The sequence below is a fragment of the Exiguobacterium sp. K1 genome (assembly GCF_033721435.1).
Classification (GTDB): domain Bacteria; phylum Bacillota; class Bacilli; order Exiguobacteriales; family Exiguobacteriaceae; genus Exiguobacterium_A; species Exiguobacterium_A artemiae.
Genome location: NZ_JAOTIT010000004.1, coordinates 1 through 57,671, shown reverse-complemented (window position 1 = coordinate 57,671; position 57,671 = coordinate 1). Strand labels below are relative to the sequence as shown.

General features: G+C 48.3%; 53 protein-coding genes and 1 riboswitch (1 of these 54 running past the window's edge). Of the genes, 16 read left to right on the top strand and 37 right to left on the bottom strand.

Features of this window, described 5'->3' with window-relative positions:
* Window positions 1–1,383, bottom strand: partial view of a malate:quinone oxidoreductase gene (locus tag N7U64_RS10025; RefSeq protein WP_318929694.1) — the 5' portion only. 111 nt of this gene lie to the left of the window's left edge; the window shows 1,383 of its 1,494 coding nt (coding positions 1–1,383); the start codon lies at window positions 1,381–1,383; its stop codon lies off the left edge, out of view.
* A 238-nt stretch (window positions 1,384–1,621) separates the two neighbouring features.
* On the opposite strand from N7U64_RS10025, the gene N7U64_RS10020 reads away from it, so the two are divergent.
* Window positions 1,622–3,148, top strand: coding sequence for a cryptochrome/photolyase family protein (locus N7U64_RS10020; protein WP_318929693.1), 1,527 nt, complete (start codon window positions 1,622–1,624; stop codon window positions 3,146–3,148).
* A gap of 78 nt (window positions 3,149–3,226) precedes the next feature.
* On the opposite strand, the gene N7U64_RS10015 is transcribed toward N7U64_RS10020, so the two are convergent.
* Entirely contained in the window at window positions 3,227–4,594 is a 1,368-nt protein-coding gene (locus N7U64_RS10015; protein ID WP_318929692.1) for an amino acid permease, read from the bottom strand.
* Window positions 4,595–4,755: 161 nt separating this feature from the next.
* Window positions 4,756–4,831: riboswitch (glycine riboswitch) on the bottom strand.
* Between the two features lie 217 nt (window positions 4,832–5,048).
* On the opposite strand from N7U64_RS10015, the gene N7U64_RS10010 reads away from it, so the two are divergent.
* Window positions 5,049–5,591, top strand: a complete 543-nt coding sequence (locus tag N7U64_RS10010; protein WP_318929691.1) for a histidine phosphatase family protein — start codon at window positions 5,049–5,051, stop codon at window positions 5,589–5,591.
* Here the strand turns inward: N7U64_RS10010 and N7U64_RS10005 are convergent.
* A complete protein-coding gene (locus tag N7U64_RS10005) occupies window positions 5,577–6,560 on the bottom strand; it encodes a PD-(D/E)XK nuclease family protein (RefSeq protein WP_318929690.1) in 984 nt (327 codons plus the stop codon). The two genes, N7U64_RS10010 and N7U64_RS10005, sit on opposite strands and share 15 nt — an antisense overlap.
* Before the next feature lie 245 nt (window positions 6,561–6,805).
* On the opposite strand from N7U64_RS10005, the gene N7U64_RS10000 reads away from it, so the two are divergent.
* On the top strand, window positions 6,806–8,050 hold the full coding sequence (locus N7U64_RS10000) for an MFS transporter (RefSeq protein ID WP_318929689.1): 1,245 nt from the start codon (window positions 6,806–6,808) through the stop codon (window positions 8,048–8,050).
* A 42-nt stretch (window positions 8,051–8,092) separates the two neighbouring features.
* On the opposite strand, the gene N7U64_RS09995 is transcribed toward N7U64_RS10000, so the two are convergent.
* Genes N7U64_RS09995 through N7U64_RS09985 form a run of 3 tightly spaced genes read right to left on the bottom strand, consistent with a single transcriptional unit; the run spans window position 8,093 to window position 9,630 of the window.
* Window positions 8,093–8,611, bottom strand: a complete 519-nt coding sequence (locus tag N7U64_RS09995; RefSeq protein ID WP_318929688.1) for an NUDIX hydrolase — start codon at window positions 8,609–8,611, stop codon at window positions 8,093–8,095.
* The gene (locus N7U64_RS09990; RefSeq protein ID WP_318929687.1) at window positions 8,612–9,121 is read right to left on the bottom strand and encodes a hypothetical protein; all 510 of its coding nucleotides are present in this window, start codon (window positions 9,119–9,121) and stop codon (window positions 8,612–8,614) included.
* Between the two features lie 29 nt (window positions 9,122–9,150).
* On the bottom strand, window positions 9,151–9,630 hold the full coding sequence (locus N7U64_RS09985) for an LURP-one-related/scramblase family protein (protein ID WP_318929686.1): 480 nt from the start codon (window positions 9,628–9,630) through the stop codon (window positions 9,151–9,153).
* A gap of 159 nt (window positions 9,631–9,789) precedes the next feature.
* On the opposite strand from N7U64_RS09985, the gene N7U64_RS09980 reads away from it, so the two are divergent.
* Window positions 9,790–11,382 carry an FMN-binding glutamate synthase family protein gene (locus N7U64_RS09980; RefSeq protein ID WP_318929685.1) on the top strand — a complete coding sequence of 531 codons (1,593 nt, stop codon included), beginning with the start codon at window positions 9,790–9,792 and terminating at the stop codon, window positions 11,380–11,382.
* Between the two features lie 101 nt (window positions 11,383–11,483).
* A complete protein-coding gene (locus N7U64_RS09975; protein ID WP_318929684.1) occupies window positions 11,484–12,479 on the top strand; it encodes a tRNA-dihydrouridine synthase in 996 nt (331 codons plus the stop codon).
* 48 nt (window positions 12,480–12,527) lie between these two features.
* Here the strand turns inward: N7U64_RS09975 and N7U64_RS09970 are convergent, their stop codons facing one another.
* From N7U64_RS09970 to N7U64_RS09955, 4 genes are all read right to left on the bottom strand, one after another.
* A complete protein-coding gene (locus tag N7U64_RS09970) occupies window positions 12,528–13,052 on the bottom strand; it encodes a hypothetical protein (RefSeq protein ID WP_318929683.1) in 525 nt (174 codons plus the stop codon).
* Window positions 13,053–13,111: 59 nt separating this feature from the next.
* Window positions 13,112–15,886 carry a glycoside hydrolase family 3 protein gene (locus tag N7U64_RS09965; RefSeq protein ID WP_318929682.1) on the bottom strand — a complete coding sequence of 925 codons (2,775 nt, stop codon included), beginning with the start codon at window positions 15,884–15,886 and terminating at the stop codon, window positions 13,112–13,114.
* Window positions 15,887–15,890: 4 nt separating this feature from the next.
* The gene (locus tag N7U64_RS09960; protein ID WP_318929681.1) at window positions 15,891–16,985 is read right to left on the bottom strand and encodes an alpha/beta hydrolase; all 1,095 of its coding nucleotides are present in this window, start codon (window positions 16,983–16,985) and stop codon (window positions 15,891–15,893) included.
* 253 nt (window positions 16,986–17,238) lie between these two features.
* Complete coding sequence (locus N7U64_RS09955) at window positions 17,239–18,435, bottom strand: DUF4317 domain-containing protein (RefSeq protein ID WP_318929680.1); 1,197 nt, start codon at window positions 18,433–18,435, stop codon at window positions 17,239–17,241.
* Window positions 18,436–18,754: 319 nt separating this feature from the next.
* Here N7U64_RS09955 and N7U64_RS09950 point away from each other — a divergent pair, with 319 nt between their 5' ends.
* The 3 genes from N7U64_RS09950 (at window position 18,755) to N7U64_RS09940 (ending at window position 20,419) form a co-directional block, all read left to right on the top strand.
* Entirely contained in the window at window positions 18,755–19,387 is a 633-nt protein-coding gene (locus N7U64_RS09950; RefSeq protein WP_318929679.1) for an HNH endonuclease family protein, read from the top strand.
* Between the two features lie 15 nt (window positions 19,388–19,402).
* A complete protein-coding gene (locus N7U64_RS09945; RefSeq protein ID WP_012371879.1) occupies window positions 19,403–19,645 on the top strand; it encodes a hypothetical protein in 243 nt (80 codons plus the stop codon).
* Between the two features lie 423 nt (window positions 19,646–20,068).
* A complete protein-coding gene (locus N7U64_RS09940; RefSeq protein WP_318929678.1) occupies window positions 20,069–20,419 on the top strand; it encodes a VOC family protein in 351 nt (116 codons plus the stop codon).
* 30 nt (window positions 20,420–20,449) lie between these two features.
* Here the strand turns inward: N7U64_RS09940 and N7U64_RS09935 are convergent, their stop codons facing one another.
* The 19 genes from N7U64_RS09935 to N7U64_RS09845 form a co-directional block, all read right to left on the bottom strand.
* On the bottom strand, window positions 20,450–20,893 hold the full coding sequence (locus N7U64_RS09935; protein ID WP_318929677.1) for a hypothetical protein: 444 nt from the start codon (window positions 20,891–20,893) through the stop codon (window positions 20,450–20,452).
* A gap of 118 nt (window positions 20,894–21,011) precedes the next feature.
* A complete protein-coding gene (gene rlmH, locus N7U64_RS09930) occupies window positions 21,012–21,491 on the bottom strand; it encodes a 23S rRNA (pseudouridine(1915)-N(3))-methyltransferase RlmH (RefSeq protein WP_012371884.1) in 480 nt (159 codons plus the stop codon).
* 72 nt (window positions 21,492–21,563) lie between these two features.
* A complete protein-coding gene (locus N7U64_RS09925) occupies window positions 21,564–21,725 on the bottom strand; it encodes a CxxH/CxxC protein (RefSeq protein WP_114596764.1) in 162 nt (53 codons plus the stop codon).
* Between the two features lie 355 nt (window positions 21,726–22,080).
* Entirely contained in the window at window positions 22,081–23,373 is a 1,293-nt protein-coding gene (locus tag N7U64_RS09920; protein ID WP_318929676.1) for a trypsin-like peptidase domain-containing protein, read from the bottom strand.
* A 106-nt stretch (window positions 23,374–23,479) separates the two neighbouring features.
* Window positions 23,480–24,271, bottom strand: a complete 792-nt coding sequence (locus tag N7U64_RS09915; RefSeq protein ID WP_012371887.1) for an MBL fold metallo-hydrolase — start codon at window positions 24,269–24,271, stop codon at window positions 23,480–23,482.
* A 10-nt stretch (window positions 24,272–24,281) separates the two neighbouring features.
* Window positions 24,282–25,118, bottom strand: a complete 837-nt coding sequence (locus N7U64_RS09910; protein ID WP_318929675.1) for a two-component system regulatory protein YycI — start codon at window positions 25,116–25,118, stop codon at window positions 24,282–24,284.
* Window positions 25,119–25,124: 6 nt separating this feature from the next.
* The gene (locus tag N7U64_RS09905) at window positions 25,125–26,441 is read right to left on the bottom strand and encodes a YycH family regulatory protein (protein WP_318929674.1); all 1,317 of its coding nucleotides are present in this window, start codon (window positions 26,439–26,441) and stop codon (window positions 25,125–25,127) included.
* Window positions 26,438–28,288 carry a cell wall metabolism sensor histidine kinase WalK gene (gene walK / locus N7U64_RS09900; protein ID WP_012371890.1) on the bottom strand — a complete coding sequence of 617 codons (1,851 nt, stop codon included), beginning with the start codon at window positions 28,286–28,288 and terminating at the stop codon, window positions 26,438–26,440. Before walK ends, N7U64_RS09905 begins: the two co-directional genes overlap by 4 nt.
* A 2-nt stretch (window positions 28,289–28,290) precedes the next feature.
* Window positions 28,291–29,001 carry a response regulator YycF gene (gene yycF, locus N7U64_RS09895; protein WP_012371891.1) on the bottom strand — a complete coding sequence of 237 codons (711 nt, stop codon included), beginning with the start codon at window positions 28,999–29,001 and terminating at the stop codon, window positions 28,291–28,293.
* A gap of 247 nt (window positions 29,002–29,248) precedes the next feature.
* A complete protein-coding gene (locus N7U64_RS09890) occupies window positions 29,249–30,541 on the bottom strand; it encodes an adenylosuccinate synthase (protein ID WP_012371892.1) in 1,293 nt (430 codons plus the stop codon).
* A 218-nt stretch (window positions 30,542–30,759) separates the two neighbouring features.
* On the bottom strand, window positions 30,760–32,112 hold the full coding sequence (dnaB, locus tag N7U64_RS09885; protein ID WP_012371893.1) for a replicative DNA helicase: 1,353 nt from the start codon (window positions 32,110–32,112) through the stop codon (window positions 30,760–30,762).
* A 19-nt stretch (window positions 32,113–32,131) separates the two neighbouring features.
* Window positions 32,132–32,575 carry a 50S ribosomal protein L9 gene (rplI, locus tag N7U64_RS09880; protein WP_012371894.1) on the bottom strand — a complete coding sequence of 148 codons (444 nt, stop codon included), beginning with the start codon at window positions 32,573–32,575 and terminating at the stop codon, window positions 32,132–32,134.
* On the bottom strand, window positions 32,572–34,557 hold the full coding sequence (locus tag N7U64_RS09875; RefSeq protein ID WP_012371895.1) for a DHH family phosphoesterase: 1,986 nt from the start codon (window positions 34,555–34,557) through the stop codon (window positions 32,572–32,574). The genes rplI and N7U64_RS09875 overlap by 4 nt, the downstream gene beginning before the upstream one ends.
* Before the next feature lie 137 nt (window positions 34,558–34,694).
* Window positions 34,695–34,925: a 30S ribosomal protein S18 gene (gene rpsR, locus N7U64_RS09870; protein ID WP_012371896.1), complete on the bottom strand. Its 231-nt coding sequence runs from the start codon at window positions 34,923–34,925 to the stop codon at window positions 34,695–34,697.
* 47 nt (window positions 34,926–34,972) lie between these two features.
* Entirely contained in the window at window positions 34,973–35,500 is a 528-nt protein-coding gene (locus N7U64_RS09865) for a single-stranded DNA-binding protein (protein WP_012371897.1), read from the bottom strand.
* 23 nt (window positions 35,501–35,523) lie between these two features.
* On the bottom strand, window positions 35,524–35,811 hold the full coding sequence (gene rpsF / locus N7U64_RS09860; RefSeq protein WP_012371898.1) for a 30S ribosomal protein S6: 288 nt from the start codon (window positions 35,809–35,811) through the stop codon (window positions 35,524–35,526).
* 123 nt (window positions 35,812–35,934) lie between these two features.
* Window positions 35,935–37,035 (bottom strand): redox-regulated ATPase YchF, encoded by a 1,101-nt coding sequence (gene ychF / locus N7U64_RS09855; RefSeq protein WP_012371899.1) that lies wholly within the window; start codon window positions 37,033–37,035, stop codon window positions 35,935–35,937.
* 250 nt (window positions 37,036–37,285) lie between these two features.
* Window positions 37,286–37,474 (bottom strand): DUF951 domain-containing protein, encoded by a 189-nt coding sequence (locus N7U64_RS09850; protein ID WP_214766766.1) that lies wholly within the window; start codon window positions 37,472–37,474, stop codon window positions 37,286–37,288.
* Window positions 37,446–38,375: a mechanosensitive ion channel family protein gene (locus N7U64_RS09845; RefSeq protein ID WP_214766764.1), complete on the bottom strand. Its 930-nt coding sequence runs from the start codon at window positions 38,373–38,375 to the stop codon at window positions 37,446–37,448. The genes N7U64_RS09850 and N7U64_RS09845 overlap by 29 nt, the downstream gene beginning before the upstream one ends.
* 184 nt (window positions 38,376–38,559) lie before the next feature.
* On the opposite strand from N7U64_RS09845, the gene yyaC reads away from it, so the two are divergent.
* A complete protein-coding gene (gene yyaC, locus N7U64_RS09840) occupies window positions 38,560–39,177 on the top strand; it encodes a spore protease YyaC (RefSeq protein ID WP_041262072.1) in 618 nt (205 codons plus the stop codon).
* Between the two features lie 84 nt (window positions 39,178–39,261).
* Here the strand turns inward: yyaC and N7U64_RS09835 are convergent, their stop codons facing one another.
* The 8 genes from N7U64_RS09835 to rpmH all read right to left on the bottom strand — a co-directional run bounded on the left by N7U64_RS09835 (window position 39,262) and on the right by rpmH (window position 46,756).
* Window positions 39,262–40,026 (bottom strand): ParB/RepB/Spo0J family partition protein, encoded by a 765-nt coding sequence (locus N7U64_RS09835; protein ID WP_318929673.1) that lies wholly within the window; start codon window positions 40,024–40,026, stop codon window positions 39,262–39,264.
* A gap of 41 nt (window positions 40,027–40,067) precedes the next feature.
* On the bottom strand, window positions 40,068–40,925 hold the full coding sequence (gene noc, locus N7U64_RS09830; RefSeq protein WP_413230436.1) for a nucleoid occlusion protein: 858 nt from the start codon (window positions 40,923–40,925) through the stop codon (window positions 40,068–40,070).
* Window positions 40,926–40,952: 27 nt separating this feature from the next.
* On the bottom strand, window positions 40,953–41,669 hold the full coding sequence (gene rsmG / locus N7U64_RS09825; protein ID WP_012371905.1) for a 16S rRNA (guanine(527)-N(7))-methyltransferase RsmG: 717 nt from the start codon (window positions 41,667–41,669) through the stop codon (window positions 40,953–40,955).
* A 5-nt stretch (window positions 41,670–41,674) separates the two neighbouring features.
* Entirely contained in the window at window positions 41,675–43,561 is a 1,887-nt protein-coding gene (mnmG, locus tag N7U64_RS09820; RefSeq protein ID WP_214766758.1) for a tRNA uridine-5-carboxymethylaminomethyl(34) synthesis enzyme MnmG, read from the bottom strand.
* A 42-nt stretch (window positions 43,562–43,603) separates the two neighbouring features.
* Window positions 43,604–44,986, bottom strand: a complete 1,383-nt coding sequence (gene mnmE / locus N7U64_RS09815) for a tRNA uridine-5-carboxymethylaminomethyl(34) synthesis GTPase MnmE (protein ID WP_285801104.1) — start codon at window positions 44,984–44,986, stop codon at window positions 43,604–43,606.
* A 160-nt stretch (window positions 44,987–45,146) separates the two neighbouring features.
* Window positions 45,147–46,001: a membrane protein insertase YidC gene (gene yidC / locus N7U64_RS09810; protein ID WP_012371908.1), complete on the bottom strand. Its 855-nt coding sequence runs from the start codon at window positions 45,999–46,001 to the stop codon at window positions 45,147–45,149.
* Window positions 46,002–46,103: 102 nt separating this feature from the next.
* Window positions 46,104–46,454, bottom strand: a complete 351-nt coding sequence (gene rnpA / locus N7U64_RS09805) for a ribonuclease P protein component (protein WP_012371909.1) — start codon at window positions 46,452–46,454, stop codon at window positions 46,104–46,106.
* 167 nt (window positions 46,455–46,621) lie between these two features.
* Window positions 46,622–46,756: a 50S ribosomal protein L34 gene (rpmH, locus tag N7U64_RS09800; protein WP_012371910.1), complete on the bottom strand. Its 135-nt coding sequence runs from the start codon at window positions 46,754–46,756 to the stop codon at window positions 46,622–46,624.
* Window positions 46,757–47,503: 747 nt separating this feature from the next.
* Here rpmH and dnaA point away from each other — a divergent pair.
* The 7 genes from dnaA to N7U64_RS09765 all read left to right on the top strand — a co-directional run bounded on the left by dnaA (window position 47,504) and on the right by N7U64_RS09765 (window position 57,488).
* Window positions 47,504–48,898: a chromosomal replication initiator protein DnaA gene (gene dnaA / locus N7U64_RS09795; RefSeq protein WP_318929671.1), complete on the top strand. Its 1,395-nt coding sequence runs from the start codon at window positions 47,504–47,506 to the stop codon at window positions 48,896–48,898.
* Between the two features lie 187 nt (window positions 48,899–49,085).
* The gene (gene dnaN, locus N7U64_RS09790) at window positions 49,086–50,219 is read left to right on the top strand and encodes a DNA polymerase III subunit beta (RefSeq protein WP_012368916.1); all 1,134 of its coding nucleotides are present in this window, start codon (window positions 49,086–49,088) and stop codon (window positions 50,217–50,219) included.
* 140 nt (window positions 50,220–50,359) lie between these two features.
* Window positions 50,360–50,581, top strand: coding sequence for a S4 domain-containing protein YaaA (gene yaaA, locus N7U64_RS09785; protein ID WP_012368917.1), 222 nt, complete (start codon window positions 50,360–50,362; stop codon window positions 50,579–50,581).
* Window position 50,582: 1 nt separating this feature from the next.
* A complete protein-coding gene (gene recF / locus N7U64_RS09780) occupies window positions 50,583–51,737 on the top strand; it encodes a DNA replication/repair protein RecF (RefSeq protein WP_318929670.1) in 1,155 nt (384 codons plus the stop codon).
* Window positions 51,738–51,747: 10 nt separating this feature from the next.
* Complete coding sequence (gene gyrB, locus N7U64_RS09775) at window positions 51,748–53,661, top strand: DNA topoisomerase (ATP-hydrolyzing) subunit B (protein WP_200868725.1); 1,914 nt, start codon at window positions 51,748–51,750, stop codon at window positions 53,659–53,661.
* 27 nt (window positions 53,662–53,688) lie between these two features.
* Entirely contained in the window at window positions 53,689–56,349 is a 2,661-nt protein-coding gene (gene gyrA, locus N7U64_RS09770) for a DNA gyrase subunit A (protein ID WP_318929669.1), read from the top strand.
* A gap of 92 nt (window positions 56,350–56,441) precedes the next feature.
* On the top strand, window positions 56,442–57,488 hold the full coding sequence (locus N7U64_RS09765) for an HD-GYP domain-containing protein (protein ID WP_318929668.1): 1,047 nt from the start codon (window positions 56,442–56,444) through the stop codon (window positions 57,486–57,488).
* Window positions 57,489–57,671: the final 183 nt, after the last annotated feature.

Below are 57,671 nucleotides of genomic sequence, written 5' to 3'. Positions count from 1 at the left end.
TTCTTTGATTTTCGCTTCCCAGCTAGGCAGTTGATCCGGGAAACACTTGGCCAGCACTTCCAGCATGACCGGTACAGCTGTTGAAGCGCCTGGTGACGCACCGAGCAACGCTGCGACCGAACCGTCTGCCGCACTGACGACTTCCGTTCCGAACTGAAGTGTCCCCTTGCCTTGCGGTGTATCTTTGATGACCTGCACCCGTTGACCGGCAACGACGACATCCCAGTCTTCCGTCTTCGCGTTCGGAATGAACTCACGCAGTTCGTTCATCCGTTGCTCCGTCGACAGTAAGACCTGTTCGATCAAGTACTTCGTCAGTCCCATCTCTTTTGCGCCTGCCGCAAGCATCGTCAAGACATTGTTCGGTTTAACCGATGTGATCAAATCAAGATTCGATCCCGTTTTAAGAAACTTCGGCGAGAAGCCGGCAAACGGTCCGAATAAGAGTGATTTTTGACCGTCAATGTAACGTGTATCCAAGTGCGGGACAGACATCGGCGGTGCACCGACTTTCGCTTTCCCGTAGACTTTCGCATGATGACGCTCGGCGATTTCCGGGTTTTTACAGACGAGGAACAAGCCGCTGACCGGGAATCCGCCAATCTGTTTCGACTCCGGAATCCCTGTTTTTTGAAGCAACGGCAAGCTTCCACCGCCGCCGCCGATAAAGACGAACTTCGCGGTATGATGTTCAATCCGGTTGTCGCGTTCGTTTTTGACTTTGACTTCCCAGCCGCCGTCGACCCGTTTCAAGTCTTCGACACCGTGACCGTAGTTGATCTCAACATCGAGTTGTTTTAAGTGATCAAACAAAATCCGTGTCAACGCTCCGAAATTGACGTCCGTTCCCGAATCGATTTTTGTTGCTGCGATCGGCTCCGGTGACGTCCGGCCTTCCATGATTAACGGAATCCATTGTTTCAGCTGCTCCGGATCTTCCGAAAATTCCATCCCTTTGAACAACGGATTAGCTGAGAGCGCTTCCAATCGTTTTTTCAGGAATGTGACGTTTTCCGCGCCTTCGACCATACTCATATGCGGAATCGGCATGATGAATTCTTTTGGATTCGGCAACACCTGTTCTTTGACGAGGTGCGACCAGAACTGGCGCGACAACTGGAACTGCTCGTTGACCTTGACGGCTTTACTGATGTCGATCGTTCCGTCGGCGTTTTCCGTCGTATAGTTCAGTTCACAAAGTGCAGCGTGACCTGTCCCCGCGTTGTTCCACTCATTCGAGCTTTCTTCCCCAGCACTTGCTAACTTCTCGAATACTTTAATCTTCATGTCCGGCGCAAGCTCTTTTAATAAGACCCCTAACGTTGCGCTCATGACTCCGGCACCAATCAAAATAACATCTGTTTGTTTAGGCATACTGCTCATGATATCCTTCCTATCCCCGTTTGATATTATGGACCTGTCATACCAGTTGAAAGCGCTCGTATGACGACAACTTACCTTTCCAGTATAACCCTATCACAGGTCATTCATAAATTAAAATATCCAGTGCCTCTAACTAAAAATAAATACACTTCCCTTGCAACAATCGCGCTCATCCTGAGACATACTTTCAGAAAAAGCGGCTATATACTCTTATAGAGAAAAAAGGGGGGAACCATTTATGGCGACACGCTGGATTTTCGGCAATCAACTGAGTCACACCTTACCGCTTCTAACAGAAGCCGATCCAAAAGAAGATATCATCCTGATGGTGGAAGCGACATCGCGCTCGACCTGGAAAACCTATCATAAACAAAAACTGGTGCTGATTTTTTCGGCGATGCGGCATTTCGCAGACGAACTCCGGGAAAAAGGATTTACGGTCGATTACCGGGAAGCCGATTCGTTTGATGAAGCGTGGAAGCAGCACCAGAAGCAGTACAAACCGACACACCTCCTCTATACAGCCATCACAGACGAACCGATGCGCCGTGTCATGCAAAAATTTCAGGATGCTCTCCCGAAATCCATCACCGTCGATGTCTGCTCCGATGTTCCGCTCTTTTTATTGACGCAGGACGAAGCCGTGGCGCTGCTTGGAGACAAACCATGGAAGATGGACCGCTTTTACCGACAACTTCGCAAAGACCACCGTTTGTTGATGAACGGGAATAAGCCGGTCGGCGGAAAATGGTCGTTTGATGCAGATAACCGGAAACCGGCAAAGGACGGCATCGATTTTAAAACACCGATCCGGTTCCGTCCGGACCAGATTACACGTGACGTCATGAAAAAGGTCGACACGTCGTTTGCCGACCATCCGGGTCAGCTTGAGACGTTCCACTGGCCGGTCACCCGAGCAGAAGCCCAGCGCGCGCTCGCCCGGTTCATCGACGAACGACTTGAGACGTTCGGGACCTATCAGGATGCGATGCTGACGGGAGAAGATACGTTATCGCACTCCCTGCTCTCCTCGTCGATCAATATCGGCTTACTGTCACCGGACGAAGTCATCAAAGCGGCAGCGGCTGCACTGGAAGACCAGGAGGCTCCGCTTAATGCCGTCGAAGGATTCATCCGGCAAATTCTCGGATGGCGCGAATACATGCGGGCTGTGTATTTAAGCGAGATGCCGGGATATGAACAGGTCAATGTCCTGAAACACAACCGCGATTTGCCGGACTTCTTTTGGGACGGCGAAACAAAGATGACATGTGTCGCGGAGTCGTTGCGACCTGTCATCGAAACGGCGCACAATCACCACATTCAGCGACTGATGGTGCTCGGGAACTTTGCCAATCTGTTTGAGATTTCCCCTCAACAGACGGCGGACTGGTTTAACGAAATGTATATCGATGCCTATGACTGGGTCGTCCTGCCGAACGTGCTCGGGATGGCTTTGCATGCCGACGGCGGTCTCCTGTCGACGAAACCGTACATTGCCTCGGCGAACTATATTCATAAGATGAGCGACTACTGCGGGAACTGTCCCTTTAACCAGAAGGACGCACTCGGCGACAATGCCTGTCCGTTCAACGCATTATACTGGGACTTCATCGCCCGGCACGAGGAACGGTTCTCCGGCAACCAACGGATGTCGATGATGTACCGGCAGTGGGCCAAACGGGATAAAAGCGATCAGCAGGCGATTCGCAAAAAAGCGACCGCCTTGAAGAAACAGCTGGCGGATGGCGCATTTCACAGCTGAGTATCGTCTCAACAAATAAGACCCGGCTCCCTGCCTTACTTGGCAGGAAATCGGGTCTTTGTTTATTTCTGTGATACATTACGCACTGTGACGTTCTGCTTTTTGATGTTTTTTCGTCCGCAGCTGATACAGGACAAACAATCCGATGAACCAGACCGGTGTCAGGAGAAGCGCAGGACGTGTTTCATCCGCAACCAGCATGACGAATAAAATCAGCGTGAACAGACCGAGCACAAGATAGTTAACGAACGGTGTGAGTGGCGCTTTGAACGTCGATGCAGCATGTAATTCCGGCTGTGTCTTCTTGTATTTCAAGTGACAGACGAGAATGACGCCCCAAACCCAGATGAAACAGATCGCACTGATCGTCGTCACGATGCTGAACGCTTGTCCCGGAAGTAATTTACTCAACAAGGCTCCACCCGAGACGACCAATGTCGAAATGAACAACGCATTCGCCGGCACATGGTTTTTATTGAGCTTCGAAAATGATTGGGGTGCCTGTTTTTGATTCCCGAGATTATAGAGAATCCGGCTCGTCGAGAACATCCCGCTGTTACAAGCAGATGCGGCTGATGTCAGGACGACGAAGTTGATGATTCCGGCCGCGACCGGAATTCCGATCAGACTAAACGTTTTGACGAACGGGCTTTCCGTTGCGTTCAGTCCGGTCCACGGATTGATCATTAGAAGGACCAATAAGGCACCGACGTAGAAGAAGAGAATCCGTAACGGAATCTTATTGATTGCGGACGGAATGTTCTTTTTTGGATCCGCCGTCTCAGCGGCCGAGACACCGACCAGTTCAACACCGACATAGGCGAAGACGACCATTTGGAACGACAACAGGAAACCGGTGACACCGTTCGGGAACATCCCGCCGTGCTGCCACAAGTTCTTGACCGTGACCGGTCCCGCATCCGTATTAAAGCCGATCACGAGCAGGACGATTCCGACACCGATTAAAGCTAAAATCGTTACGACTTTGATCAGGGCGAACCAAAACTCGAGTTCTCCGAACAGTTTGACCGTCAGAAGATTAAAGCCGAGTAGGATCAACAGGGCGATGACGGCCGGAATCCATTGCGGGATATCAAACCAGTATTTGACGTAAACACCGACGGCAATCACATCGGCCATCGCCGTCATGATCCAGCAGAACCAATATGTCCAGCCGGTTACGAATGCGGCGCGCGGTCCGAGATAATCTTCCGCGATATCCGTCAGGGACTGATAACCGGCTTTTGACAACAGTAACTCTCCGAGTGCCCGCATGACGAAGAAAATCGCAATCCCGACAAGCAGATAAGCAAATACAATCGATGGACCGGCCAACTGAATGGCTTTCCCCGACCCTAAAAACAACCCCGTTCCGATCGTTCCACCAATCGCAATCAATTGGACATGACGATTCGATAAATCCCGCTTTAATCCTTGCTGTTCCAAACCTGAACTCCTCCTTTGATAATCTCTCTGTTTCCCCCGGTCAGACTGTTCTGTCAGTCCAACAAAAAAAGAGACTGGACGGGTGTCCAATCTCAAAAAAATCATCAGAATAGCAAATAATCATTTTCCGGTCAGCAAAGCCAACACAAAAAATAAAGATTTAGTACTCTTCTGTCCTTTTGCCTGAGATTGTGAACCCTTCGGCGCCGTTTACACGGTCTCTCCAGAAGCTGCTCCTGCCATAGTGTGACCCATGACAATCATAGCTTTCTCTTTTTATTCAGTTGCTGAGGTGACATAATCACCTGAATTGTTTCTAATACTAGTAATCTTATGATCGTTTGTCAACCGTTTTATCAAATTCTTTCATTTCTTCTTTCATAACTTGAAAGAGGATTTTCCATTCTATTACCAGAACTCTTTCGTATGGTTACATTCAGAGGAGGTACTTACATTGCAGACCTATTATCTTATCCGTCATTGTGAAGCGACCGGACAAGCAGCCGATGCTCCGTTGACGGCTCAAGGTCAAAAACAAGCGCTATTACTCGCTGACTTTTTTAAATCCATTCCGGTTGACCGGATTTTATCGAGTCCATTTCGCCGAGCAATTGAGTCAATCAACGCTGTCGCCGTACAGGCAGGTTGTTCTATCGAAATCCACGATGACTTGCGTGAACGTACCCTGAGTATTCAATCACTGACCGATTGGCAGGGAGAGCTCCGTAAAACGTTTATTGAATTTGATTATGCATGTCCGGGCGGAGAAACGAGTGCAGAAGCGGCACGGCGAATCCAGGACGTTATAAATGACGTTTGGTCCTACTCTGCTGAGACGACTATTCTTGTGACCCATGGCAATCTACTTACACTATACCTTCATTCACTCGATTCTTCTTTTGGTTTTGAACAAGGACAACATCTTCGTAATCCCGATGTATTTCTCCTTAAAAAAGTTAACGGTGCTTTTGTTTTCGAGAATTTAAACATCATCTGATTTCACGGATTGTTTGTATTGACCATAACGTTCGAGTTCAAAAACGGTTTTCTCGAAATCGAGTAGGCCGTTTTCTTGAAGTTGTAAATAATTTTCACGATAAGCAATCGTCATATTCTTTCCTGTACTTATCCTTTTTGGTCGCTTTAGTTTTAAATCACACTCAGAAGAGTCTTTCATTAGTGTTGACATACACATGTCACGATAGGCTTTGATATCAGGATTTTCTTTCGCCTCAATCTTCGCCCTCAACACAGTTTCTTCTAATTGCCAGTAATGATATTGTTGTTCATTTCCCTTCCACCAAAACCCCCAGAATCCGCCACTAGGGTTTGATACATATCCCCACTTACCATTTAATCTTTTTTGAAGATCTCGATAGAATCCTTGCCAAGAGAAAGCAGTCCATTCCGCAATCGGAAGTGTTTGATAAGAATTGATATCATCGTCTAGTCGTTTTAGATGATGAAGATAATCATCTATAATCGTATTCATCGGAAGATTTCGACGATGACTCTCTAAGATTTTTATCATCCGGTCGCGCGTAAACGGTTGGTACCCTGCCTTATGGATAGCCTGATGATTCGATTGCTCGATGATTTTATAGTACGTCGGTAAAGGGATGAGGTCTCGTGTCGAAATATTCGTTTTTACTTCTTCCAAGTAACGTTCGAGTTGTCCCGAATGTTCTGAAGTGAATGTCTTATCTTCAATTAGGATGGCATATTTTTCATCAATAATGGCTAATACATCCAATCCTTTAAATTGACGAATGATGCGGACTTGTTTAATTTCATCATCTCGTTTATAGCCATGCAAGGAAAAAATCTCATCAATAAACTCGATTGCAATTCGATTTAATTCTTCATCAACGCTATGAAAGCTTGATTCTCCCCACTTCAGTAACCAACATAAAAAAGCATCTTGTGACAGTTCGCTCGTGGCATAATCAAATAAATTAGGCTTCATCAGTAGAGACCTCCTTTTCCTTTTATTAATTATATCCAAAAAATGGATTAAAAGAATCAGTATTAATTCATTCTTTTAAAGAATGAATTAAGTTTCTATTCATGCCATTTATTTATAATTCTTATAAGAATTATCTATTTTACTTCCCCTTCGAACTCGACTACATTTAACGAATTGATAACAAAGTGAAGTAGTTCGAATTCCTGTCTTACAGCGAATCGGCTTAAGAAAAGAAGGGGTACATTATGTCTACACAAGCAAGTCACGCACGAAAAGGGTATTTGATGATGGCTGTTCTCTGGTTCGCCTATGCGACGTTCGCCATGAACTGGGTCGCCGGTTCCTCATTAACCCCGCAAATCACGGCTCATTTTTTCGGAGACCGGACCGTTGACCCGTTGATTTCACAACTCGTCAACTACTCAATCACGACCGCCCGCGTCTTCGCGAACATCTTGGCGGCATTGATTCTGATGAAGCTCGGACCCAAGAAGGCACCGATGCTGGCACTGTTCTTCCTGATGATGGCGATCGTCGCCATTTATCTGCCGAACTACTGGGCATATACGGCGGCCCGGATGGTCATGGGGCTTGGCGGCTCGATGGTCATCGTCTACATGAATCCGGTCGTCACCCGCTACATCAGTAACCCGACGGAAAAACTCCGGATCAATGCGCTCAATACCGTCTCGTATAATGTCGGTGCGTTTGTCGTCTCGTTACTGTTTACGTTTTTTGCGACTCAATTCACGAACAACTGGCAGCTGACGTTAACGATTTTTGCTGCTTTAACAGCCGTCCTGTTCCTCGCCTGGTTGATCTTCAGTGAAGAATTCGATTTGAACACGGCAAGCGACCAAAATGAAGTCGTCACGGCTTACGGCTACCGGGATGCGATCAAAGACAGCTTCTTATGGAAGTATGCGATCGCGTTCGGCGGCTTCCTGACACTGTATATTCTGTCGCTCGTCGGACTCAAACCGGTGTTTGACACGTATACCGAGTTAAACGGATCGCTCGTCAATCTGCTGGTCTCCGGCGCCGGGATCATCGGGACCTTCGTCGGTCTGAAAATCGGCAGCCGCGGGACACCACGAAAACCGATTCTTCTGATCAGCGGCTTCGTGATGATCGGCAGCTTCATCGTCACGGTTGCGTTTGGCAACATCTCACCGCTCGTCTCGTATATTTTTGCTTTCGTCTCCGGGTTCGCGATGTATATTCAGTATCCGATTTTCATGAATCTCGCCCACGAGATGAAAGGCATGACACCACAAAAGATCACCGTCTTGTTCGGCCTGTTCTGGGCGATTGCGTATGCGACCCAAACCATCTTTACGATTATTTGGAGTTACACGCTCGGTCAGATGGGTTATACAGCGTCGATGGTCGTCTTTTTCCTCAGCTGTTCGACGTACCTCATCTTTATTCTCTTTTTACCGGAAACCAAACCGAAACAATCGGTTCCGGCTTCGAAAAAAACAGCCTGATTGCAAACAATCCCCAGTGTCGTCTGCGACACTGGGGATTGTTTATTTTTGATGCGCACCATATTGATGGCGCAGGATGAACAGCAACCGGATCAACGGTTCATGATAGGAAATGAAGACTCCTTCCCGGATCCCGGTAATGATTTCGTCTTCCGTCGCCCATTTGACGGTTTGGACTTCTTCTTCCTGTAACGTCAAGGTCGTCAGATCGACTTCCGTTTCAATTAAGTAATAGTCGTCAAATCCGACTTCAAACGGCACCGTCAACTGCGGCCGCCTTCCTTCGAATGACAGCGATAGTCCGAGTTCCTCGAACAATTCACGCTCGGCAGCCATTTGACTCGTGTCACCAGTCGTCGCACTGCCGCCGACACTGAGGTCCCACATGTTCGGCCAGCCCTCTTTGAACGGCTGGCGTTGTTGAATTAACATCTGTCCCTGCTTATTGAATAAACAGACATGCACAACAAGATGGTAATCTCCGTCCTTTAATTCCGTTCCCCGCGGCCAGGTCCGCCCTGTTTTTACACGGTCTGCCGTATAGATATCCCACCGTTCCATTTATTTCTTCCCCCTCATCCAGTCGTCCGAAAATAGCGTCGAAACCGTCTTATCGGCTTTCGCCCGATCAAGACCGAGGACGACACTCAAAAAAAGTTGTTCTGCCGTATCGTCGAGCAGTGTCAATTCGTATTGTTTGCCGAAACGGACCCACCGTCTTTTGCCTTGCCCGATTTTATTCCCCTGATACGTGACGCTGAATGTCATCGTCGCCCAGTTGATGTCGACATGCAACTCCCGGCTGTCGATTCGGTAATTCGAAAACATCACAAATCCGGTTTTTTGAATCGTCGCAATGACTCGCCCGTCCAGTTCAATCAGGACGTGGGGCAACATACTGAACGTCTGTTTCGTCACCCGACCGACTTCGGATCCTTCGTGCACGAGTTGCCAATTTTTCTGCATCTGGAATAACTGTCCTCTTACTTCATACACGATTTGTCCGGCTTCATCCGCAACCGTAAATCGGCGATTCCATTCAAACGACTGTTTCATCAAAAGCTGTTTCATATCCGCTTCCTCTCCTGAGTGCTTTCTTATCACGAACTGGATTCTTCATCTTCTTTGACACAGTCAATGGCAACGACAAGCGCAATCAAAATCTTTTCAATATCCGGATCAAAGACTTGAATTTCATAACTGTCACCAAACGTGAACCATTTTTTCTCGACGCTTCCGACGACTTCGCCGTGACGTTTGATTTCAAAGTCCATGTCCCACCAGTCTCCGTCGATTTCAAGATCTGCCGCATCAATCGTATAGCGGTCTTTAAAGAACGTAAATGATTTCTCGATCGTCAGTGTCTCCCCGTCGACTTCGATAAAAAACTTCGGCAACAGGCTGAGCATTTTTTTCGTGATGACGGCGACTTCTTCCCCATCGACCGTCGAGATGGAGAAAGTCTTCGGCAGCTTCATAAAGCTGCCTTCGACAAGATAAACGTCCTGTTCCTGCTGATCTTGAATCGAAAATCGTCCCCGTAAACTGAATACTTTCTGTTTCATGTACAGCGTATGCATAAGAAATCATCCTTTCGTTCATCTGATTATTCGTTAGGTTTGTATTCTTTAGGCAAGTGGTATCGGGATAGAACGGTCTTGTTTTACCTTATTCGACTAACGTGTTTGTTTTTCCCTCCCCATCGTCCCGCTGCTACGATTCCTGAAGGAGGCACTCCTATGTCGACTGATACCATCATTCTGACGATTATCCTGACATTGATTTCACTCATCATCTTCGTTCCGTTGGCGCTTGGGCTCTATCTGTGGAATATCGATCACAGACAACAGGAGCATTCCATCTTAAGAAACTTTCCGGTGCTCGGAAAAATCCGTTACATCCTTGAAAAAGTCGGTCCTGAACTTCGCCAGTATTTGTTCTTAAATAATAATGAAGACAAACCGTTTTCCCGGAACGATTACAAAACAGCTGTGCTGGCCGGTAAATATAATACGCGAACGATGGGATTTGGTTCCGAACGTGATTTTGAAGCAGCCGGCTTTTATCTGCAAAATGCGCTTTTTCCGACGAACCGTCAGGAACTGAGGATCAATAACCAGCATAAAATTACGACTCACCTCTATCAGCTCGATCAGGATAATCTCCTGACCCGCAAAGAACATTTGGTCGAAAAGCAGATTGCACCGTTTTTACTTCCCGCCGCTGACGCTCCGATCATTGGGGAACATACCTGCCGTCAGCCATTTCAAGTCTTCGGACTGATCGGTCAGTCGGCGATGAGTTTCGGTGCGCTCGGTGACCGGGCGATTACGGCATTGTCGATCGGTCTCGGCCGGGCGGAAGGAACCTGGATGAACACCGGAGAAGGTGGACTGTCCGACTATCATTTGAAGGGTGACGTCGACATCATCTTTCAGATTGGCCCGGGACTGTTTGGTGTCCGGACGGAAGACGGTGCTTTTTCGCTAGAGGAATTCAAAAAGAAAAGTGAGCTGACACAAATCAAAGCTTTTGAATTGAAACTGGCCCAAGGTGCGAAAACACGGGGCGGTCACCTCGAAGGCGAGAAGGTCACGGCGGAAATCGCCTCCGTCCGGAACGTCAAAGCCGGCGTCAGTATCGACAGTCCGAATCGGTTCAATGAATTCCAGACGCCGGAAGAGATGCTGACGTTTGTTGAACTGTTACGGGAAACCGGCGGAAAGCCGGTCGGCATCAAACTGGTCGTCGGCAATCTCAACGATCTGCACGACCTCGTCACTTATATGAAAACGTCCGGAAAACATCCGGATTTCATCACGATTGATGGCGGCGAAGGCGGCACCGGTGCCTCGTTCCAGGAACTTGCGGATGCGGCCGGTTTACCGCTCAAATCGGCCCTGCCGTATCTGCATCAGTTGCTGGTCGCTCACGGCATCCGCGACCGGATCAAACTGTTTGCTTCCGGCAAACTGATCAGTGCCGATAAGATTGCCGTCGCTTTAGGGCTTGGCGCCGATTTCGTCAACATCGCCCGTGGCCTGATGTTTAACGTCGGTTGCATCCAGGCGCAAGTCTGTCACACGAACCACTGTCCGGTCGGAGTCGCAACGACTGATCCGAAACTCCAGCAAGCGCTGATCGTCGATGAAAAAAGTTTCCGGGTGACGAACTACATCATCTCGCTCCGGGAAGGTTTATACAATCTGACCGCCGCTGCCGGTCTGAAGTCCCCGACCGAGTTGTCGGCAAAGCATATCATCTATAAACAATCGAACGGACAAGTCACACCGGCCACCGCCTTGATTCATTATCCGATGCCTCTTTCCTAAACCATCCGCTTGCACTTTTTCCTCATTACGCTTAAAGTGTATAGTTGATGAAATTTTAATTGTGCAAAACGAATTACCTTAAGGAAAGGGTTTTATATACGATGAAAAACAACTTTTGGCAGGACCTGCCACGACCATTTTTTGTACTTGCTCCAATGGAAGATGTCACCGACGTCGTTTTCCGTCACGTCGTCGCGAAAGCAGCGCGACCGGATGTCTTCTTCACTGAATTTACGAATACAGAAAGTTACTGTCACCCAAAAGGGAAACAGAGTGTCCGCGGACGCCTTGAGTTCACGGAAGATGAGCAGCCGATGGTCGCCCACATCTGGGGCGACAAGCCGGAATATTTCCGTGAGATGAGTATCGGAATGGCGGAAATGGGCTTTAAAGGAATCGATATCAACATGGGTTGTCCGGTCCAGAACGTCGCCGTCAACGGAAAGGGATCAGGACTGATCAACCGTCCCGATGTCGCCGCTGAACTGATTCAAGCAGCAAAAGCCGGCGGTCTGCCGGTCAGCGTCAAGACACGACTCGGCTATTCGAAAGTCGAGGAGTGGCACGACTGGTTACGTCATATCCTTGAGCAGGACATCGCCAACCTGTCGATTCACCTGCGGACGCGTAAAGAAATGAGTGCAGTCCCGGCCCACTTCGAACTGATTCCGGAAATCAAGAAACTCCGCGATGAAGTAGCACCGCAAACGCTCTTGACGATCAACGGAGACATCAACGACCGTCAACATGGTCTTGAACTCGTCGAAAAGTACGGTGTCGACGGCGTCATGATCGGACGCGGGATTTTCCATAATCCGTTTGCGTTCGAAGTCGAAAAGAAAGACCATTCAAGCGAAGAATTACTTGATTTGTTACGTTTGCAACTCGACCTACACGATCAGTATTCAGCTGAATTCGAGCCGCGTCTCTTCAAACCGCTCCGCCGGTTCTTCAAGATTTATGTCCGCGGTTTCCGCGGGGCGAGCGAACTGCGCGCCCGTTTGATGGACACGAACTCAACGGATGACGTCCGGGCATTGCTTGACGAATTCGTCGAACAAGAAGGCATTCACGCTGTTAATTCGTTTTCGATTTAACTTAATCAGCTGAAAGAGCAGAGCCCCAGGCCCTGCTCTTTTTTGTCGTTAGTCAGATTCCGACTCCAGTCGAATCTTTAAACAAGTCAATTCAAACGGTGTGTCGCACATGACACGTTCCAAGCGCCGTTTTCCGACGCGCCGGTCGAGCAACGCAAAACCGCGGATGAAGGCATGGGGATGCCTTAACGCTTCTTCAATCGAGAGCTTCGGGTACAGCAGCAAATCCTGTTGCACGTCGTAATTGGCGTGCCAGCCTTCTTGTTCCAACTCGCGTTCGATTTGTTCATATAATGCACGCGATGTCTTGTACCAATCCGATTGAAAAACCTCCAGTGTAATTCGCTCCGGTTTTTCCGGCAAGCGGTTCTTCGCCAACGCATAACGACGGTCCGCTTCGAACGTAAACCGTAAATCCTCCGCCTTAAAAAAAGTTTTTCCATCCAGAGTCATCCAAACTCGGGCTTCGCCGTCATGAAAATGCCGGTCGACTGTGGCATAAAGATCGAGACGCGGTCGAAGTGACGGCGCGACGAACGATATTATCTGCTTTTTAATTCTTGAGAATTGCATCGGGTCCTCCTTTTAAACGCGTTAAACACCAGGCAGCAACTGACTGCCTGGTGTTTAGTTTACCCGTTTTTCATATGGAACGATTCCGTTAACGTAAAGGTAATGTTTTTAAGCTCAAGCCCGCCAAGCGCAAAGTACAGCTTGAAGTAGTTGTGCGGATTAAAGACAAAGACGTCTTTCGTCTGCGTCACCCATTCGCCGTCCGTCCCGTTAAACGTAAACGTTGCAACCGGCATGTTGTTCGCAAACAAGGTCACCGGCATCTGTGCCAGTTCCCCGGCATACGACCGGGCTTCAAACGTGACGTGGTACATCCCGGTTTCTTCCGCCGTGACGGCGAAGACATGGCTGCTTCCGGTTGACGTATCGAGTTCGTCGAAGACGATCGGAACGCCGCTCTGAAGTTGCTGGTGCGTCACCGCCTGTTCGTTCAGATCATCCGTTTCTTCCGGTAATCCGGTGACCTCGACCGTTGATTCCTGACCAAGCGTCCGCTCCATGACCGGTGACCGCAGGATGAACTGACAGATATTCGCCGCACTCCGTAACAACTCCGCCCGTGTCAACGTCCCGTCTGCAAGCGACGACAGCGTATCATCCTCAAACGGATTCGCCCCCGGTTCTCCGACGACCATGTAGAGATCGTTTTGTGAACGGACCATCGTCGCCGTCTGTTGCCGGTTGGCTTCCGTTTCTTCCGTATTGATCTTCGCCCACCAGTCGGTCATGACGACACCGTCAAAGCCCCACTCGTCGCGGAGAATCCGGGTATTCTGATCATACAAGCCGGCGGTCCAGAGTCCATTGACGGCACCGTATGTCGTCATGATCGCATATGCCTGTCCCCGTTTGACGGCATGTTCAAATCCTTTTAAATAAATCTCCCGTAACGCCCGCTCCGAGACGATCGAATCGAGATCATGGCGATGGAATTCCTGGTTATTGGCACTTAAATGCTTCAGCGTTCCAGTCACCCCGACCCGGTGCATCCCGTCGAGCTGGGCGACAGCCATCATCCCCGTCAGATGCGGATCTTCCGAGAAGTACTCGAAGTTCCGACCGTTGAGCGGATGACGATGGATGTTCATCCCCGGTCCAAGCAACGTATCGATGCCGTTTTTTCGGAGTTCAAGCCCTGTCATTTCAAATAAGTCGGCCACCAGATCGACGTTGAACGTTGACGCGACGAGCGTTCCGTTCGGCAGTGAGAAGGCTTTGGTTCCGATATCCATCCGGATGCCGGACGGACCGTCGGCACAGCAGGCCGCCGGAATCCCGAACGCTGTCAACCGGTCGGTGACACCGCCGAATGCTGCCGCCGTACCCGGCGTGACGCGCGGGGAATTCATCCCTTCGCCGCGGACGATTGCTGCCAAATCCTCATCCGACAACTGATCAAGGAACACATCGAGTGACGTCTTCTCTTCGTAGACGTCCTTCAGCGTCAGTCCCTGGTTGTCCGAATACGTGCGTGCTGCCGGTCGTTCGGCTAAACGGCGGGCTTCCGGATCAATCGTCCGAAGTGGTGTCGCTTCATACGACACGTCATATCCAGTCTCTGTCTGTTGCGGCTTCAGCCGGTCGAATGCCGTGACCGGTGCCATGTTTTCACTTAATGTCTCCATGACACGTAACGTCTCAATCGTTTGTGTCGCTACATGCACCGATGTCCGGACGTCCGTTCCGGCGTACAGATGATAGGCCCCTGCTTCGATGACGTAAGACGATTTATGCCCCGTCGCACCGGCGTCATCGTAACTCGCATATTCCGTCAGCGGAACGGTCAGCGTCAACGTTTCCTGTTGGCCCGGTTCAAGCTGTTGCGTTTTCGCAAACGTCACAAGTCCGCGTGCCGGATTGCCGAGTTGTCCCTGCGGTTTTTCAAGATATACCTGGACGACTTCTTTCCCGCTGTGCGCTCCTGTATTCGTGACGGTGACGGTTAACGTGACCTGTTGCTCCGTCATGTCGACCTTGTCAGTTACGACATCAAACGTCGTATACGATAAGCCGAATCCGAACGGATAAAGAACATCGTCTTTCGCAAACGTCTCGAAGTAACGGTATCCGACATAGATGTCTTCTTTGTAAATCGCCCGGTCCTCATGGCCGAAGTACGGTGTTGATGGGTATGCATCGAGGGAACGGACAATCGTATCCGGCAGTTTTCCGGATGGTGTGACTGCTCCCGTCAAGAGATCGACCAACGCGTTGCCGCCTTCCATTCCGCCTTGCCATCCGTACAGGATCGCACTCGGATTGAAATCAAGCGCCCACTGCATGTCGATGACATTACCGACGTTTAATAAGACGACGGTCTTCGGGAACGCTCCCGCGACTTTTTCGATCAGTGTCAACTCGACGTCCGTCAGCAGATAACTGCCGGGATCCGCTGTATTATCGCGGTCTTCACCGGCCGTCCGACCGATCATGATGATGGCGACATCCGATTGCGACGCTGCATCTGTGACGACTTCGTCCGTGATCGGCATTTCTTCCTGCGACCACGGTTCCGCCGCCCAGCCTTCGCCTTTATCAAATGGATGATCTTTTAGCCAGCCTTCATAGACGTCGAGCAACGATTGGTTTACCGTCACATCCGGATGGTCTTGCAACGCTTCGAGCGGACTTGTCACGTGTGTGACGTTCACCATCCCGCCCGATCCCGTTCCGCTTTTGTAATAGTTGAACTGATTGCGTCCGAACACCGAGACTGTTGTCCCCGCTGACAGCGGCAACGTCTGCTTGTCATTCTTCAGCAGGACCGCGCCTTCTGCGACCGTCTGCCTTGCCAGTGCCGTATAGGCGTTCCAATCTAATGTATATGTCGTCATCGATTCATCCTCCTGTTGGTTGTGTAGTCGTAAACCGTTTCTTCAGACCGTTTGCAATTTCCGTGATACAGTCTTCCGCTTGCGGATACTGTCCGAGCTTTTCGATAAAGGCATGGTCCATCCCGTTGTACTGAATCCGTTTTGTTTTCACACCTGCCCGTGCGAGTTTTCGTCCGTACGCTTCTCCTTCGAGACGGAGATAATCGTATTCCGCCGTGATGATCAATGCGTCCGGCAGTCCGGCCAGCTTATTGCTGAACAGCGGAGAGACATGCGGATCCTGGACGCCTGTCGTCCCTTGCAGGTACAACCGGTTCAACAGTCCATCCGTGTCTGCAAGGGCTGTGACGATTCCTTCGAGGAGTTCCCGGTTTTCGTTCATCTCGTAGGCGTCAAGACGCCAGTTGAAATCATCCGTCGGCAGAGCCGCAAGATTGACGACCGGATAGAGCAGGACTTGATACTGGATCATCTCTGTCTGTTGTTCGCGGTCAAGCAGGGCACAAACTGTCGCTAAGTTTCCACCGGCACTGTCGCCGGCAACAGCGAGCTGCGCGCGGTTGATTCCGAGCTCTTCCGCCTGTTCATGGACCCATGTAACGGCTGTGAAACAGTCGTTCAGACCGGCCGGAAATGGATGTTCCGGTGCGAGTCGGTAATCAATCGAAATCACAACAACGTTCGCCCGCTCCGCCAACAACCGGCAAGGATGTTCGACCGGTTCAAGCGTTCCGCCGAAAAAGCCGCCGCCGTGGAAATAGACCACTGCCGGTAACGGTTCCGTCGACCGGGGACGATAGATTCGTGCCGGAATCGGTTGTTCCGCAATTGGAATTATGATGTCTTCCGTCGTGATGTCTGTCGTTGTCAGGTCGGTGTTGACCCACCCCATCCCGGCCCGCGCTGCTTCGAGTGAAAAAGGACCGGCCGGTGAACTGTCCTGCTGTTGCTGCATCATGACTTCTAAAACGCGCGGATCAAGTACGCCGCTTTCCGGCCGGTCCGGCACCGGTTTGATGACGACTTCGACACCATCCTGCCGTTCGCTGGTCTTTTTTTGCGCTAACCGGTCGACCAATTGCTGATACTTCTGTCCCATGTTTCTTCCTCCTTTTATCGAATTCCTGACGTGCTTATAAGAGATGATTCATTTGTAAAAATAAGTATCGAAACCGCTTTCGTAAATAATTAAAAAAATATCGGATATCTCTTTTCGTTAAAAGATACCGCTTACAAAACCAATCATACGCATCTTTATCCGATTAATCAATCATTCTGGATGATTCAAAAAATGGCACCCGTCTTTCGTGTACTTTCCTTGACGGAATGACGCGAAACGGGTGCCTTTTGAGTTAACTTAAAATATTTTCTTCCGAAACGAGCGTGAACCCATCGATGACCGTGTCTTCCTCGACTTCAATCAGCAGACATTGTTTGCCGTTGTAATTGACCTGCTTGATGTACTTCAAATCCTGGGCGCTGACGGAGATATTCGCGACTTTCGTGTTGATTTTAATCGATTTTGCTTCATAGTTCGGGACGATGTTACTCGCCTTCATTTCGTACGTCGTATCATCGATGACTGTTTTGAAAGCCCGTTCGACCTGTTCCGTACTGACGTCTTCCAGACCGCTTGCTTTCAGGACACGCTCGACTTCTTTGACGTCAAGCATCGGGATGTCTTCCGGTTCGTCCTCTTTTTCGTCTTCAACGACAAGCAGGTGATTGACTTCCTCATAGACGCCGGCCAGTGTTTTCGAATCAACTGATTCCCCGATGACGAGTTTGACGATTTCTTCAAACACGGCTTTGTCTTCTTCCGCCGTCACGATCTGTTCGCCGTTCAGAACGTTTTCGATGAACAACAGATCAGGTTTATTCGGCTTGCTTGCTGTGTAAAGGACACGGTTGACGTCCGCCGCATTATCCGTAAAGCACGGGAATAAAAAGCCGCCGATTGGTGACGCCAGTTTGATGACCGGGTTGATCAACAGGTTCGACTTAAACTCGAGATCGACGTAGTCGAAGACAAGCGACTGTTTCGGCAGTTCCGTCTGATTGAGACTGCTGAGGATGAACGGTGTCGTGTAGACTTCATCGTTTTTATCGACTTCCGTCTCGTCTGCCTGCCGTTTCGTCGTCTTGTAATACTGTCCCCGGATGAACGTGACGACGATATCGTTTTCGTACTGCACGTCCTGGACCATCTTCAGCGCAATCTGTTGCATCTGCTCCGTCCAGTCTTCCGTCTCTTCCGTGTACAGGCCTTCGTACAACAGTTGTTGCGTATGTCCGGTCGCGCCTTCTTCCGGCTGCTGGAACTTGACCTCAAACAGCTTGATGTCGAGTTTCCCGGTCAGGACTTTCTTGAAATTCGCGAGGAACAACTCCTGCTGCTCGAGTTCAAGAAAGGCAAACGGCCGGCTTTCTTCATAGAAGATTTCACTCGTTTTCTTGCGGATATATACATTATAAATTTCGTTGATTTTAAGTAGTTCCGAGTCAACTTTAAAATGACGACGGATATCACTGATGTCTTGTTTGTTCATAGTAATGTTTCAGCTCCTTGGCATTTGAATTCCTCGTGGCTCCTGAAAAAAGGAGTGCCTCCTGCCCAAATCGAACAGAGGTACCCCTTTACTATACAAGAGTTGAATTTTTTTATGTTAAAAGTCTCCGCAATTTTAATTTTTTCAAGTAGCTTCTTTTTTTCTGTTACTTTAGTCTTAATTTCAAAAAAATATTTTTAATCAAAAGTATTCAACTTTCGTAATATTTACATGATTTTAACCCTCTTCAAAATATTCAATGGGATACTGGGAGATGTGAGAGATTTCTTTCACGACCATACATAAGAGGAGGCAGTTCATGTTCCAGAAACTCAAGTTACTCGCCGTATCGTTTGTTTTGTTCCTCACTGCATTTCAGTTTGATCTCTCACCCGTTTCCGCACTCCCATCCGGTATCCCGTCAAAAGCGACGGCACAATCCGAACTCAATGCCTTGACGGTCAAAGCCGAAAGTACGATGACCGGGTACTCCCGTGATCTGTTCCCACACTGGATCAGCCAGGGAAGCGGTTGTGACACCCGTCAAGTCGTCTTGAAACGCGATGCGGATTCATACGTCGGCAGCTGTCCGGTCACATCCGGCTCATGGTACAGTTATTATGATGGACTGACATTCACGAATCCGTCCGATCTCGACATCGATCATGTCGTGCCGCTCGCGGAAGCATGGCGTTCAGGTGCAAGCAGTTGGACGACAACGACACGTCAGGCATTTGCAAACGACCTCAACGGTCCGCAATTGATTGCCGTCTCCGCAAGCTCGAACCGTTCAAAGGGTGACCAGGATCCATCGACATGGAAACCAACTCGTGCCGGCGCCAGCTGTGCGTACTCGAAGATGTGGATTAACACGAAAAGTCGTTGGGGCTTAAGTCTCCAATCCTCTGAAAAAACAGCATTGCAAACGATGCTGAACACCTGTACATACTAAGAAGGAGTCGATTCGATGGAAACGAAAACCTCTACTTTCACCGCCACGCACGGCGTGATGACGAATGAAGTCGGCGTCATCAGCGGCGAACTGGAATTACGAACGACCTGTCAGGAAGACGGCACACTCGAACTCGCCATCTCCTACGTCGGTTCAACCGACGTTTACACGTTACCCGGCAAGGATTATCAGTTGCATGATGTCCGCGACCACGAAGTCGTGCACCGGATGCTCGCGACGGTGCTGGAACGAACGTAACAAGAATTGAAATTTCCACAAAACACATGTTGAACTGACTCCGCTGTCCGTTCGACGTGTGTTTTTGATTTTTCTAGTAAACACAATAAAAAATTTTGATTCGGGTTGAGACTCATTTCTTTATTTTTCATGACTTATCTTTATAAATCGGCTCATTGCTGTTTCATAAAAATATTCGTTATAGTGAAGGAAATATACAGTTTGATTTCGAAAGGAGTTTCCGATGAGAGAAGTGTTGATTGGATCCGGTGTAGCATTAAGCAGTGCCGGTATTTTCATGTTGTTGTACGGACACATCCCACAAGGCTTTATCGGTTTGGTTACAGTGACTTTGGGTGTAGTCGTAGCCATGTTAACGAAAAAGAAGAAGGTAGATTGATTGTTATGTATAAGGAGGTAACGTCATGATTAAGGAGGTCGGCTATGAATCCGATTTTAAATCAAGTCGGGACTATCTTCATTCCCGTCAGTAATATCGAACAGTCACGGGACTGGTACTGTGATCTGCTCGGATTACCATCTGATGGTGACATCTTATTTGATCATCTGTACGTCATTCCGATGAACGGCGTAGACATCGTGTTGGACAGCAAGATTTTTTCATCAGACAATATTCTCAATACGCCACTTTTTCATTTTAATACAAATAATATCGAACAATCTTATACATATGTGAAGAATAAAGGTATCGAAATAATTACAGAAATTGAGCACGGTCACTGGTTCAATTTTAAAGATCCCGACGGCAATCATTTGATGATTTGTATATGTTGAGATTTGTTTTCCTGTAAAAAATAAAGCAATCTATTCGCTAGCTCCATATCGATTTTGTTTTCCCATCCAATCATTTCGTTCTCTCCATCTAATTTTCTTAGCTGAAATAAAGCTTACGTTGTGTTCGATATTGCCCGGATCAAAGTCAATATCATCTGACCAATAATAAGTGTCCTTTTGCTTTACAATTACAGCTTCAAACAGTATCGAGGTGAAATTTTCTGGTGTCGGAAGGATATGTATTCCGGTTACACCTTCAAACCACAATTCAATTACAGACGGGTTTTTGAACTGACGTTGAAACAACAGTTTGACGTTTGTATCTAATTCGCCAGGAGCATTCATATTCAAATTTTCCTCAACATACGTTTCGGTCCACATATGCATTTCCTTCAAGCAGCCATCATGAAAATAACCATAGAGCTCAAGCAATTCCTTGATCTCCGATTCCTCTTTTAGTTCGATCCAGTTCATAGGTGACCTCCAGTACATTTTTGTTTTTGGATTATCTCTCGTCAGAAAAGCTGTGCTATACAAAAGACCATCCCAAGTGCGTCACAGCATTTAAGATGGTCTTTTGTATTGATTGAACTTACTTATGGTACGGTTCATTCCGATTAATCCGATACGCCCGGTAAATCTGTTCACACAAAATCATCTTCATCAATTGATGCGGGAATGTCATCTTCGAGAACGAAATCGTATCGTTTGCCCGTTGCATGACCTCCGGTGCGAGACCAAGTGATCCGCCGATGACAAACGCGATTTTACTTTTGCCGTACGTCGCTAATCGATCGAGTTCTGTCGCAAACTGTTCGCTCGTCCGTTGCTTTCCTTCGATAGCAAGTGCATAGACATGAACATCCGGTCCAATCTTCGCTAAAATCCGTTCGCCCTCTTTTTTCTTCACTTGCTGCATCTCGGCGTCACTCAATTGTTCCGGTGCTTTTTCGTCCGGCACCTCTATTTCCTGAATCGAACAATACGCACCTAGCCGTTTTGTATATTCGGCAATTCCTTGCTTCAAGTACTTCTCTTTTAACTTTCCGACCGTAATAATGGTAATTTGCATCATTTTTCTCGCTTTCTGACAGAAAATTCAGGAGTTATCCACAGAGTTATCCACATGTCCACATGTTGATAATTATTTTTTGCTTGACACAAGATATGTCGCGGGCTGTTCACAGTACTCACACGTGACGTTTTTCTCTGCCGGTACCTCTTCTAAAATCGGGTACTCTTCCGTTTCATCAACTACTTCGTCGAGCGCTAACTCGACATGTTCTAAACAGACATATTTATCCACAGGTCTTCTCCTCCTTTTAAGTTATCCACATTTATCCGCTATCAGTATAACAAAAATTGACTTCTCCGACCGAAAAAAGTTATCCACAGCTCGGACGTCACTCCGTTCACTGCTCGACGACCTCCTCCATTTCATCGTGTCCGCTGCACGCGACTCCTACAGGAAAAAGCGAGGCTCGCCCGCGCTGTCAGAGGAAAACAAGACCCGGGCCTCGAGCCGACAGGCAAGACGCCCGCGGCTTGTTACTCGCCTGAGGAAAGCGCGTGACAGCAAATCACGATGAACACGGGAGCCACCATCTTTTCTATGTACAAAAAAACTACCCGCACGTATACGAGTAGTTGATCTGAATCTGTTATTGCACCGTCGCCGCTTGCGCCGACAGTTTGACATCGAGTGTCTGCTTCTCGCCGCCCCGGTAGAACGTCACTTTGACGTTGTCTCCGACTTTAGCGTCACGATAGAGGACACTTTTTAAATCGGCAAACGATTGGATGTCTTTACCGTTGATCTCAACGATGACATCATTTTCTTTCATACCCGCTTTTGCTGCTCCGCTGTTTTTCGTCAAACCGACAACAACAATCCCGCGGTTGATGTCACTCGGTAACTTCAAACGATCTTCCCTGAACCCGCTTGGGAATTCCTGAACGTCCCGGATCTGAATCCCGAGTTGCGGACGAATCACTTCACCGTTTTGTTCAAGGTCACGCATGATCGGCAACGCTTCGTTGATTGGAATCGCAAAACCGACGCCTTCGACGCTGGCTTCCGCAATCTTCATCGAATTGATTCCGATTAATTGACCGGACGTATTGATGAGCGCTCCGCCTGAGTTCCCCGGATTGATTGCGGCATCGGTCTGAATGACTTCGGTGTTAAAGTCCTGCTGACCGTCCTTGTTCGTATCAACCGGTACCGTCCGCTCCTGGGCACTGATGACACCGCGTGTCACCGAGTTTGCAAAAATCCCGAGCGGATTCCCGATTGCAAGAACCGTCTCCCCGGCACGTAACGTATCCGAATCTCCGAGTTTGACGACTTGTGTCACTTTTGATGAATCGATCGACAACACGGCTAAATCGTACGTCGGGTCCTCCCCGAGCACTTTCGCTTCGAGTGCCGTTCCGTCGGACAACGTGACCGACAGCCGGCTTGCACCTTCGACGACGTGATAGTTCGTCACGACATACGCTTTGTTGCCGTCTTTTTTATAGATGACACCCGATCCGGCTCCGGTCTCCTGATCAGCACCCTGGAACGAGCTTTGCAGGTTCGTCACGCTGACGACCGCTTCCTTCGTCTGACCGACGGCGCTGACGATATCGTTTTCCGATTCCGTTGATTTCGTCGCCGCCTGTTCCGGCGTCGCGTTTGAGACCTGGGCCGGACTTGTCATTTCGTCACGGACGAACGGCCAGGCAATCAGGGCAATCAACAGTGCCCCGATGATTCCGCCGATCAGGCCGACAAAAAAGGCTTTCCCGCCGCCGCGGCGTTTTGGTTCCTGCGGTTCTTCTTCATATGGTTCACGATAGGGACTGACCGGCTCGTCTTCACTGGGCCGCCGTGGCGGAAAGCCGCCTGTCTCATCGGTCGATGCGTAAGGCTGATCTGATTCATTCCGTGGTTCTTCTGGTCGATCCATCGACACACGCCTCCTTCTAGACTCTCTTTACACAAGTATACCCCCATCACGTGGCGAGTTAGCCAAATGTGGGGGTCTTTTGAGCATATTCAGTAATTTCCCATAATCAAAGCTTCAAGAGGGGTGTCGGAATGACCGGATCCGTGTCGAGCAACTGGATTTTGCTGAGGTCGACATCGCGGCTTGCGAGCGTCTGTGAGACACTCATCCGGGCCAGTTCCTTCATGTTATTGTCCTTACTCAAGTGGGCCATGTGGATCCGTTTCGTCCGGTCGTCGAGCACTTCGCTCATCGCGATGGCGGCATCTTCGTTCGAGACGTGACCGTAATCGCCGAGAATCCGCCGTTTGACGCTCCACGGGTAATGCCCCATCTGAAGCATTCCGATATCGTGGTTCGCTTCAAAGATGTAGGCATCGGCTCCGCGGATGACACCCTTCATCCGGTCCGACACGTAGCCGGTATCCGTGATGTGAGCCAGCCGTTTGCCCTCATGGGCGAACTGGAAGAACATCGGATCGGCCGCGTCATGACTGACGTTAAATGATTCGACTTCGATATCGCCGAACTGTTTGACTTCGCCGACTTCCCAGAGGAACTTCAGTGCCGGATCAATCTTGCCGATCTTCGCTTCCATCGCCGCCCACGTTTTTTCATTCGCGTAGAGCGGAATGTTGTACTTCCGGGCCATGATGCCGACACCTTTAATATGATCGGAATGTTCGTGTGTGACGAACAAGCCGTCGATTTTTTCCGGTGACCGGTGGATCTGGTCAAACAGCGCGAGCATCGCTTTCCCGGTCAGGCCGGCGTCAACGAGCAGGCGGGTCTGTTCACTTTCGATATAGAGGGCATTCCCCGTCGAGCCACTGGCAAGGACGCTGTAGTGTAGGCTCATCGTGCATTCCTCATTTCTCTGAAACGGTATCAAGCCGTTCGATGGTCTGGACTCCGCCGTCGATTGCATTGACGAAATACAGTTCTTCTCCGTTCAGTTCAATCTGCCACGTCGGCGGTAAAATCTGCACCGATTTCGTTCCTTCCGTCACGAGACAGAAGTAACCGAGTTTTTGGCTCGTCATTCGTTTCGAAGCGGGGAACAGACCCTGCTCCGACAGTTGGATGACGGATTCACTCGCCGATAATAACGTGACATCCTGCGCCTGACGGACGACTTTGTTTAAGTGACGTTGTTTGTAGCTGACGATTTCCTTCTGCTCGTTCAACTGGAGCACGAGCAGGGACGGACCGATCATCGCGTCATCTTCGCGCGACTGTTGCGGCGTCGAGTACAGCGGTTGCTCCTTGTACGTTTGAACAAACGTCATCTCGTTATGTTTACTGTCATATTTCCAAAACGTATAGTCGGTCCCGTACGCAGCCGATGACCGGACAAACGATGTCGCCGAATCACGCATCGCTTTCGCTTCGAGCGGGAACGGTTTCGTCAGACGAACCGACCACTCGATTTGATTTTTGACAGACGTGACGGCATCCTGGATCGGTGAACCTGATTTCGGCGCCAATGAACTCGTATCGACTTCCGCCGTCAAATAACCGATGTCTTTCGAGACGGTCTGCAGTTTCTTTTCATCAATTTTTCGTTCTTTCAAAACAGTTTTCCCGTCCGCGTTCGTCGTGACGATTCGGGGATCGATCATTCGGTCCATCAACTGAACGGCAAGATAGGCGTTCAGGATCAGGAACGTCAAAATCAGTAACGTTTTTGCTTTACTCCAATCCATGAATCCTTACCCCTCTTTTCCGATAGCTTGATCGACCGTCGTCCATTTCCCGTTGTGTTTGACGAACCAGGCCGGCTTAAACAAGGCATAACGACTCGTTTCAATTTCGTACGTCATCTCATACCCCATCCGGATACCGGAAATCTCATCCAACAGATCAGCGGATTGAAGCTGCTTTTCGATTTGATCAATCGACGGCAAGGTCGTTTCCCGAAGCAACAACTTCCGATCCGCCCGAATCATGCTGCGGCTGAGCGAACGGATTTGATTTTCTTCGAACGTGACCTTAATGGTCGCGAGATCGAAGTCCGGTTGTTCGAGCAACGGTCCTGTTTCACCGAAGATCGGATACCGGTTCAAATACAAGCGGAACGTCGCCGCCTGTTCTTCATCCGTTTTCGACATCTGATCAAAGTAATACCGGAAGCCGCTGCGTTGCGTTACAGGATCGAGCCATCCGCCATGGATGTTGATATAACTCACGATAGTACTGTAATCGATGGACGAGGTCTGGGTGTTCGGCGACAACGTATTGAAACGGAACGCATTGTAATCCCGGTCATAGGTCGAGACACTGACACCGTCCGTCAGAACGTCGAGATCATCCCGGCTTTTGATTTGCTGCACGTTCGAGTTTTCCGTAAAGAACGCACTCTCGATCCGGCTCAGCGGTTTCGGATCCTGTGCGATGTCATCGTAGACGAAGACTTCTTCCAGTTTTGTTGCACCGCTCGGGACATACGTATAGTCACCGCCCTTGAGCTCGACTTTCGTCATCGGTTTTTTCTTGTCATAGGCGAATAACCGTTTTAAGACCGTTTCATCGCCGATTAACTTAAAGTCTTTAAATCGTCCGGTCGTCGACTCCAGCCGAAGGATCGGTCCTTCATAATCGAGCAGATAAAGCCGTTTGATTGGTTCAGACATCGCAATTTGTTTTTCCCCGAGTAATTCCTCGAGCATCTTCGAACTGATCGGCGTCGGGAAAATCATCTCGACACTCCGTTTACTGACCGGAATGTTGGATGCCTTATCGGTCAAAACAAGAACACCGACATCAAACGAGGCGCCGATCCGGTTTAGAATCGTCCGACCGATGATCTGGGTCTGATAGGCACTTTCACCGTTCGAGTAGACGACAAGTTCCGGATTAATCAGCTGATTTCCTTCAACCGTCTTCGAGGCATCGATTTCATTAAACGACACCTGCTCCTGCTCAATCGACTCACTGCTCGGATGATACGTCCATAACATCGCCGTCTGGACAATCGAAGCGCTGACCAGAAGAGTCAACGCGATGGATTTCAGTCGCTGTTTCGTCATCCGATGTCCACCTCTTCGATCACCTCATACGGAAGCGTAAAGTAAATCGTCGTGCCACGTCCCCACTCGCTTTCTGCCCAAATGTCACCGCCATGCGCCGAAACGACATCTTTGGCAATCGAGAGACCGAGTCCGGTTCCGCCAATCTTCCGGGCCCGTGCTTTATCAACCCGATAGAAACGTTCAAAGATTTTCTGTAAGTTCGCTTTTGGAATCCCGACACCTTCGTCTTTGATGCTGATGACGATTCGTTTTGCCCGTAACATCGTCCGGACGGTAATCGTACCGCCTTCCGGTGAATACTTGATGGCATTCGTCAGGATATTGTCCGCGACCTGGATCAACTTATCCTGGTCCCCACGGATGTAGACTTTCCGCTTCATGATCTTGCGCCGGAACCGAATCCGTTCCGGTTTTGTCATATCGTGACGGTCTAGGATATCGTTTAAGAATTGAATGTAATCAAAACGGACTTTGTTCATCTTGTATTCCTTGCTGTCCATTTTCGACAGTTGCAACAGATCAGTGACGAGGCGGATCATCCGCTCCGTTTCGTTTTGTGTCGTTTCAAGGAAACGAGGTGCCAGTTCTTCATCCTGGTATGCGCCTTCCGCCAGGGCTTCCAGATAACTCCGCATCGTCGTCAGCGGTGTGCGGAGTTCGTGGCTGACGTTCGCGACGAATTCGCGTCGGTCCTGCTCGACCTGTTCCTGCTCCGTGACGTCATGCAGGACGATGATCATCCCGGTAATCGGACCACTGTGCTTTTTGACCGGCGAGAAGAAGGCCCGGACGAGGAACAGTTCATCCTCACTGCTGAAATCGAGCAGACGGGGCGGCATCGTTCCGTCTTCCGGAATCATGAAGTCGTCTCCGAGTGCGAGGAGATCCTTTAAGTTCGTCCCGACGATACCGGATTCATCGACACCGACGATATCCTTCGCCTGATCGTTCATCAGGATGACCCGTAATGTCCGGTCTGTCGCAATCACGCCATCCGTCATATTTTCGAGGACGCTCGTCAATTTCCGCCTCTCGGCTTCCGTCGTCGCGTTCGCTTCGAGCAATTCATCCGTCAGTTCGTTGAAGGAACGCGCCAACTGACCGATTTCATCATCGGAATACACTTTAACCTTCCGCGAGAAGTTCCCGCGCCGCATCTCGATCGCTTGACGCCGCATGTCCGAAATCGGACGGGTGATTGTCCGCGATAACAGGACACCGAGAATCGAGGTGATGACAAGTGCAATCACTGTCCCCGTTGCCAAGATCCGTGTGACTTGCTGCATTTGAGAATAGATCGACTCCATCGACGCCCGGACATAAATCATGCCGGTCGTCGCCCCGGTCCGCTCGGAGGTGACGGGGACCGCAAAGATGCGGATCTTGTCTTCCGTCGTCGGATCAAGGACGGTATCGACACGAGATGAACTCGTGGCTTGTGCCTTTTTAATCAGTGAATTCGTTGCCCGTTGTCCGACCGCTGACTGATTGTCTTCGTCGGATGTCGCTTGAATGATCGAATCCTGATCAATGATTTGTACTTCGAGAATATCGTTCCTTGACGTCGAGCCACTACTAAACTCAGACAGCAGCTGTCCAAGAGATTCAGACAACTGCCGTTTGGAGGCCTCATCATCGCCTGTCTTATCGAATTCCTTCCCGACATTGTACGCGACAAGTCCGGCCCGGTCTTCAACAGATTTTGAGAAGTTCGTAATGTACTGTTTTTCAAGAGAACGAACGAAGTAAACCCCAATGACTTGCATCGCGACTAAAATCAACAACGCATAAATGACGACAAGTTTCCACTGGATCGATTTAAAGAAGTTCGTTCCTTTTAACATCGTTATTCATTCTCCCCGTCTTGGAGATAGTAGCCGACACCGCGGCGAGTCATGATGTAGATTGGTGTACTCGGGTTGTCCTCGACTTTTTCACGCAGACGGCGCACTGTGACGTCGACGGTCCGTACATCACCGAAGTAGTCGTATCCCCATACTGTTTGAAGCAGGTGTTCCCGGGTCATGACTTGCCCGATATTTTTTGCCAGGTAATGCAACAATTCAAACTCACGTTGCGTCAGCTCGATTTTTTGATCTTGTCGTGTAACGGTATGAGAATTCGTATCGATATACAGTTCTCCTACTTTGAGCGGACCCGGTCCTGCATTGGCAGGTGCCGCTTCGACAGTATTGACGTTCCGCAAATGTGCCTTCACGCGTGCTAATAATTCGCGTGAGCTGAATGGTTTCGTGACGTAATCATTGGCACCAAGCTCAAGGCCGAGGACCGTATCGATTTCGGAATCCTTTGCTGTCAGCATGATGATCGGGACTTTTGAAGTTTTCCGGACTTCCCGGCAAACTTCCATGCCATCCATCAAGGGCAACATGATATCCAGCAAAATCAAATCGGGATTGAACTCTTCGACTTTCTCGAGTGCTTCCACTCCATCATTTGCTACGGCGACACTATAACCTTCTTTTTCTAATTTAAATTTTAATATATCGGCAATCGGTTGCTCGTCATCGACGACGAGGATTTTACGTTCCGTCACTGGGTGTTCCCCCTTAATAATTTCTATTCAATCTATTTTACCTGTTTTTCAGGCATATAGAAAGGTGGCGACGGAAACTCCCGACGCCACTCTGTTGACTTCATCATACGTTCACGTCATGCGTTCCACGTGAAACATTATCTTCATTATACGCCCGTTCCATCGATCTTGTGAATGATTTCGCTTAATCAGAGATGAAAAAAGCAACTCCAGATTCAAAAAATCCGGAGTTGCCGTCTTTAAAACATTAAGCTTCTTCGTATAAATCACGGAGAACGACCGTTTGTTCACGACCCGGTCCGACCGAGAACGTGACAAGCGAGATCCCTGTCAAATCCGCAATCCGTTTGACATAGTTCTGTGCATTGATCGGCAAATCTTCAAACTTACGGATATGCGTGATGTCTTCTTTCCAACCCGGTAACTCTTCATAAACCGGGACACATGCTTCGAGATCACGGAAGCTTGCCGGATACTCATCAATCTGTTTGCCGTTGAATTCGTACGACGTACAGATTTTCAGCGTTTCGATTCCTGTCAGGACATCAATCGAGTTGAGTGAAAGATCCGTCAAACCGCTTGTGCGGCGTGAGTGACGCACGACAACCGAGTCAAACCAGCCGACACGGCGCGGACGGCCTGTCGTCGTACCGTATTCACGGCCGACTTCACGAATCTGATGACCGATTTCGTCAAACAGTTCTGTCGGGAAAGGACCATCACCGACACGTGACGTGTACGCTTTACAGACACCGACGACGTGATCGATCCGGGCTGGACCGACGCCGACACCTGAAGCGACACCACCGGCTGATGCGTTCGATGACGTGACGAACGGGTACGTTCCGTGGTCGAGGTCGAGCAGGACGCCCTGTGCGCCTTCAAAGAGGACTTTTTCCCCTTTATCGAGGCTGTCGTTGACGACGACCGATGTATCGCAGACATACTTCGCGAACTCTTGACCGTACGCGTAGTATTCTTCGAAGATATCGTCAAACGCAATCGCTTCCGCGTCATACATCTTCGTGAACATCCGGTTTTTCTGTTCGAGGACAATTTTTAATTTTTCAGCGAATGTTTCTTTGTCGAGTAAATCAGCCATCCGGATTCCAATCCGTGCTGCTTTATCCATGTAGCACGGTCCGATTCCTTTGAGCGTCGTTCCGACTTTCGCATCGCCTTTTGCTTCTTCTTCAAGCTGATCCTGCAACTGATGGTACGGCAAGATGACATGCGCACGATTCGAAATCAGTAAGTTATCCGTTGAAACACCACGATCGTGCAGATACTTCAGTTCCTTGACGAGCGATTTCGGGTTAACGACGAGTCCGTTCCCGATGACACATTTCTTGTCCGAGTAAAAAATTCCAGATGGAATCAGGTGCAACTTATACGTCTCATTATTAAATACGATTGTATGTCCGGCATTGTCTCCACCTTGATAACGAGCAACGACATCGGCTTTTTTCGAAAGAAAATCAGTAATCTTTCCTTTTCCTTCGTCGCCCCATTGTGTTCCGACTACTACTACTGATGACATATTCTCATCCACCTCCACGTACGATTCAAAACCACGACTAAGTGTAACGCGGAAAAAAAAAGAAGTCAACCAAATACCGAACAATTAAATGTTACATTTCTTTTTCGTTCGTTTAAAAGACGTTTTTAATTCATTTTTTTCCTTTCTCTTCAAGATATTCAAACATAATGATTGAAAAAACGCCTCTGTCCCGGAAGACAGAAGCGTTTTGGACCCGTTTAAGCGGGTGGGGCATACGAATTATTCGGTTCGAGGTCAACGAACTTGTTGAACTCTTTCCGAAAAGCGAGTTTGACGGTACCGGTCGGACCATTCCGCTGTTTGGCGATAATGATCTCAATCGTGTTCGCATCTTCCGTTTCTTTGTTGTAATAATCATCGCGGTATAAGAAAGCGACGATATCGGCATCCTGCTCGATTGCTCCGGATTCCCGGATATCGGACATCATCGGCCGTTTATCCTGCCGGCTCTCAACTCCCCGTGACAGCTGCGATAACGCAATGACGGGGACTTCAAGTTCACGGGCGAGCGACTTCAAGGACCGGGAAATCTCAGAGACTTCCTGTTGCCGGTTATCGCTTGAACGGCCGTTTCCTTGAATCAGCTGCAGGTAATCAATCATGATCATTCCGAGACCATGTTCCTGCTTCAGACGGCGGCATTTCGCCCGGATGTCGTTGACACGGATACCCGGTGTATCGTCGATGTAGATGCCGGCTTGTGACAGACTGCTCATCGCAAGCGATAACTTACCCCAGTCCTCGTCTTCAAGTTGTCCGGTCCGGAGACGCTGGGCATCGACATTGCCTTCTGCACAGAGCATCCGCATGACGAGCTGCTCCGCACCCATCTCAAGACTGAAGATGGCGACATTCTCATCGGCACGGGTCGCGACATTTTGCGAGATGTTCAAGGCAAACGCCGTCTTCCCGACAGACGGACGGGCGGCCACGATGATTAAATCGTTGCGCTGGAATCCGGCCGTCACTTTGTCGAGATCACGGAAGCCGGTTGGAATCCCGGTCGTCTCGCCGCTCTGTTTATGCAATTTATCAATCGTCGCATAGGCGCTCGTCAGGACATCCGAAATCGGAATGAAACTGGCACTGCCTTTTCCTTGTGATACTTCGAGAATCTTCCGTTCCGCTTCATTGAGCAGGACGTCGACCTCATTTTGCCGTTCATAACCATCCGTGACGATTTCATTGGCGGTCCGGATCAATCGGCGCAAGGTCGACTTTTGATCGACGACATTGACGTAATAATTGATGTTTGCGGCAGTCGGAACCCCTTCCGCCAGTTCACCGAGGTACGGCAAACCGCCGACTTCCTCGAGGATGCCAAGCGTACTCAGTTCCGCCGTAACGGTTACGAGATCGATGGCTTCTCCGCGATCCGACAATACAAGCATCGTTTCAAAAATCCGTTGATGGGCCGCACGATAAAAATCTTGTGGCAATAATCGTTCGGACGCACTGATCAGTCGATCCGCATCGATCATGATCGCCCCAAGGACGGCTTGTTCCGCCTCAATGCTCTGGGGGGGCGTATTTTGCATTACATCACTCATCACCGGTCCCCTTTTCTACTCACGCTTCTTTAACCTGGACATTTAACGTTGCTGTGACTTCATTGTGCAGTTTCAGTGGTACTTTCGTGACGCCGAGTGTCTTGATCGGGTGCTCGAGTTCGATTTTACGTTTATCGATTTTGTACCCCATCTGTTTCAACTCATCTGCAATCTGTTTGCTTGTGACAGAACCGAAGACACGACCGCCTTCACCTGTTTTTGTTGAAACGATGATCGTTTCTTTTTCAATCTTTTCTTTTAATGCTTGCGCATCTTGTAATGCTTGTTTCGCTTCTTCTGCCGCTTTACGCTCATGTGCTTCATGCTGCTTGAGGTTTCCCGTTGTAGCCGGACGTGCCAATTTCTTTTTGAACAATACGTTATTTGCGTATGCGTCAGCGACGTCCTTGACGTCTCCTGTTTTACCTTGGCCTTTTACATCTTGTAAGAAAATAACTTTCATTCTGTTTCCTCTCCTTTTGTCTCATCTTCTAAATAGTGGTCAATCGCTTTTCTTAATTCGGTTGCGACGGTCAGGACCGATTCGGTCATCTGTGTCGCTGCATTCGTTAAATGACCGCCGCCGCCAAGTGTCTCCATAATCAATTGAACGTTCACTTCACCGAGTGAACGGGCACTGATCGCCGTCCTGCCGTCCTGTAATTCCGCAATGACGAACGCGGCACGGATGCCTTGGAGCGATAACAGCTGATCTGCCGTTTGGGCAATCAGGACCTGATCATGAATGACACCGGGCTCGGCCGTCGCAATCGCCATCCCGGCAGCGTAGACTTCTGTCCGCTCGAGGATATGCGACTGCTCGACGTACGTCTCGAGGTCCTGACTTAGGAACTCTTGCACGAGGACTGTATCGGCGCCCTGCGAACGTAAATACGATGCCGCATCGAACGTCCGGGAACCGGTCCGTAACGTAAAGCCTTTCGTATCGACGATGATTCCGGCAAGTAAGGCTGTCGCTTCAAGCATCGCCAGTTTCTGATTCGTCGGCTGATATTCAATCAGTTCCGTGACCAGTTCTGACGTCGATGACGCATACGGTTCGAGATACACGAGAACCGGTTCTTCAATGAAGTCTTCGCCCCGCCGGTGATGGTCGATGACGACCAGGCGTTCAAAACGCTCCAGCAATGCCGGGACGACGACGAGCGACGGTTTATGAGTGTCGACGATAATCAGAAGTGCCTGATCATCAATCAACTGATCGGCCTGGAATGCATTGATGAAACGGGTCTCGAGTTTTGGTTCCTGGCTGATTTCATTCATCATCCGCCGGATCCCTTGTCCGATATCGGCTTCCGGCAGAACGATATGAGCTTCTTTATCGTTCATCTCGGCTAATTTTAAAATTCCAATCGAGGAGCCGAGGGAATCCATATCCGGATTACGGTGTCCCATGATAAGGACACGGCTTGATTCCTGCATTAAATCACGCAAGGAATTGGCAATGACACGGGCCCGGACACGGGTCCGTTTTTCGGTCGGATTGGTTTTTCCGCCGTAAAAACGAACTTTCCCGTCCCGTTTGATGACGACCTGATCGCCGCCGCGGCCTAAGGCCAGATCGAGACTCGATTGAGCCATCAAACCAAGTGCCGGAATCGGATCACTGCCGCATCCGATTCCGATCGAGAGCGTCAACTGGACACCGCGTTGGCTCGTTTCTTCCCGGACGGTATCGAGAATCGTAAATTTCGACCGTTCCAAAATCCGTAAGTTCTCTTCCGTCGTCACAATGAAGTAACGGTCGGAAGCAGTCCGTTTGATATACGTGCCGTGATCCGCGGCCCAGTGATTCAACAATTGGGTGACGCGGCTGTTCAATTCGCTGCGAAGCTGATCTTCAATCCCTTGTGTCATCTCGTCATAGTTATCGAGATAGATGACGCCGATCACCGTTTGATTATCGACCAGTTGCTGCTCGACCTGGGCTTCTTCTGTCATGTCGAACAAGTAGAAGGTCCGGTTTTCGCTGTTTGAAAAGACACGGTAAACCGATTCGCCGATTTCAAGTGTCGCTTGATCCTCATCGACGCCAATCATTTCCACGAACAAAGGATCAAGATCCGTCAAAACGTGTCCCATGGCCAGATCTCCGAAAATTTCACGCATCGGATCATTGAACCAGGTGACACGTGCTTCTTCATCATAAAGTAAAATTCCAATCGGCATGTTCGTCAAAGCATCTTGACCGGTGTCTTCGACTTGAATCGATATACCGGCGACGTAGCTTTCCCAAGACTTCCGACCACGTCGTTCCTCCAGCAGATGAAGGACAAACAGTGCCGTCGTCAAGACGGCTCCAACCGCTGCGATGATTGGGTGATCGACGGCAATGACAAAAAGTAGAGCCACGATTAACAGATACGGAACGAAGCGAAAAAAGCGCTGTTCTCGCTCAGGTGATACTTGCTGACCTAACCCCATCGCGTCCTCCTTGTATACTAAATATACTCGTATGAAAAATTCGGTAACTTGTATATTATAACCGAAAAGGCGGACCGGTTGAAAGCGAAGCGAAAAAAAGCGCCTTTCCTTCGAAAAGGAAAAGCGCTGGACCGTAATCAGTCAGCTACGTATGGAATTAAAGCCATTTGACGTGAACGTTTGATTGCGATTGTAAGTGGACGTTGGTATTTCGCTGAAGTACCAGTCACACGACGTGGAAGAATCTTACCGCGTTCCGAAATGAAACGTTTGAGAAGTTCTACGTCTTTATAATCGATATGAGTGATGTGGTTCGACGTGAAGTAACATACTTTACGACGACGTTTTCCACCTGGACGACGTGCCATGTGATTAACCTCCTTTTTAGAGTAAATTTTTCAGTCCGACGTTTCCATTAGAATGGAAGATCGTCGTCTGAAAGATCGATCGAACTGCCGCCGCTGAACGGATCAGCGCCGAAGCCCGAATTCGATGAAGATGAAGCGGGTGCTGGCGAGGAAGAGTTGTTCTGCTGTTGCTGTGAACCCCATCCTGCAGCATTTCCGTTTCCACCTGTATTTGAATTCGAAGAGTAGCTATCACTATCGGAAGAACGGCTTGCATTGCGTGATTCAAGGAATCGAACACTATCCGCGACGACTTCTGCACGATAACGACGTTGACCATCTTTATCGTCATAGCTACTAATCTGAAGGCGACCCTCAACTCCTGCAAGGCTCCCTTTTTTCAAATACTGAGCAACGTTCTCTGCTTGCTTGCGCCATACGACGCAATCGATGAAGTCAGCTTCTCGCTTCCCATCTTGTCCTGTAAACGGACGGTCACAAGCGAGTGTGAATCGCGTTACCGCAATCCCGCTCTGCGTATAACGCATTTCAGGGTCACGAGTTAACCGACCGACTAAAACGACGCGGTTAATCATCAGAATCACTCTCCTGTTTCAGCTTATTTCTCGTCTTTTGTGATCATTAAGCGAACGATATCGTCACTGATCTTCATGAGACGGTCAAGTTCTTTAGTAGCTGCTGGTTCAGCAGTCACGTTAAGAAGAACGTAGAAACCTTCACGCATATCATTGATTTCGTAAGCAAAACGACGTTTACCCATTTCAGTTGTTTTTTCAACTGTACCACCGTTGTCAGTGAGGACTTTGTTGAAACGCTCAACTAGAGCTTTTCGTGCTTCCTCATCAACTTCCGGACGGATGATGTAAAGTACTTCGTATTTACGCATATCTGTCACCTCCTCTTGGACTGGCGGCTCGATTCATCGAGCAAGGAGCAATAATTCATTACTCACATTTGTTAATACTATCAAAGTATTTTGGTTTATGCAATAACCATTCGTTCGCTTCGCTTAAACGTTGAAGCGGAATGTGACGACATCGCCGTCTTGGAAGACATATTCTTTTCCTTCAGAACGGTAGCGCCCTTGTTCTTTAACAGTTGCCATGTTTCCGGCTGCTGCCAAATCCTCGTAAGCGACAACTTCCGCCCGGATGAATCCGCGTTCGAAGTCCGAATGAATGACACCGGCACATTGCGGCGCTTTCATACCTTTTTTGAACGTCCAGGCACGGACTTCTTTTTCACCCGCTGTGAAGTACGTCGCAAGACCAAGCGTGTTGTATGCTGCGTGGATCAACTGATCAAGACCCGATTCTTCGATTCCGAGGTCAACGAGGAACTCTTGGCGTTCTTCCGGCTCGAGTTCAGCAATCTCTTCTTCAATCCGGGCACAGATGATGATGACTTCCGCGCCTTCTTTTGCTGCGAATTCACGAACGAGACGGACGTTTTCGTTACTGTCTGCGTCTGCGACTTCATCTTCGCCGACGTTTGCGACATACAGCATCGGTTTCATCGTCAACAATTGGAAATGCTTGACGATTGCTGCCTGATCTTCCGTTAACTCGGCAAGACGTGCCGGCTTTTCGTCTTCCAGTAATGCCAAAACGATTTCAAGTGCTTCGAGTTCACCCGCTGCATTTTTATCGCGTGACTTGACTTGTTTTTGAACACGTTGGATTCGTTTTTCAACCAATTCGAGATCCGCAAGAATCAATTCAAGGTTGATTGTTTCGATATCATCGATCGGTGAGACTTTTCCTGAAACGTGTGTGATGTTCTCATCGATGAAACAACGGACGACCTGACAAATCGCATCCACTTCACGGATGTTGGCCAAGAATTTATTTCCGAGCCCTTCTCCTTTTGAAGCGCCTTTGACGATTCCGGCGATATCCGTGAATTCGAATGCCGTCGGGATTGTTTTCTTCGGATTGACGAGTTCCGTCAATTTACGAAGACGCGCGTCCGGCACCTCGACGACACCGACGTTCGGGTCGATCGTTGCGAACGGATAGTTCGCCGCCTCGACACCTGCTTGTGTAATTGCGTTAAAAAGTGTTGATTTTCCTACGTTTGGTAAGCCAACGATTCCGGCTGTTAATCCCACTTGGAATTCCTCCTTTTCGGTATTTCCTAGGAAATCCGTGCTAGCGGCCGCAGTGGGTAGAATGATTACACCACGTCAGCACATCTTTCACAATTATAGATAGTTCAATTTTTTTAAGCAAGGAGATGCGTCTTCTTTTTTTACAGACAAGATTGTTTCACGCAGGTTTGGCCGTAATTCAACGCAATCGTTTTATTTTTAGTAAAAAATCCCCGGCAACCGGTAACGGTCGCCAGGGATTTGTCTATATTCACTCAGGTAAAACTTTTTTCAAACGCTTATCGAAGTCACGGCGCGGCATCAGGATACTGGCGCCACATCCTTGACATTTAATCCGGATATCCATCCCGACACGGATAATTTGCCAACGGTTCGTTCCGCAAGGATGTTGTTTTTTCATTTCGACATAATCATGAAGATTGTACGTTTTTGGCACCATCGGCTTGACCACCATTCCCTTGTTCTGTATTCATCATGACCATCCGTGGATACGGAATCTTAATTCCTTCCAGTTCGAGTCCTTGCTTGAGTTCTTTCCGGATCAATCGTCCGGCCTGGAAATGTTGCATCGGCGGCACTTCCGCCATCAGACGATAGACGACTTCCGAAGGTCCAAGTGTCTGAACGCCAAGCATTTGAATCGGCTCGATAAACATATCTGTATATTTTTCAGTCGTCGCATTCGCGATTTGATGCAAGACCTGTTCGACCCGTTCCAAATCTTCTTCGTACGAAACTTGCACATCGACCAACGCAAAACTGTTGTCGACGGAGAAGTTCGTCACCTGCAGGATTTGTCCGTTCGGAATGATATGGATTTCTCCATTCAATCCTTTTAACTTCGTCGTCCGGATTCCGAGTTCCGTGACGACACCCTCAATCAAACCAACACGGACGAAGTCACCGACTTTGAACTGACGCTCAAAGATGATGAAGGCCCCGGTAATGATATCCTGAACCAGGTTCTTTGCCCCAAACGAGATGGCAAGACCAGCGATACCGGCACTGGCGACCAATCCCGTGATGTTGATCCCGAACTGACTGAGGACCGTCAGAAGCATGACGATACCAAGAACGTAACGGATCGCATTTTGAAGTAATTTCAGCAACGTTTCATTTTGGCGTTGCGCCAGGGAATCGTGTTCATTAATCTTTCGAATCGTAAATAGTCGTGAAACCGCGCCTGTTAAAATACGCATCAGTATATAAAAACCGGCGATGATAATCAGGGCGATTAATAGCTTGAGCCCAAAGCGGATCCACATGTCTGCGTCCATGACTTGTGCAAAAATCCGATCCACTTGAGCGACTGAATCCTGTACGTCTTTATTGGTAGCCATTCTCTCCATCCTTTCGACTTCTCTCTATTACGACAGTATACGTGATTTTAAATGACTTTCAACCAAAGAACCAATTTCGACGTTAGATTTTCACAAAAACCGGGAAAGGAAAATCATTACAGAATGCCTTCACTCTCACCATGACACCAGGATGCTGACACCAGGAGAAGAAAGGATGATCCAGATGAATTTCCGTTTTCATTCTCACGAAAAAAAGCCCTATTCTTTCTTTTTAGAATATACGGAACCATTCGCCAAGGAACGGCTGGCTGAACAGTTGCATGAACAAGTCAGTGCCATGAAAGAAAATCGTCCTGTCGTTCTTGTCTGTATCGGTTCCGACCGGTCGACCGGCGACTCACTTGGACCGCTTGTCGGGACCTTTTTAGAAAAAAACCGTCCTTCGAACATGCATGTCTACGGGACATTAGCCAAACCAGTTCATGCCTTGAATCTAGCGGAAACGATTCATTCGATTCAAACGACACATTACCGTCCGCTTGTCATCGCCATTGACGCCTGTCTCGGCCGTCTGTCCAGTGTCGGTCATGTCTTCTTCTCCGAAGGTCCGCTTGCTCCTGGTGCCGGTGTCCAAAAAGAATTACCGGCTGTCGGTGACTTTAATATTAAAGCGGTCGTGAACGTCAGCGGCTTCATGGAAATGATGATTCTTCAAAATACACGTCTCCACCTCGTTTATGAGTTGGCGGAACTCGTTGCCGACAGTTTTGCCTTGCTCGATACGAAGCTTGCGGCTGAAACGACACGGACAACCATCTCCTTCACACCACGCTCGATTTAACGGTAGCGTTTCTCCTTTCTTTTATCCTGTACCTGTCAAAAAAGGATCCATTCCAAGTCTGACACTGGAATGGATCCTTTACTGTTACTCGTCTTCCGGTAAAAGCAGTTCGAGAATTCGATTCAAATCGGCTTCGTCCATAAAATCAATTTCGAGTTTCCCGGCTTGTTTTGTGGTTTTGATGCGGACAGTCGCTCCGATCCGTTCCCGTAACGTTTCTTCGATGAAATCCAGCTCCGTTGACTGTTTGACGGCCGGACGGACTTGTTTTTTTTCCCGTAACTCTTGTTCGAGACGGCGGACATTCCAATTTTCACGCATGACTCGTTCCGCCATCCGTTCGATTTTCAATGGATTTTTTAACGCCAACAAGGCTCGCGCATGACCCATCGATAACCGTTCTTCCATGACGGCTTGTTGGACCTCAACCGGTAACTGTAATAAACGGAGACTGTTCGTAATGTGGGAACGGCTTTTTCCGACCCGGTTCGCAAGCTCTGCCTGGGTGATGTTAAATTCCTCTAACATCTCGGCATAGGCCATGGCTTCTTCAATTGCACTCAAATCCGCACGCTGAATGTTTTCAATCAGTGCCAGTTCCATGACACGGGTTTCGTTCGCTTCAATAATCAAGACCGGGACACGGCTGAATCCGGCTTGTTTCGCTGCCTGATAACGCCGTTCACCGGCAATGATTTCATAAAATCCTTCGCACGGGCGGACGACAATCGGTTGAATCATTCCGTGCCGCGTTAAAGAGTCGGCCAGTTCAGCCAGTGCCTTCTCATGGAACTGTTTTCGTGGCTGTCCCGGGTTCGGCCGGATGGCTCCAATTGGTATTTCCTTCATACGTATCTCTCCTAAACGTAGCGGAAGGCACGACCGCTAGTTTACGGACGTGCCTTCACGATGCGGATCCGCACCTCGACATATTCTTCACAATCAACTTCTTCTTTTTCGACCGTCAAACCGGTCCGTTCAATCATATCGACAGAATCACGGAGCGTATTTAAAGCGATCCGTGTATCCCGGGCAAAACTTTTATGACGCTTTTTCGGAACTTTTGGGGTCAATAACCGTTCGACACGTTGTTCCGTCTCTTTGACATTCCATTCGCGTTCGATGATTTCAACCAAAACCTGAAGCTGTAAGTCAGCTGCTTTTAACGGCAGGAGGGCCCGGGCATGGCGTTCCGTGATTTTCCGTTGTTTCAAGGCTTCCCGGACCGTTTCCGGTAACCGCAGCAAACGAAGCTTGTTCGCAATCGTTGACTGGCTCCGTCCGAGTCTGCGTGCCAGCACTTCCTGTGTGATTTCCTGCATTGCAAGCAACCGCGCGTACGCTTCCGCTTCTTCGATTGGTGTCAGTTCTTCACGTTGTAGATTTTCGATGAGTGCGAGGGCAGCCGTCGTCTCGTCTGTCATCTCTTTAATGATAGCGGGAATTGTCTCCCATCCGAGCGATTGAACTGCCCGAAAACGGCGTTCGCCGGCGATGATTTCATATCCTTCGCCTTGTTTTCGGACGACAATCGGTTGCAGTAAACCATGTTCTTCAATCGTGGTCGCTAGTTCGGTAATCCGTTCCCCGTCAAAGACGGTCCGCGGCTGGAACCGGTTGGCGACCAGTTCCGTTAACTTCAACTCACGGACAGTATCTTGTGGATCTAGCTCTAGGGAAACGGGTTGTCCTCCCTTACCGAGCAGTTTGGCAATTGCATTCTTCACGTTGGTGTACCTCGCCTTCATCAGTCATCGTTTCACGTGAAACGGTGTTTAACCCAGTGGATCTTTTGCCGGTGTCCCCGCTTTACGCGGATATTTCCCGGGTGTTAATCGTTTTTTATCGACAATTACGATATTACGCTCACTTTCTTCACCTGGCAATTGGAATTGGAAACTTTCCCGCAAATTTCCACCTAACACCTTCAAGGCTGTCGCGCCTTCTTCGAGTTCTTCACCGAGCTTCGCTGCTTTTAACGCGACGAATTGGCCGCCGACTCGGGCAAGCGGTAAACAGTATTCCGCAAGAACGGACATCCGGGCAACGGCACGCGCCGTCACGACATCAAAATGTTCCCGGAACTGTTTATTTTTCCCGAATTCTTCGGCACGTCCGTGGTGGAAAGCGACACCTTCGAGTCCAAGCTCTGTTGCGAGCATGTTCAGGAACCCGATTCGTTTGTTGAGTGAGTCAATAATCGTCACTTTCAGATGCGGGAACATGATTTTGATCGGCAGACTCGGGAAACCGGCGCCGGCACCGACATCACAAACAGTTTCGACTTTTGTAAAATCAAAATAGAATGCTGCCGTGATTGAATCATAAAAGTGTTTCAGGTAAACACCTTCCTCATCCGTGATGGCCGTCAAGTTCATTTTTTCGTTCCATTCGACAAGCAGTTCATAATACTTCCGGAACTGTTGCAATTGATGGTCCGATACTTCTAATCCTTGCTCCGCTAATGCGGTTACGAATTGCTGTTGGTTCATTCTCTTCACTCCGCAGTCAATGCGTATTGGCCTTGCTCGATATAAACAAGCAAAATCGAGATATCAGATGGATTGACCCCTGAAATCCGTGATGCTTGTCCGATCGAAAGCGGACGCACTTGGTTTAGTTTTTGTTTGGCTTCAATTGCGAGACCACTGATGACATCGTAATCGAGACGTTCCGGAATCCGTTTTTTCTCCATTCGCATCATCCGTTCGACTTGATCAAGCTGTTTGTCGATGTAACCGGCATATTTGACCTGGATTTCGACCTGCTCCGCTGCTTCCGCAGACAAAGCGACCGGCGGCGGTGTCATGTCGGCAATCATCGCATAGGTGATTTCCGGACGTTTCAGTAACGTGATAGCATGTAGTGCCTCTTTCAACGGCGAAACACCGATTTCTGTCAAGCGCTCGTTGACTTCACTCGTTGCTTTAATGACGACTTTTTCGAGTCGTTTCATTTCCCGTTGGATGTCTTCTTTTTTCTCAGCCAGTTTCGCATGGCGTGTCTCGTTGATCAATCCGAGATCGTATCCGATATCCGATAAACGCAAATCGGCATTGTCATGACGCAACAATAACCGGTATTCGGCACGTGACGTCAACAAACGGTACGGTTCGTTTGTTCCTTTTGTGACGAGATCATCGATCATGACACCGATATACCCTTGTGAACGGGACAGAATGAGCGGATCTCGTTCCTGGACTTTCAGGGCCGCGTTGATTCCGGCCATGATGCCTTGTCCGGCTGCTTCTTCGTAGCCGCTTGTACCGTTGATTTGTCCGGCTGTAAACAGTCCGGCGATCCGTTTTGTTTCCAATGTCGGCCAGAGCTGTGTCGGAACGACGGCATCGTATTCAATCGCATAACCGGGACGCATCATTTCTGATTTTTCAAGTCCTGGAATCGACCGTAAAATATCGTGTTGAACGTCTTCCGGCAGACTTGTTGACAGTCCTTGGACGTAGACTTCTTCCGTGTCGCGGCCTTCCGGCTCAAGGAAAATCTGGTGACGCGGTTTATCACTGAAGCGGACGACCTTATCTTCGATCGACGGGCAATAACGGGGACCCGTTCCTTTAATCATTCCGGAGAACATCGGGGAGCGATGGAGATTCGCGTCGATCAATTGGTGCGTATATTCAGTCGTATACGTCAACCAGCACGGAATCTGTTCCGTAATCATCTGTGTTGTTTCATGACTGAACGGCAATGCGACAGCATCACCCGGTTGAATTTCCGTTTTTGAATAATCAATCGTTTTCCCGTCGATCCGGGGTGGTGTACCGGTTTTGAAACGGGCGAGCTCGAAACCGAGTTCTTCCAGGTGTTTAGACAAGTTGACTGACGGCATCTGGTTATTCGGACCGCTCTCATACGACAATTCACCGATGATGATTTTCCCGCGCATGAAAGTTCCGGTCGTGATGATGACCGCTTTTGCCCGGTACTCGGCTCCTGTATTCGTGACGACGCCGACACATGTATCGTCTTCGATGATTAACCGCTCGACGAGTGCTTGACGTAACAACAGATTCGGTTCATCTTCAAGTGCTTTTTTCATCCGGTTTTGGTATTCAAATTTATCCGCCTGTGCCCGAAGTGCACGAACTGCTGGACCTTTTGATGTGTTGAGCATTTTCATTTGAATATACGTCGCGTCAATCGCCCGTGCCATTTCTCCGCCAAGGGCATCGATTTCGCGGACGACGATTCCTTTTGCCGGTCCGCCGATGGACGGATTACAATACATGAATCCGACCATGTCCGGATTCATCGTCAACATGACGGTTTTTGAACCCATACGGGCGGCTGCAAGAGATGCTTCAATCCCTGCATGACCGGCTCCGATGACGATAACATCGAATTCGCCTGCTTGATAAGCCATAACTGTGGTTCCTCCTTTTAAAAATCAACAACCTGACAACGTTTATTTCCCTAAACAAAATTGTGAGAATAATTTATCGAGTAAACTGTCCTGCGCTGTGTCCCCGTTGATTTCACCGAGTGTATCCCACGCCCGGCGTAAATCGATTTGGACCATATCGATCGGCATTGACGCTTCCGCCGCTCCGAGTGCATCTTCAATCATTTGACTTGCCTGTTTGATCAATTGAATATGACGGGCATTCGAGACGTATGTCATGTCCTGTCCTTCAACCCCTTGTTCAAAGAAGAGGGATGCAATCGCAGCTTCAAGATCCGTGACGCCCGCTTCTTCGAGCAGGGAGGTTGTCACGACGGGACGTCCGTCCGCAAGCTCATTGACACGCGTCAGATCGATTGCTTGTGTTAAGTCACTTTTATTGACGATGATGATTGCATTCATGCCCCGGATCGCTTCAAATAACAGGACGTCTTCTTCCGTCAATGCATCATTTCCGTTTAAGACGAGTAAAATCAAATCGGCGGAGTTTAAGGCTTGCCGCGATTTCTCAACACCCATCCGTTCAACGATATCTTCCGTCTCCCGGATGCCGGCCGTATCAATCAATTTCAGCGGCACACCGCGGACATTGACGTATTCTTCGATCGTATCCCGCGTCGTCCCGGCGATATCCGTGACGATTGCTTTTGCTTCTTGCACCAATGTGTTGAGCAAAGACGATTTTCCGACGTTCGGACGTCCGATAATGGCAGTCGACAAGCCTTCCCGGAGGATTTTCCCTTGTCGTGCCGTCGCCAGAAGTTCCGTTAGAATCCGGCGGACTTCGCCTGCATCTTTCTGAACGATTTGTTGCGTCATTTCTTCTGCATCGTATTCCGGATAGTCGATGTTGACTTCAATCGAAGCAATCGTCTGCAACAATTGTTCCCGTAAATCCTGGACCAGTTTTGATAACCGTCCTTCGATTTGACCGACGGCAACCGTCATCGCCCGGTCTGTTTTCGCACGAATCAAATCCATGACGGCTTCTGCCTGGGACAAGTCAATCCGCCCGTTCAAAAAGGCCCGTTTCGTAAATTCACCCGGTTCTGCGAGACGAACGTCCGGCTGTTCGAGAATCAGTTCGAGCACGCGATTGACGGCAACGATTCCGCCGTGACAATTCAGTTCGACGACATCTTCCCGCGTAAACGTTTTTGGTGCCCGCATGACACTGACCATGACTTCATCGACGACTTGTTCTGTCGTCTGTTCAACCAACTTGCCGTAATGAATCGTATGTGTCGGGACGTCAGTCAACCGGTTGGCGCCGCGGTAGACGCGATCGGCCGTTTCGACTGCTTTTGGACCGGATAAACGGACAATTGCGATTGCGCCTTCACCCATCGGCGTCGAAATGGCGGCTATCGTATCAAATTCCATCATCAGTTGTTCACACCTCGTTTTCTGCAATCTTTTCTTACAATCTTTTCTATAGTGAATGTTCAGGAATATATAAATGGGTATAACGTGACAACTATACACGAAATAGCGCAAAAGAAAAAGAGCGACACTCTGTAAAACGGAGTATCGCTCTCACTTATTGTTAACGCTTCTTTTTCGGTTTTTTCGGAGCAGGAGTTGCGTTTGCTGCTTCTTGTTCACGTTTTGAAGCAATCGTTGCTTCCGTCTGCGCTTTGATTTTCTCACGCATTGGCTTCATGATGGCAATCGTCACGATGATCGAGAAGATGTAACCGACGACCCAGTACAGTGACAGGGCAGATGGTAACGTCACACCCATGACGAAGATCATGATCGGGAAGACGTATAACATGATTTTCATCTGTGGATTGTCATCTTGTCCCGCCATCGAGAGTTTCTGCTGCAGATACGTAAAGATAGCAGACAGGATCGGTAAGATGAAGTACGGATCCGGTTTTCCAAGATCGAACCAGAGGAACGTATGTTGGAAAATCGCCGGTGTATAAATGATTGCGTTATAGAAGGCAATCAAAATCGGCATTTGAATCAAGATCGGTAAACAGCCGGCAAGCGGATTGACATTGTGCTCTTGGTACAGCTTCATCATTTCCTGTTGCAGTTTTTGCTGTGTTTCCTGATCCTTCGAACTGTATTTTTCACGTAACTTGACCATTTCCGGTTGAATGACCTGCATTCCACCCATGCTCTTCGTCTGTTTGATCATCAACGGCAGGATGACGAGACGAACAAGCAACGTCGTAACGATGATTCCGATTCCGTAATCTCCATTAAAGAAATGCGAGATCTCACGAATGAGCCAAGCCATCGGCCAAACAAAATAATGTTTCCAGAAACCTTCTGTGTCACCAGTAATCGGTTCACCTGTTCCATATGTTCCAGGTGTACAACCGGATAGAACGACCGCGAGTACGGACATCAATCCGAGAGTCAGCCAAATCTTAGTTCTTTTGTTCATAATTCCTCCTAGTAATGTTTACACGTGGTCGGTCCTCGAAGTTCTATCTATATATAGAAGCAGGCGAGTGGCCGCTACAAATCAACAGGATATACTACACGTTTATTTTACCTGTCGCTTCCAGACACCGGATCGTTTAAAGACATGGCGTAAACTGTCAGCAACTTCTTGAGCAGTCATCTTCGCAGCCGGATTGCGTGCGATGATCACAAAATCATAATTCGGGGCAAGCGAGGCTTCATGAAGCTGACACGCTTCACGGACATAACGTTTGACTTGGTTGCGAACCACGGCATTCCCGATTTTCTTACTCACCGATAAACCAATCCGAAAGTGAGTTTGCTGCTCTTTCTTTAGTGCATATACGACAAATTGTCGATTTGCGACAGAGGCTCCTCGAGTAAACACCGCTTGGAACTCTTTGTCTTTCTTGACGCGGTATTCCTTCTTCACCTTGATCACACTCCATCCTGTCATCACGAAATTCGTCGTCTTTCATCATATCATAGAATAAACCTGCTCTGCGAGAGTGGTCTTGTGACAAAAGCACGAACATCCTTCAAAACTACAAAAAAAAGATCACCTCAGGCAGCGCCAGAAGTGATCTCCTCATTGCTCGATTATACAGTCAAGGCTTTGCGGCCTTTAAGACGGCGAGCAGCCAAGATCCGGCGGCCACTCTTCGTTGCCATGCGCGCACGGAATCCGTGAACTTTTTTGCGCTTACGGTTGTTTGGGTTGAAAGTTGGTTTCATTAGTCTGCACCTCCTTTAAAAATTACTCTATAAAAATCATCGTTTTCTACTTTAAGGCAGTCTTGTACATTATATAAAGCAAAAGTGACCTTGTCAATGAAAGTTCATAAGAATTATCACAAGCATTTTCAGTAACACATAACGGAATTCGTGAAAATAGGATTCCCCAGTCGGTTTCATATCATACGATACGATTGATCGATCGGATGGAATGGAAAACGAATCAAACAATCCCTTTTTCAAACTATCCACAGACTTATCCACACTATCCACACTTTCCGTGGATAACTCATCACTTTGTCTACAATAGTATTTTTTAAAATTAACGTCAAGGTTTGTTTTTATAATTTTTGACGCTACTTTTTTTCATTTTGTGCATAACTATTTTTGAACGCTTCCTCTTTCGCAAAGTTATACACATCTTATCCACAGTTTATCCACACTGTCCACAGCCTGTGGGTAACTGCCTGTGCATATGTGGATTTACTTGTGGATAAATCGTTCTAACCATTGCCAGACCTCATTTCATTTGATACACTAATTGTGCATAACAAGAACGCAAGACAAATTGATTCTTCAAGTTATACACAACCTGTGGATAACTTTATACACAGAATTCAACCCCTGTGGATAACGTTATCCACAGTTTTTATGTTCTGGGGATAAGTCGTGTTCCTTCATTAAATTTGTCCTGTGCATAAACCTGTGTATAGTTTTTTATATCATGATAGAAAAAGGGGGGTATTTATGAAAAACGCTGCCGAACTTTGGCACAATGTATTATCTGTAATCGAGGAAGAACAACGTACCCCAAAAGCGAGTTACGACATGTGGCTGAAGTCGACTGAGGGTGTCACGCTCAACGGCACGACCTTGATCGTCTCGGCGCCCGCAGCATTTACTGTCACGTGGTTGGAACGTCAGTACTTATCTCTATTAGAAGATACCGTCGAAGAAGTCACGGGAAGCCGGCTGGATATTCAGTTCATTGAGGAAGGTCAAGCAAAACATATGCTCGATCGTCAAAATGAGGAAGTAGAAGTGATGGAAGTTGCTCCTGCGAAGACAAAAGCGCAAAAGACGACTAAATCGTCCGATGAGCTGGTGATGAGCGAACTCGGACAGTTAAACGAAAAGTATACATTCGATACGTTTGTCATCGGATCGGGGAATCGTTTTGCTCATGCCGCTTCTTTAGCAGTAGCAGAGGCACCCGCCAAAGCCTACAATCCGCTTTTCATCTACGGCGGCGTCGGTCTCGGCAAAACACACTTGATGCATGCGATTGGTCAATATGTCCAGGAACAAAAACTGGGAACAAAAATCGCGTACGTTTCCTCTGAACAGTTCACGAACGACTTCATCAATTCGATTCGGGATAACAAAACAGTTCAATTCCGCAATAAATACCGGAACATCGATGTACTATTAATAGATGATATTCAGTTCCTCGCCGGAAAAGAACAAACGCAGGAAGAGTTTTTCCACACATTTAATGCCTTGCATAACGATCAGAAACAAATCATCATCTCAAGCGACCGTCCACCAAAAGAAATTCCGACGCTTGAAGATCGCTTGCGTTCCCGTTTCGAGTGGGGCTTGATTACAGACATCACGCCACCGGATCTCGAAACCCGGATTGCGATTCTTCGGAAAAAAGCGAATGCCGAACAACTGGACGTTTCCAATGAAGTCATGCTTTATATTGCAAGCCAGATTGATACGAACATCCGGGAACTTGAAGGCGCGTTAACCCGCGTCATTGCTTACGCTAACCTGGTTGGACGGACGATTGATCCGAATGTCGCAGCTGAAGCCCTGCATAATATCATGCCTGCAAGTGAACCGCGGAAAGTCACGATTCGGGATATCCAGGAATCGGTCAGTAAACACTTTAATCTGCCGTTTGACGATTTAAAAGCTAAAAAACGGACGAAGTCAATTGCTTTTCCCCGTCAAATTGCCATGTATCTGTCGCGGGAGATGACAGAAAGCTCGTTACCGAAGATTGGTGAGGAGTTTGGGGGACGTGATCACACGACCGTCATTCATGCACATGAAAAAATCAGTACGCTCGTCAAATCGGATGGAGAAACGGGAAAAGTCATCGAACAAATCAAGCATGAATTGAAACATTCGTAAAACCTGTGGATAAGCTGTGGATAAAACAGCCTAGTTATCCACAAGTTATCCACACGCGTTTTGGCTCTATACCAAGTTATCCACCGACTTATCCACACTATCCACAGCCCCTAATACTATTATTAAAAAAATATATTATTATGTTATGATGATGTAACGCCCATTTTGAGAGGAGCTTAACGACAATATGCATATTACAATTCAACGGGATACTTTAATCCAAGCAATTCAAGATGTAGCAAAAGCTGTTTCATCCCGGACAACGATTCCGATCTTAACGGGAATCAAACTCGAAGCCCATGGTGACGGTATGACGCTGACAGGAAGCGATACGGAAATCTCGATTGAACGGACGATCTACGCGGAAGAGAACGGAACATCCTACGTGACAGTCCATCGTGCAGGCAGTGTGGTCTTAAACGCCCGCTTCTTCGGCGATATCGTGAAAAAATTACCCACAGATGAAGTCATTCTTGAAGTATCACCAAACTTCATGACACGGATCCAATCGGGTACGGCAGAGTTCCACCTGAATGGACTTGATCCGGATGAATTCCCACGCTTACCGCAAGTCGACGGCGGACAGCAGTTCCGTTTACCGGCTGATCTGTTACGGTCAATGATCCGTCAAACGAGTTTTGCCGTTGCTGTACAGGAAACACGTCCTGTATTGACGGGTGTTAACTTCTCGGCGGATAAAGACATCCTGACATGCGTTTCGACGGACAGTCACCGACTGGCCTTACGACGGGCACAGTTTGAAACGGATAACGAGATTTCGTTCCAAAACGTCATCGTCCCAGGAAAAAGCTTAAACGAATTATCCAAATTACTTAGTGATGGTCACGTCGACATCACGATTACGAATCAACAGATCCTGTTTAAGATGAAACATGTCTTATTCTTCTCGCGTCTGCTTGACGGCAACTACCCGGACACATCGCGTTTGATTCCGGAAGAGTACCGCACGGCAGTCCGCATGAATGCGAAGGAATTACTTCAAGCAATCGACCGTGCGTCACTGCTTGCACGTGAAGACCGTAATAACGTCATCAAGTTTGCAGCAGAAGGAACGACGGCAGTCGAAATTTCTTCACACTCACCGGAAGTCGGTAAAGTGTCGGAACAAGTCAGCATCTTATCGCTTGAAGGAGAAGAGTTAAAAATCTCGTTCAACTCGAAATACATGATGGACGCGCTAAAGGCACTCGATGCGACGGATATCGAAATCCAGTTCACCGGTTCGATCCGCCCGTTCATCCTGCACCCGGTTGACCAAGACAACGTCTTACAGCTGATCCTGCCAGTCCGGACAGCATAATTTATACCCAAGGAACCGTTTATGTTCCTTGGGCTTTTTTTGAAATCCGCATATACGTTCGTTCATTTTGCCAAATCATAAGTTTTTTAGTACAATAAAGAGTACGTCATTTATAATATGTAGGTAGGAGGAGTCAAACCATGAATCAAATCAAGATTTCAACAGAATATGTCACATTAGGTCAGTTCCTGAAACTTTCTGATATCATCTCGAGCGGTGGACAAGCTAAACCGTTCCTCGCCGAGGTACCCATTCTTGTCAACGGTGAAGTCGATCAGCGACGCGGTCGTAAATTACGGGATGGAGATGTGATTGACGTAGAAGATTACGGTCAGTTCATCATTAAGAACGAGGGAAACTAACGTGCGACTAGATTCGGTCCGACTCAGTCACTACCGCAACTATGAGTCGTTGGAATTATCTTTTTCCGAAAAGACGAATGTGCTGATTGGAGAGAATGCACAAGGGAAGACAAACCTCCTTGAAGCCATTTACGTTCTGGCTCTTGCGAAGTCCCACCGGACGACGCATGACAAAGAATTGATCCAGTGGGATGCCGAGACAGCTCGTGTCGAAGGACGGATTCATAAAAAAAGAGGATCTCACTCGCAGGAAATCGCGATTTCGAGTCGCGGTAAAAAAGCGAAGCTGAATCATCTCGAACAGCGCCGGCTCAGTGATTATGTCGGTGCGTTGAATATCGTGCTGTTTGCACCAGAAGATTTACACATCGTCAAAGGCAGTCCACAAATCAGACGTCGCTTTTTGGATATGGAAATTGGTCAGGTCAGTCCGGTCTATCTACATGAACTCAGTCAATATTTAAAAGTTCTCAAACAGCGGAATGCATTGCTGAAACAGTTATCCATCAAAGGCGGGGATGAGACGTTCCTCGATGTCTTGACGGAGCAGATGATTACGCTTGCCGTTAAAATCGTTCAGCGCCGTCATCACTTCATTGCCCAGCTCGAAAAGTGGGCACGCCCGATTCATGAAGGAATCAGTCGTGGACAGGAACAACTCGTCCTTATTTACCGTTCGGATACATTTAGCAATGATTTGCTCGATGTCGAAGGAATGACTGCTTCTTACATGCAGAAGTTTGGTAAAATAAAGACAAACGAAATCCGAAGAGGTGTGACCTTGTTCGGTCCGCATCGGGACGACTTCGAAATGGAAGTCAACGGTCGGAACGTCCAGACTTATGGTTCACAAGGACAACAACGGACGGCAGCACTCTCTTTGAAGTTAGCAGAGATTGAATTGATTCATGAAGAAGTGGGAGAATATCCATTGCTACTTCTAGACGATGTCTTATCCGAGCTCGATGATCATCGTCAAACCCATTTGCTCGATACGATGCAACAAAAGGTGCAGACCATTCTGACGACAACGAGTGTCGATGGAATTGCACATGAAACGATCAAACAGGCGAAGTTGTTCCACGTGAAACAGGGGGCCGTTATTTTGGAAGAGACATCATACAAAGAAATAGTAGGTGAGAAAACCGATGAGTAATCATGAAGATATGGAATTAGAACAAGGGTACGGTGCCGATCAGATTCAGGTGCTTGAAGGTTTAGAAGCCGTTCGGAAACGTCCGGGTATGTATATCGGATCGACTGCATCGAAGGGGCTTCACCATTTAGTATGGGAAATCGTCGATAACTCGATTGATGAAGCACTTGCAGGGTATTGCGATACGATCAAAGTGACGATTGAACCGGGTAATTCGATTCTCGTTGAAGATAACGGACGGGGAATCCCGGTCGATATCCAGGAAAAAATGGGACGTCCAGCAGTTGAGGTCATCTTGACCGTACTTCATGCCGGCGGTAAATTCGGCGGCGGCGGATACAAAGTATCCGGTGGACTTCACGGAGTCGGAGCATCTGTCGTTAACGCCCTCTCGACGAAACTTGAAGTATTCGTCAAACGGAATGAAAAGTTGTATTACCAAGCGTATCACCGCGGTGTACCTGCTGCCGATTTAGAAATTATCGGCACGTCAGAAGAAACCGGAACGATGATCCGTTTCTTCCCGGATGATGAAATCTTCCAGGAAACTCTTGAATACGATTATGATCTGCTGGCGACACGTCTTCGTGAGCTCGCATTTTTAAATAAGGGACTGACGATCGAAATTACGGATGATCGTGCGGATGAACCGATTACGCGCAGCTTCCATTACGAAGGCGGAATTAAGTCTTACGTCGAGCATTTAAACCGTTCGAAAGAAGTCGTCCATGAAGAACCCGTTTATGTACACGGGAACCGTGACGGGATTGAAGTCGAAGTCGCGTTGCAATATAACGATGGTTTTGCAGCCAACATCTATTCGTTCACGAACAATATCCCGACCCATGAGGGCGGAACACACGAAACCGGTTTTAAGACGGCTTTGACACGTGTCATCAATGACTACGCGAAAAAATTCGGGCTGATGAAAGAAGCCGACGGTACGTTGTCCGGTGAAGATGTACGTGAAGGGATGACAGCGATCGTCTCGATCAAACACCCGAATCCACAGTTCGAAGGACAGACGAAAACGAAACTCGGCAACTCGGATGCACGGACGGCAACGGATACGTTGTTCTCGTCTGCGTTTGAACAGTTCATGATGGAGAATCCGACAAGTGCCCGTGCCATCGTCGAAAAAGGAATGATGGCGTCTCGTGCCCGGATGGCTGCGAAACGTGCCCGTGAATTAACACGTCGTAAAGGCGTCCTTGAAGTCAGTTCACTTCCAGGAAAACTTGCCGACTGTTCATCACGTGATGCGACGATTTCTGAAATCTACATCGTTGAGGGTGACTCGGCGGGTGGTTCAGCGAAATCTGGACGTGATCGTCATTTCCAAGCCATCTTACCGATTCGAGGTAAGATTTTGAACGTCGAAAAAGCACGTCTTGATAAAATTCTTGGCAGTAACGAAATCCGGACGATCATTACGGCGCTCGGAACGAGTATCGGTTCTGAATTCAACATCGAGAAAGCCCGGTATCATAAAGTCATCATCATGACCGATGCCGACGTCGATGGTGCCCACATCCGGACACTGTTATTGACATTCTTCTACCGTTACATGCGTCCACTGGTCGAGCACGGTTACGTCTATATTGCCCAGCCGCCGCTTTACGGAATCAAGCAAGGGAAAAACATCACGTACGTCCACAACGAGCGTGAGTTGAACGAAGCACTGGCAGCACTTCCGGAAAATGCACGATACGACATTCAGCGTTATAAAGGTCTCGGTGAGATGGATCCGGAGCAACTGTGGGAAACCACGATGGATCCGAGTGGTCGTCAAATGCTGCGTGTCGAATTACAGGACGCGATCGAAGCAGATGAGGTCTTTGACATTTTGATGGGAGACCAGGTAGAACCACGTCGTGACTTTATCCAGTCGCACGCCCACTATGTGAAGAACTTGGATATTTAACGTTGAATAGAGAGGGTGGCCATACGAATGTCCGATCAACAAGGAATCATTAAAGATATCAACATCAGTCAAGAAATGCGTACATCCTTCATGGATTATGCGATGAGCGTTATCGTCGCACGTGCTTTACCGGATGTCCGTGACGGTTTAAAACCGGGTCATCGTCGTATTTTATATGCGATGAATGACCTCGGGATCCGCGCGGATAAACCGCATAAGAAGTCTGCCCGTATCGTCGGTGAAGTTATCGGTAAGTATCACCCGCACGGTGATTCTGCTGTTTACGACACGATGGTTCGTATGGCACAGGACTTCAGCTACCGGTACGAGCTCGTCGACGGTCACGGAAACTTCGGTTCGGTCGACGGTGACTCCGCCGCAGCCATGCGATATACGGAAGCCCGTATGTCAAAAATCGCGATGGAAATTATCCGCGATATCAATAAAAATACCGTCAATTTCAAAGATAACTACGATGGATCAGAACGCGAACCGGAAGTGTTACCGTCCCGCTTCCCGAACTTGCTCGTCAACGGTTCGAGCGGGATTGCGGTCGGAATGGCAACGAATATTCCACCGCACCAGCTCGGTGAAGTCATCGATGGTGTCCTTGCGTTATCGCATAATCCGGATATCACGATTCCTGAACTGATGCAGCATATTCCAGGACCTGATTTCCCGACAGCCGGTGAAATCTTAGGCCGCAGTGGGATTCGCCGTGCTTATGAAACCGGTCGTGGATCAATCATCGTCCGGGCGAAAGCCGAAATCGAACAGACGAAAAAAGATCGCGAACGGATCATCGTGACAGAGTTACCGTACCAGGTCAACAAAGCCCGTCTCGTTGAAAAAATCGCCGATCTCGTCCGTGAGAAAAAAATCGAAGGTATCACCGATTTGCGTGATGAGTCGGATCGCCGTGGTATGCGTATCGTAATGGAGATCCGCCGTGATGCAAATGCGAGTGTCATCCTGAACAATCTCTACAAACAGACATCGATGCAAACGACGTTCGGTGTCAACATGCTCGCCATCGTCAGTGGACGTCCGCGTACCCTGACGCTGAAGGAAATGTTGTACCACTATCTCGAGCATCAAAAAGAAATCGTTCGTCGCCGGACACAGTTTGATCTCGAGAAAGCAGAAGCACGGGAACATCTTCTTGCAGGTCTTCGGATCGCGCTTGATCATCTCGATGAAGTCATTAAGATCATCCGTGCCAACCGGACAGCAGATGCTGCACGGGAACAGTTGATGGAACGGTTTGAATTGTCCGAGAAACAATCACAAGCGATTCTTGATATGCGTCTGCAACGTCTGACTGGTCTCGAACGTGAGAAAATCGATGCCGAGTACGATGAAATCATGGCGTTGATTACAGAACTCAAACGAATCCTTGAAAGTGATGAAGTCCTGCTCGAATTGATCCGGACAGAACTTGAAGAGGTGAAAGAACGCTTCAACGACCAGCGCCGGACCGAAATTCGGATGGACCACATCGAGTTTGAGGACGAAGACTTGATTCCTGAAAAAGATATCATCATTACGTTGACAAGCAGCGGCTACATCAAACGTCTTACGACGGATTCGTACCGTGCTCAACGACGTGGCGGACGTGGTGTCCAAGGAATCGGTACAAACGATGCGGATTATGTGACACGTCTCTTGTCATGTTCGACGCACGATACGATTCTGTTCTTTACGAACCGCGGAAAAGTCTATCGGATTCGCGGCTATGAAGTGCCGGAGATGAGCCGGACGTCAAAAGGTGTTCCGATCATCAACTTGATTCAAATCGAACGTGATGAGAAGGTCGAGACGATGATTCCGGTTAACTTTAAACGTTACCTCGAAGAACAAGAGGCAGCGGAAGTAACTGAAAACATCATTGATGTCGAAGTCACTGCAGAAGATGCACCGGATGGTCTTGAAGAACCGGAAGAAGCGCTTGATGCAGAAGAAGTGATGCAGGATGAACAGAAATCGTTGATCTTCATGACGCGTAAAGGTCGTGTTAAACGTTCACCGTTATCTGCTTATGCCCGAATCAACAAAAATGGATTAATTGCGATTCGTCTGTTTGAAGATGATGAATTGACATCTGTCCGTCTTGCTTCGACAGAAGATGAAGTCTTTACTGTCTCAAATACCGGGAAAGCCATCCGCTTCCCGATTACGAACGTGCGCTCGATGGGTCGTGGTGCCCGCGGTGTCAAAGCGATGAACTTATCGGCAGACGCAATCGTCATCGGAATGGAACTTGCCCGTGATGAACAGGATGTACTCGTCATTACGGAAAAAGGTTTCGGAAAACGGACGCCAATGACAGAGTTCCGGACGCAATCACGTGGTGGTAAAGGATTGATTGCCAGTAAAGTGACGGACCGGGTCGGACAAATCGTGGCACTCCGGATTGTGGATGTCGATGATGACATCATGATCATGACGGAAAGCGGCATCGTCATTCGAACGGATTCACAAAATATCTCAAGTGTCGGACGTAATGCACAAGGGGTCAAAGTGATTCGAATCGAAGAAGGTGACCGTGTCGCGACAGTTGCGAAACTGAAAAAAGAAGATGCTGTCGAGGAAGAGGGTACTGTACTGGAAGAAGGCGAAACGAGTTCGGAAGAACAGATGGTTTCCACTTCTGAGATGAACAGTGAATCTGAGCAGACAGAAGAATAAACGAAGCAGAACGACATACAGCAGAGTGGGGACAACTTGTCTTTACTCTGCTATTTTTCTAAAAATCACTTAGGGAAAGGGACGAGACAACGATGCGTGTGGCAAGTGAGCGACTTATTCTTGGTGACCGGATAACCGAGTCTTTGTTTTTACATACAGATATTCCAATCGTCGAGGCAGGAAAAAAAATCGGGGCAGATGAGTTAAGACGAATCAAACGGTTTTTGATCAAAGAGGTGGACATCGAGGAAAGGCCTGAAGGTATGAACGAAGCTTCGATGACGGATCAAGAACTAGACGAGATGACAGAGGACAGTCTATTTGATCCGTTGATTGAAACCTATAATCAGGTGTTCACTTCCTGGGAGCAGGGATTAGTTCCAAATGTATATGATGCATTGCGATGGGTGAAGGAATCCATGCCGGATACGATGCGACGGGAAGATATCCTACCTTACTTCCTGGAGCGAGGAACAGAAGCTTACACCGTACGACATGCGATTTACCGTGGGGCGATTGCTCAATTGCTTGCGGAAGCAGCCGGAAAAGAGCGCAAGATGATTCATGATTTATGGGTGGCCTCCTACTTTGCTGATTGTGGATTAGCCCGAATCATGGAATGGCGTCACACAAAACGTTATGAAGCCATGCAACAAGAAATCTTTCACCGTCATCCCGCGATGGCATTCCAGGCCTTACAAAAAGAGAACATCATCTCCGATACAGTCAAACGATTGATCGTTCAACATCATGAGCGGCTGGACGGTTCCGGATATCCTTTGAAAGTCAAAGGGGATAAGATCATGGATCATACGAGACTGTTCATCGTAGCGGACGTCTTTGCAGCCATGACCAGTTGGCGTCCGTACCGTGATGCTTATAAGGTCTATGATGCGTACTGTCATTTAAAAGCGCGGCCTATGCAATACGATTCGAAGTATGTCATGCTTCTTGGACAGCTGTTATTACCGATCGAATCAGGTGATCGCGTCTTGATGAGTAATGGAAAGATTGCAACGGTCCTTCGAAAAAACAATGTATTTGATCGTCCGGTGATTATGTATGAAGAACATAATCAGCGTATTGTGAAAGACTTGATGGAGGAACGGCAACTGAACATCATTCAGCTTATGGATTAAAGATCAATGTCATGTGTATTATATATAGAAGAAACGCTCTCTTTTTCGTCATGAATTTGATGAAAAAAAGAGTTTTTCTTTTTTTTATAAAAAACACTTGTACAATAATAAATCCCATGGTATATTATTTTTTGTCCTTAAGAGGACGAGCGCACTGCCGGAAACAAGAAAAAAACTTCTTTC

Coding starts and splice junctions, on each gene's coding strand:
- N7U64_RS09845 (WP_214766764.1), bottom strand. CDS start 38,375: ATGGCTACCAATAAAGACGTACAGGATTCAGTCGCTCAAGTGGATCGG.
- dnaA (WP_318929671.1), top strand. CDS start 47,504: ATGAAAAACGCTGCCGAACTTTGGCACAATGTATTATCTGTAATCGAG.
- dnaN (WP_012368916.1), top strand. CDS start 49,086: ATGCATATTACAATTCAACGGGATACTTTAATCCAAGCAATTCAAGAT.
- N7U64_RS09940 (WP_318929678.1), top strand. CDS start 20,069: ATGAATCCGATTTTAAATCAAGTCGGGACTATCTTCATTCCCGTCAGT.
- N7U64_RS09995 (WP_318929688.1), bottom strand. CDS start 8,611: ATGGAACGGTGGGATATCTATACGGCAGACCGTGTAAAAACAGGGCGG.
- walK (WP_012371890.1), bottom strand. CDS start 28,288: ATGTTAAAAGGAACGAACTTCTTTAAATCGATCCAGTGGAAACTTGTC.
- N7U64_RS09955 (WP_318929680.1), bottom strand. CDS start 18,435: ATGAACAAACAAGACATCAGTGATATCCGTCGTCATTTTAAAGTTGAC.
- N7U64_RS09920 (WP_318929676.1), bottom strand. CDS start 23,373: ATGGATCGACCAGAAGAACCACGGAATGAATCAGATCAGCCTTACGCA.
- N7U64_RS09765 (WP_318929668.1), top strand. CDS start 56,442: ATGCGTGTGGCAAGTGAGCGACTTATTCTTGGTGACCGGATAACCGAG.
- N7U64_RS09985 (WP_318929686.1), bottom strand. CDS start 9,630: ATGCATACGCTGTACATGAAACAGAAAGTATTCAGTTTACGGGGACGA.
- N7U64_RS09990 (WP_318929687.1), bottom strand. CDS start 9,121: ATGAAACAGCTTTTGATGAAACAGTCGTTTGAATGGAATCGCCGATTT.
- N7U64_RS09910 (WP_318929675.1), bottom strand. CDS start 25,118: ATGGATTGGAGTAAAGCAAAAACGTTACTGATTTTGACGTTCCTGATC.
- N7U64_RS09980 (WP_318929685.1), top strand. CDS start 9,790: ATGTCGACTGATACCATCATTCTGACGATTATCCTGACATTGATTTCA.
- N7U64_RS10005 (WP_318929690.1), bottom strand. CDS start 6,560: ATGAAGCCTAATTTATTTGATTATGCCACGAGCGAACTGTCACAAGAT.
- N7U64_RS09935 (WP_318929677.1), bottom strand. CDS start 20,893: ATGAACTGGATCGAACTAAAAGAGGAATCGGAGATCAAGGAATTGCTT.
- yaaA (WP_012368917.1), top strand. CDS start 50,360: ATGAATCAAATCAAGATTTCAACAGAATATGTCACATTAGGTCAGTTC.
- mnmE (WP_285801104.1), bottom strand. CDS start 44,986: ATGATGGAATTTGATACGATAGCCGCCATTTCGACGCCGATGGGTGAA.
- N7U64_RS09960 (WP_318929681.1), bottom strand. CDS start 16,985: ATGGGACAGAAGTATCAGCAATTGGTCGACCGGTTAGCGCAAAAAAAG.
- rpmH (WP_012371910.1), bottom strand. CDS start 46,756: ATGAAACCAACTTTCAACCCAAACAACCGTAAGCGCAAAAAAGTTCAC.
- N7U64_RS09950 (WP_318929679.1), top strand. CDS start 18,755: ATGTTCCAGAAACTCAAGTTACTCGCCGTATCGTTTGTTTTGTTCCTC.
- yidC (WP_012371908.1), bottom strand. CDS start 46,001: ATGAACAAAAGAACTAAGATTTGGCTGACTCTCGGATTGATGTCCGTA.
- N7U64_RS10020 (WP_318929693.1), top strand. CDS start 1,622: ATGGCGACACGCTGGATTTTCGGCAATCAACTGAGTCACACCTTACCG.
- yyaC (WP_041262072.1), top strand. CDS start 38,560: ATGAATTTCCGTTTTCATTCTCACGAAAAAAAGCCCTATTCTTTCTTT.
- N7U64_RS09835 (WP_318929673.1), bottom strand. CDS start 40,026: ATGAAGGAAATACCAATTGGAGCCATCCGGCCGAACCCGGGACAGCCA.
- rsmG (WP_012371905.1), bottom strand. CDS start 41,669: ATGAACCAACAGCAATTCGTAACCGCATTAGCGGAGCAAGGATTAGAA.
- N7U64_RS09970 (WP_318929683.1), bottom strand. CDS start 13,052: ATGCAATTCTCAAGAATTAAAAAGCAGATAATATCGTTCGTCGCGCCG.
- dnaB (WP_012371893.1), bottom strand. CDS start 32,112: ATGAGTGATGTAATGCAAAATACGCCCCCCCAGAGCATTGAGGCGGAA.
- N7U64_RS09865 (WP_012371897.1), bottom strand. CDS start 35,500: ATGATTAACCGCGTCGTTTTAGTCGGTCGGTTAACTCGTGACCCTGAA.
- N7U64_RS09975 (WP_318929684.1), top strand. CDS start 11,484: ATGAAAAACAACTTTTGGCAGGACCTGCCACGACCATTTTTTGTACTT.
- N7U64_RS09890 (WP_012371892.1), bottom strand. CDS start 30,541: ATGTCATCAGTAGTAGTAGTCGGAACACAATGGGGCGACGAAGGAAAA.
- noc (WP_413230436.1), bottom strand. CDS start 40,925: ATGAAGGCGAGGTACACCAACGTGAAGAATGCAATTGCCAAACTGCTC.
- N7U64_RS10000 (WP_318929689.1), top strand. CDS start 6,806: ATGTCTACACAAGCAAGTCACGCACGAAAAGGGTATTTGATGATGGCT.
- N7U64_RS09915 (WP_012371887.1), bottom strand. CDS start 24,271: ATGAGCCTACACTACAGCGTCCTTGCCAGTGGCTCGACGGGGAATGCC.
- N7U64_RS09965 (WP_318929682.1), bottom strand. CDS start 15,886: ATGACGACATATACATTAGATTGGAACGCCTATACGGCACTGGCAAGG.
- N7U64_RS09875 (WP_012371895.1), bottom strand. CDS start 34,557: ATGGGGTTAGGTCAGCAAGTATCACCTGAGCGAGAACAGCGCTTTTTT.
- gyrB (WP_200868725.1), top strand. CDS start 51,748: ATGGAATTAGAACAAGGGTACGGTGCCGATCAGATTCAGGTGCTTGAA.
- mnmG (WP_214766758.1), bottom strand. CDS start 43,561: ATGGCTTATCAAGCAGGCGAATTCGATGTTATCGTCATCGGAGCCGGT.
- N7U64_RS09945 (WP_012371879.1), top strand. CDS start 19,403: ATGGAAACGAAAACCTCTACTTTCACCGCCACGCACGGCGTGATGACG.
- rpsF (WP_012371898.1), bottom strand. CDS start 35,811: ATGCGTAAATACGAAGTACTTTACATCATCCGTCCGGAAGTTGATGAG.
- rplI (WP_012371894.1), bottom strand. CDS start 32,575: ATGAAAGTTATTTTCTTACAAGATGTAAAAGGCCAAGGTAAAACAGGA.
- N7U64_RS09850 (WP_214766766.1), bottom strand. CDS start 37,474: ATGGTGCCAAAAACGTACAATCTTCATGATTATGTCGAAATGAAAAAA.
- rpsR (WP_012371896.1), bottom strand. CDS start 34,925: ATGGCACGTCGTCCAGGTGGAAAACGTCGTCGTAAAGTATGTTACTTC.
- rlmH (WP_012371884.1), bottom strand. CDS start 21,491: ATGCAAATTACCATTATTACGGTCGGAAAGTTAAAAGAGAAGTACTTG.
- gyrA (WP_318929669.1), top strand. CDS start 53,689: ATGTCCGATCAACAAGGAATCATTAAAGATATCAACATCAGTCAAGAA.
- N7U64_RS09905 (WP_318929674.1), bottom strand. CDS start 26,441: ATGACGAAACAGCGACTGAAATCCATCGCGTTGACTCTTCTGGTCAGC.